This is a genomic window from Limosilactobacillus agrestimuris, from assembly GCF_943193105.1.
Classification (GTDB): Bacteria; Bacillota; Bacilli; order Lactobacillales; family Lactobacillaceae; genus Limosilactobacillus; species Limosilactobacillus agrestimuris.
The window spans coordinates 1-53,033 of record NZ_CALPCW010000013.1; the positions used below are offsets into that span (position 1 = coordinate 1).

General features: G+C 41.2%; 45 protein-coding genes. 9 read left to right on the top strand and 36 right to left on the bottom strand.

Features of this window, described 5'->3' with window-relative positions; all coding sequences use genetic code 11:
• From NFR46_RS07910 to NFR46_RS07940, 7 genes are all read right to left on the bottom strand, one after another.
• A partial coding sequence (locus NFR46_RS07910) for a serine-rich glycoprotein adhesin (RefSeq protein ID WP_251576273.1) occupies positions 1 to 2,828 on the bottom strand: 2,828 nt, incomplete at its 3' end.
• Positions 2,829 to 3,319: 491 nt separating this feature from the next.
• On the bottom strand, positions 3,320 to 4,819 hold the full coding sequence (locus NFR46_RS07915) for a hypothetical protein (protein ID WP_251576275.1): 1,500 nt from the start codon (positions 4,817 to 4,819) through the stop codon (positions 3,320 to 3,322).
• Positions 4,820 to 5,067: 248 nt separating this feature from the next.
• Positions 5,068 to 5,955, bottom strand: coding sequence for a hypothetical protein (locus NFR46_RS07920; protein ID WP_251576277.1), 888 nt, complete (start codon positions 5,953 to 5,955; stop codon positions 5,068 to 5,070).
• Between the two features lie 123 nt (positions 5,956 to 6,078).
• On the bottom strand, positions 6,079 to 6,579 hold the full coding sequence (locus NFR46_RS07925) for a hypothetical protein (RefSeq protein WP_251576280.1): 501 nt from the start codon (positions 6,577 to 6,579) through the stop codon (positions 6,079 to 6,081).
• 36 nt (positions 6,580 to 6,615) lie between these two features.
• Positions 6,616 to 8,121: a glycerol kinase GlpK gene (gene glpK / locus NFR46_RS07930; RefSeq protein WP_251576282.1), complete on the bottom strand. Its 1,506-nt coding sequence runs from the start codon at positions 8,119 to 8,121 to the stop codon at positions 6,616 to 6,618.
• 69 nt (positions 8,122 to 8,190) lie between these two features.
• Positions 8,191 to 8,376: a 2-hydroxymuconate tautomerase gene (locus NFR46_RS07935; RefSeq protein ID WP_124031687.1), complete on the bottom strand. Its 186-nt coding sequence runs from the start codon at positions 8,374 to 8,376 to the stop codon at positions 8,191 to 8,193.
• A gap of 68 nt (positions 8,377 to 8,444) precedes the next feature.
• Positions 8,445 to 10,274: a monovalent cation:proton antiporter family protein gene (locus tag NFR46_RS07940; RefSeq protein WP_251576284.1), complete on the bottom strand. Its 1,830-nt coding sequence runs from the start codon at positions 10,272 to 10,274 to the stop codon at positions 8,445 to 8,447.
• Positions 10,275 to 10,676: 402 nt separating this feature from the next.
• On the opposite strand from NFR46_RS07940, the gene NFR46_RS07945 reads away from it, so the two are divergent.
• Complete coding sequence (locus NFR46_RS07945; RefSeq protein ID WP_251576286.1) at positions 10,677 to 12,080, top strand: C69 family dipeptidase; 1,404 nt, start codon at positions 10,677 to 10,679, stop codon at positions 12,078 to 12,080.
• Positions 12,081 to 12,163: 83 nt separating this feature from the next.
• Here NFR46_RS07945 and NFR46_RS07950 read toward each other — a convergent pair whose 3' ends face one another.
• The 20 genes from NFR46_RS07950 to NFR46_RS08045 all read right to left on the bottom strand — a co-directional run bounded on the left by NFR46_RS07950 (position 12,164) and on the right by NFR46_RS08045 (position 33,443).
• Positions 12,164 to 12,502 (bottom strand): type II toxin-antitoxin system YafQ family toxin, encoded by a 339-nt coding sequence (locus NFR46_RS07950; protein WP_251576288.1) that lies wholly within the window; start codon positions 12,500 to 12,502, stop codon positions 12,164 to 12,166.
• A gap of 2 nt (positions 12,503 to 12,504) precedes the next feature.
• Positions 12,505 to 12,798, bottom strand: a complete 294-nt coding sequence (locus tag NFR46_RS07955) for a type II toxin-antitoxin system Phd/YefM family antitoxin (protein ID WP_251576290.1) — start codon at positions 12,796 to 12,798, stop codon at positions 12,505 to 12,507.
• Positions 12,799 to 13,247: 449 nt separating this feature from the next.
• The gene (locus NFR46_RS07960) at positions 13,248 to 14,102 is read right to left on the bottom strand and encodes a transporter substrate-binding domain-containing protein (RefSeq protein WP_251576292.1); all 855 of its coding nucleotides are present in this window, start codon (positions 14,100 to 14,102) and stop codon (positions 13,248 to 13,250) included.
• Positions 14,103 to 14,117: 15 nt separating this feature from the next.
• On the bottom strand, positions 14,118 to 14,858 hold the full coding sequence (locus NFR46_RS07965; protein WP_251576294.1) for an amino acid ABC transporter ATP-binding protein: 741 nt from the start codon (positions 14,856 to 14,858) through the stop codon (positions 14,118 to 14,120).
• Between the two features lie 12 nt (positions 14,859 to 14,870).
• Complete coding sequence (locus tag NFR46_RS07970) at positions 14,871 to 15,551, bottom strand: amino acid ABC transporter permease (protein ID WP_251576296.1); 681 nt, start codon at positions 15,549 to 15,551, stop codon at positions 14,871 to 14,873.
• On the bottom strand, positions 15,532 to 16,191 hold the full coding sequence (locus NFR46_RS07975) for an amino acid ABC transporter permease (RefSeq protein ID WP_251576298.1): 660 nt from the start codon (positions 16,189 to 16,191) through the stop codon (positions 15,532 to 15,534). The genes NFR46_RS07970 and NFR46_RS07975 overlap by 20 nt, the downstream gene beginning before the upstream one ends.
• Positions 16,192 to 16,532: 341 nt before the next feature.
• Positions 16,533 to 16,718, bottom strand: a complete 186-nt coding sequence (locus tag NFR46_RS07980) for a hypothetical protein (protein WP_251576300.1) — start codon at positions 16,716 to 16,718, stop codon at positions 16,533 to 16,535.
• On the bottom strand, positions 16,702 to 18,045 hold the full coding sequence (gene gtfB / locus NFR46_RS07985; protein ID WP_251576302.1) for an accessory Sec system glycosylation chaperone GtfB: 1,344 nt from the start codon (positions 18,043 to 18,045) through the stop codon (positions 16,702 to 16,704). The genes NFR46_RS07980 and gtfB overlap by 17 nt, the downstream gene beginning before the upstream one ends.
• Positions 18,038 to 19,573, bottom strand: a complete 1,536-nt coding sequence (gene gtfA / locus NFR46_RS07990; RefSeq protein ID WP_251576304.1) for an accessory Sec system glycosyltransferase GtfA — start codon at positions 19,571 to 19,573, stop codon at positions 18,038 to 18,040. The genes gtfB and gtfA overlap by 8 nt, the downstream gene beginning before the upstream one ends.
• 20 nt (positions 19,574 to 19,593) lie before the next feature.
• Positions 19,594 to 21,960, bottom strand: coding sequence for an accessory Sec system translocase SecA2 (gene secA2, locus NFR46_RS07995; RefSeq protein WP_251576306.1), 2,367 nt, complete (start codon positions 21,958 to 21,960; stop codon positions 19,594 to 19,596).
• Positions 21,957 to 22,859 (bottom strand): accessory Sec system protein Asp3, encoded by a 903-nt coding sequence (gene asp3 / locus NFR46_RS08000; protein WP_251576308.1) that lies wholly within the window; start codon positions 22,857 to 22,859, stop codon positions 21,957 to 21,959. The genes secA2 and asp3 overlap by 4 nt, the downstream gene beginning before the upstream one ends.
• 4 nt (positions 22,860 to 22,863) lie before the next feature.
• Positions 22,864 to 24,375: an accessory Sec system protein Asp2 gene (gene asp2, locus NFR46_RS08005; RefSeq protein WP_251576310.1), complete on the bottom strand. Its 1,512-nt coding sequence runs from the start codon at positions 24,373 to 24,375 to the stop codon at positions 22,864 to 22,866.
• 11 nt (positions 24,376 to 24,386) lie between these two features.
• Complete coding sequence (gene asp1 / locus NFR46_RS08010; protein ID WP_251576312.1) at positions 24,387 to 25,907, bottom strand: accessory Sec system protein Asp1; 1,521 nt, start codon at positions 25,905 to 25,907, stop codon at positions 24,387 to 24,389.
• Positions 25,908 to 25,909: 2 nt separating this feature from the next.
• Positions 25,910 to 27,103 (bottom strand): accessory Sec system protein translocase subunit SecY2, encoded by a 1,194-nt coding sequence (gene secY2, locus NFR46_RS08015; protein WP_251576313.1) that lies wholly within the window; start codon positions 27,101 to 27,103, stop codon positions 25,910 to 25,912.
• A gap of 518 nt (positions 27,104 to 27,621) precedes the next feature.
• On the bottom strand, positions 27,622 to 28,176 hold the full coding sequence (locus tag NFR46_RS08020) for a glycosyltransferase family 2 protein (protein WP_251576316.1): 555 nt from the start codon (positions 28,174 to 28,176) through the stop codon (positions 27,622 to 27,624).
• A 21-nt stretch (positions 28,177 to 28,197) separates the two neighbouring features.
• Positions 28,198 to 29,226: a sugar transferase gene (locus NFR46_RS08025; protein ID WP_338146932.1), complete on the bottom strand. Its 1,029-nt coding sequence runs from the start codon at positions 29,224 to 29,226 to the stop codon at positions 28,198 to 28,200.
• A gap of 135 nt (positions 29,227 to 29,361) precedes the next feature.
• Complete coding sequence (locus tag NFR46_RS08030) at positions 29,362 to 31,017, bottom strand: FAD-dependent oxidoreductase (RefSeq protein ID WP_251576319.1); 1,656 nt, start codon at positions 31,015 to 31,017, stop codon at positions 29,362 to 29,364.
• A 20-nt stretch (positions 31,018 to 31,037) separates the two neighbouring features.
• Positions 31,038 to 31,601: an alkyl hydroperoxide reductase subunit C gene (gene ahpC, locus NFR46_RS08035; protein WP_251576357.1), complete on the bottom strand. Its 564-nt coding sequence runs from the start codon at positions 31,599 to 31,601 to the stop codon at positions 31,038 to 31,040.
• A gap of 461 nt (positions 31,602 to 32,062) precedes the next feature.
• On the bottom strand, positions 32,063 to 32,332 hold the full coding sequence (rpsN, locus tag NFR46_RS08040; protein ID WP_191684596.1) for a 30S ribosomal protein S14: 270 nt from the start codon (positions 32,330 to 32,332) through the stop codon (positions 32,063 to 32,065).
• A 256-nt stretch (positions 32,333 to 32,588) separates the two neighbouring features.
• A complete protein-coding gene (locus tag NFR46_RS08045; RefSeq protein WP_251576321.1) occupies positions 32,589 to 33,443 on the bottom strand; it encodes a metallophosphoesterase family protein in 855 nt (284 codons plus the stop codon).
• 130 nt (positions 33,444 to 33,573) lie between these two features.
• Between NFR46_RS08045 and NFR46_RS08050 the strand changes: the two genes are divergently transcribed.
• The 4 genes from NFR46_RS08050 to NFR46_RS08065 all read left to right on the top strand — a co-directional run bounded on the left by NFR46_RS08050 (position 33,574) and on the right by NFR46_RS08065 (position 38,378).
• Positions 33,574 to 34,941, top strand: coding sequence for an MFS transporter (locus NFR46_RS08050; protein ID WP_251576323.1), 1,368 nt, complete (start codon positions 33,574 to 33,576; stop codon positions 34,939 to 34,941).
• A gap of 62 nt (positions 34,942 to 35,003) precedes the next feature.
• Entirely contained in the window at positions 35,004 to 36,215 is a 1,212-nt protein-coding gene (locus tag NFR46_RS08055) for an MFS transporter (protein ID WP_251576326.1), read from the top strand.
• A gap of 13 nt (positions 36,216 to 36,228) precedes the next feature.
• Entirely contained in the window at positions 36,229 to 36,933 is a 705-nt protein-coding gene (gene ubiE, locus NFR46_RS08060) for a bifunctional demethylmenaquinone methyltransferase/2-methoxy-6-polyprenyl-1,4-benzoquinol methylase UbiE (protein ID WP_251576330.1), read from the top strand.
• 242 nt (positions 36,934 to 37,175) lie between these two features.
• Positions 37,176 to 38,378, top strand: coding sequence for an IS110 family RNA-guided transposase (locus NFR46_RS08065; protein WP_251576333.1), 1,203 nt, complete (start codon positions 37,176 to 37,178; stop codon positions 38,376 to 38,378).
• A gap of 350 nt (positions 38,379 to 38,728) precedes the next feature.
• Here NFR46_RS08065 and NFR46_RS08070 read toward each other — a convergent pair whose 3' ends face one another.
• Positions 38,729 to 39,625 (bottom strand): prenyltransferase, encoded by an 897-nt coding sequence (locus NFR46_RS08070; RefSeq protein WP_251576359.1) that lies wholly within the window; start codon positions 39,623 to 39,625, stop codon positions 38,729 to 38,731.
• Positions 39,626 to 39,698: 73 nt separating this feature from the next.
• Here NFR46_RS08070 and NFR46_RS08075 point away from each other — a divergent pair, with 73 nt between their 5' ends.
• Positions 39,699 to 40,676, top strand: a complete 978-nt coding sequence (locus NFR46_RS08075) for a polyprenyl synthetase family protein (protein WP_251576335.1) — start codon at positions 39,699 to 39,701, stop codon at positions 40,674 to 40,676.
• 23 nt (positions 40,677 to 40,699) lie between these two features.
• Positions 40,700 to 41,419 (top strand): ion channel, encoded by a 720-nt coding sequence (locus tag NFR46_RS08080; protein WP_338146933.1) that lies wholly within the window; start codon positions 40,700 to 40,702, stop codon positions 41,417 to 41,419.
• Between the two features lie 150 nt (positions 41,420 to 41,569).
• Here NFR46_RS08080 and NFR46_RS08085 read toward each other — a convergent pair whose 3' ends face one another.
• From NFR46_RS08085 to NFR46_RS08095, 3 genes are read right to left on the bottom strand one after another with little or no spacing between them, the layout of a single operon-like run.
• Positions 41,570 to 42,487 carry a dihydroorotate dehydrogenase gene (locus tag NFR46_RS08085; protein WP_251576337.1) on the bottom strand — a complete coding sequence of 306 codons (918 nt, stop codon included), beginning with the start codon at positions 42,485 to 42,487 and terminating at the stop codon, positions 41,570 to 41,572.
• On the bottom strand, positions 42,484 to 43,782 hold the full coding sequence (locus tag NFR46_RS08090; RefSeq protein ID WP_251576339.1) for a dihydroorotase: 1,299 nt from the start codon (positions 43,780 to 43,782) through the stop codon (positions 42,484 to 42,486). The genes NFR46_RS08085 and NFR46_RS08090 overlap by 4 nt, the downstream gene beginning before the upstream one ends.
• The gene (locus NFR46_RS08095) at positions 43,782 to 44,738 is read right to left on the bottom strand and encodes an aspartate carbamoyltransferase catalytic subunit (RefSeq protein WP_251576341.1); all 957 of its coding nucleotides are present in this window, start codon (positions 44,736 to 44,738) and stop codon (positions 43,782 to 43,784) included. Before NFR46_RS08095 ends, NFR46_RS08090 begins: the two co-directional genes overlap by 1 nt.
• A gap of 301 nt (positions 44,739 to 45,039) precedes the next feature.
• Between NFR46_RS08095 and NFR46_RS08100 the strand changes: the two genes are divergently transcribed.
• A complete protein-coding gene (locus NFR46_RS08100; RefSeq protein ID WP_251576363.1) occupies positions 45,040 to 46,857 on the top strand; it encodes a heavy metal translocating P-type ATPase in 1,818 nt (605 codons plus the stop codon).
• A gap of 253 nt (positions 46,858 to 47,110) precedes the next feature.
• Here the strand turns inward: NFR46_RS08100 and NFR46_RS08105 are convergent, their stop codons facing one another.
• The 3 genes from NFR46_RS08105 to NFR46_RS08115 form a co-directional block, all read right to left on the bottom strand.
• Positions 47,111 to 47,818 (bottom strand): matrixin family metalloprotease, encoded by a 708-nt coding sequence (locus NFR46_RS08105; protein WP_251576343.1) that lies wholly within the window; start codon positions 47,816 to 47,818, stop codon positions 47,111 to 47,113.
• Between the two features lie 82 nt (positions 47,819 to 47,900).
• The gene (locus NFR46_RS08110) at positions 47,901 to 48,728 is read right to left on the bottom strand and encodes an exodeoxyribonuclease III (RefSeq protein ID WP_251576345.1); all 828 of its coding nucleotides are present in this window, start codon (positions 48,726 to 48,728) and stop codon (positions 47,901 to 47,903) included.
• A 13-nt stretch (positions 48,729 to 48,741) separates the two neighbouring features.
• Positions 48,742 to 49,062, bottom strand: coding sequence for a MazG-like family protein (locus tag NFR46_RS08115; protein WP_251576347.1), 321 nt, complete (start codon positions 49,060 to 49,062; stop codon positions 48,742 to 48,744).
• Positions 49,063 to 49,166: 104 nt separating this feature from the next.
• Between NFR46_RS08115 and NFR46_RS08120 the strand changes: the two genes are divergently transcribed.
• Positions 49,167 to 49,574, top strand: coding sequence for a winged helix-turn-helix transcriptional regulator (locus NFR46_RS08120; protein ID WP_251576350.1), 408 nt, complete (start codon positions 49,167 to 49,169; stop codon positions 49,572 to 49,574).
• A 113-nt stretch (positions 49,575 to 49,687) separates the two neighbouring features.
• On the opposite strand, the gene NFR46_RS08125 is transcribed toward NFR46_RS08120, so the two are convergent.
• Both NFR46_RS08125 and NFR46_RS08130 read right to left on the bottom strand, forming a co-directional pair.
• On the bottom strand, positions 49,688 to 50,929 hold the full coding sequence (locus tag NFR46_RS08125) for an oxidoreductase (RefSeq protein WP_251576352.1): 1,242 nt from the start codon (positions 50,927 to 50,929) through the stop codon (positions 49,688 to 49,690).
• 156 nt (positions 50,930 to 51,085) lie between these two features.
• Positions 51,086 to 52,108 (bottom strand): serine hydrolase domain-containing protein, encoded by a 1,023-nt coding sequence (locus tag NFR46_RS08130; RefSeq protein ID WP_251576354.1) that lies wholly within the window; start codon positions 52,106 to 52,108, stop codon positions 51,086 to 51,088.
• Positions 52,109 to 53,033: the final 925 nt, after the last annotated feature.

Sequence of the window (53,033 nt, forward strand, 5' to 3'; positions counted from 1 at the left end):
CTAAGTGAAGTGCTTAAGGATGAATCTTCACTGTTCTTGATTGATTCACTCTTGGAAGCACTGTCGCTAAGACTAGTAGATTCAGATTGACTACCAGAAAGTGAACCGCTTAAGCTAGTGGAAAGTGAGCTTGAAGCCTCTTCACTATTCTTAATTGAAGTTGAGGTTGATTGACTGTTCTTAACAGATTCACTATTTGACTTGCTTTGATCAGTGGAAAGTGAACTAGATGTACTTTGACTAGCATCCTTGCTGAGAGAAGCAGAGTCACTAAGACTAGCCGAAAGTGACTTGCTTGATGATTGACTTTCTGAAATACTCTTTGAAGTGGAATTTTGCTTAGAGATACTCTGAGAGGTTGAGTTCTTTTCACTTTCTGAGATTGAAGCTGACTTTGATGCGTTAGACTCACTATCAGCAGTACTCTTAGAAATTGATTCCGCGGTACTTTGAGAAGTTGAAGCTGAAGCAGATGTTTGTTGACTTTCTGAAGCAGATTGACTATTAATTACATCCGCACCATTGTAAACAACCTTAGTAGTAGTTGGTTGATTGACTTCGGAAAGCAAACTATTACTCAAATCTGAACTAATCTCACTATTTTCCATCGTTGAAGATGTATTATTACTATTCTGACCTATGTAACTAGCTTGGCTATCACTCATAATGCCAGATTTAACAGTTTGACCATTTTGGGTAACTTCAACGTTAGTGTTATTAGCATCTACAACTGCTGATCCACCGTTAACAAGATTCTTGTATACTAAACCATCTTGCTTATTAAAAGTAACAACATTCGGATTATCAATTGTAATCTGGTTTTTGTTATTAACAATAATATTGGAAGCATCACCAACTACTGTTCCAGTAACAGTTGCACCAGGATTAATTGTAATTTCAGAAATACCAAAACCTGATTGAACGGGTGAACCTCCAGCAACTGTGTAGTAACCATTAGCATTTATAGCAACAATGTTACCATCAGAATTCTTAGCACCATTAGCTTCGTCAATTGATAAGTTAACATTTGACTTTCCAATAGTGACGGTTGTCATGTAACCAGAGTCAAATTGAGCAACCCCATTATTCATGTAAACATTGAAGTTAGATGACTTCATGTTAATGTTAGAGTTATCACCAACAGTAAAGCTATTACCTTGGTTCCAACCATTACCGGCAATTGGTTGGTTCATGATCACGTTACCGGTGGTTGAGCCTTCCATGTTGACAGTGGCGTTGTTGCCAACAGTAAATTCATGAGCATGAATGTTGTCCCGGGCATCAATGTTATAAGCAGTCAAGCCATTAGCATTCATATTCAAGGTTGCACCGTCGCTCACATCTACCCCATTAGCAATGTAAAGTTGTGATGTGCCCTGGCTATCATTTGGGTTAGCCCAGAAGTAAGTGTTAACATCTGTTCCATTTTCTGCTTGATAAGAACTAGCAGCATTAATGTTAACTGTACCTTTAATGGTGACCTTGTTTTGACCTTGACCAACAGTTTCAGAACGAACTGCAGTCCCACCAGTAATATTAGTATTTTCAAGGACTAAGTTAGTGTTACCCGGATTACTTAATGGCCGGAATGCACCATAACTTGAAGAAGTGTAGATGTCAGCGTTCTTAACAGTAACTTCAGTAGTGGTATCAGCAGTACTATTACTGATTGCGATGTTATTGCTATTATTCCTGAAATACGTAGAACCAGCCTTATTGCCGTTGAAGTACATCTTGTAACCATTAGCATTGATGTTCAATGAGTGGCTAATGTTTAATTGACCATATCCATAATTACTGAAGTCAATGTTACCAACTAAGTTAATATTAGTAACATTCTTGTCTTGAATTGCCTTTTGGAACTCAGCAACTGTTGAAACATCAACGCCACCGTTATCCTTGCTGGTAACGATCTCAGTTTGTTGTTTTTGAACAAGGCTAGTACCAAATAGGTTTGCTAATTGCTTAGCAGTTAGCTTTTGCCCTTTGCCTTCTTGGATTGTTTGACCATTAACTGTTAATGTAGCTGCTCCGGCCAAGTTGACATTCTTACCAAGAGTAGTACTTGCCATTGAGTTAACCGTTGAACTAGCTGCTGACGTATTTAAACTGTCAGTTGAGCCAGAAGCGGAACCACTCGTGCTGCTCTTGCTACCACTAAGGCTAGTTTGTGTACTAGAACTTGTAGAAGCAGTAGAACTTGAAGTTGAACCAGAAGTACTGGAAGAACTAGAAGTTGAAGTAGAATTTGACGCGGTGGAACCACTAGCGCTTGAACTGCTTGAAGTAGAAGAACTAGTGGAGCCACTGGTTGTTGACGTACTGTTGCTTTCTGAAGTTGAAGCATTGCTTGTACTTGTTGAATTAGTACTATTACTGTTTGATTGGAGATTACTTTCTGAGTAAGTCCGTGATTGACTAGTACTATTCTCAGTTAAGCTCTCAACAGTACTTGAGTTTTGGTTGCTAACTGAAGCGGAGGTTGATTCCGTTTGTGAAGTGGTCCCTAAGACTTGTTCACCATTCAAGTCAGCTTGTTTCTGAATATTTGTGTCGGCGAAGGCGTTCCCAGTCATCATTGCACTACCGCCAAGGACAGCGGTCATTGCAGATAGCCCTTTAATATATGCCTCAGTCGTATCACTTAATTTACTTTCGTCTAATGCATCTGGGTCGACGTTCTTTGCCTTAACGCTATTCTTATCTTGAACAGCGAGAAGCTTAAAGAAACGATCCAGAGAACTCATCCAACCCTGGTGAGTTTTGTAAAGTTTTACCTTACTGTCATCAGAATTGAACATCTTCTTTTTATTTCTCCGATTGACCATAAAAAAGCTCCCTCTCTAAAAAATAGTTAAGTAAATATAAATGAATTGATTAAGAACAAAACTTATTAAACTCCTATCAAGTAACAGTTTATTACTTTTTGACGAAAATGTTAACTCTTTTAGCCGAATTTATTTATCGGATGTTTATCTTTCTTCATTACTGTTGACAAGGGATTTGCATACTCTTATTTGTATCTTCAATCGACGCATTTACGTAAAACCGTCAATCAGTTTATTTAAGAGCATTTATTCCTTCTTGCGAAGTAAACAAATTATTACAATTACAAATTTATTTTTTATTAAAGCTAGCCTTAAAAGAATTATTTCTTCTTGATAATTATTTTTTCTAATGACTTTTTTGTCATATGTACAGTAACTTATAGACTGCTTAGCCATATTTGTATTAAAAGTCAAGGGTTCAGTTTTCGATCGATAATTACTAAAAACAAAGGAAGTCAGAAAGATTTACTTTCTGACTCCCTTTTGGAGAATTATCTAATTGTTGGTTGGTACTTTACACTAACCCTTCTACCATTTTGCATAAAGACACAAACAGTTTGTGGATCAACCATCCCCGTAAACGAACGTTCAGGATAATAAGTGATTATCCCGGTATCAGTTTCAATTTCAGCTTCACCAATCCGTTCGCCATTAGCTGTCATTTCAACAATAGTTGTTGTTTTATCGCCCTTAATAAAAACAGCTGGCTGGACTTCTGATATCTTCATACTTGGTAACACATTTTCGCCAACAGCTTCAACCTTTGATTGTCCCTGTTGTCCGTCAATGTACGTGGTATTTCTAACATCATATTTCACTACGTTAACACTGAAATCAACCTCATGGGTATCACCATTTGCAGTTTTTACTAACATCTTTATCGGTGACGTTTGACCACTAAAACCATCAGCAGCATCAAAATGAATCTTATTTCCATGAGTAAGAGTAAAAGTATTCACTCCACCGCCAATTAATTTTTGTTTCAAAACTTTTGCTGGGTTTTCTTGACCATTAACAATAAAACTTAGCTTTACTACTGGTAGTTCAAGAATTGGTTGACCATCAGGAAGAACTAACCGACGCGCCTCAATTTGCGGAACATAGCTAGAATTACTATATAACAGATTCTTAACCATCGTCTGGTACTGATCAATAGTTAAGTTAGTGTATAAAAATGGCGTTGTCGTAGTATTACTAAACATGATCTTCTGTTGTAAATGATATTGGGGAAGAAAGATATTCGGCTGGTACTGAAGAAAACCAACCCGTGTAAACTCATCTTTAGAAATAATATAAACAGGGGCAATCTTTCCTTCATATTGGAGATCATTATTATAGAAAGTAACTTTTAATTTAAACAGATTATCAGTTGCGGTAAAAGTTAATTGGTACGTTCCTACATTAGCATCCGCTATTGGTTGACCATCTTTATCTGCTTTAAGTGCTGGCAACGTTGCAATTTCCTGTTGAGCACTATTGCTTTTGAATGAAATAAATTGAGTTCGTTCGGGATCATTAAGGTATGGTGATATTCCTAAAGCAAAGGAAGTTTTAACTCCCTGTTCACTCTGAACATCAATCACTTTTTCCTGACTCTGCGTCCCTAACAAGCCATAGCTCTGCTGGTATCCACCAATATACATATCAGCTAGATAAATTTGTTCATTCTTGCCTTCACTTATTATTGTCGTTGGGTCAAAACTCGTGATTTGATCGCCTTTCTGATCAAGTAAAACTCCTTGAGGCGCTTTAAGGCTAATCGAATTATAGCTTCCATCCGGATTTGGCGAAAATGACACAGTTTGAACTGGATGTTCCATATCACCACTAACTGAATTAATGATAAGTGAATTGCTAGTTTCATCCATGCTGCGGTTCGCTTTTGCATCAGCTCTATCAACTAAAGCCGTATTACCATTAATTTTTGCAGAAGCGGACCAATCGGCCACGTTGTTGAGTTTTACATTCTTTTGTTGATCAAACTCGGTCATTTTTATGCCTCCCGCAATTTTTCAACTGATAATCTTTAGCCCTTTTCAGTACTATTTTCACCTCAAATATTAGACTCTTCAAACCACTTTTTCAAGAGTCTTGTTAAAAAAATAACAATAATTTTTTTATCAAGTGTTAAGGAATAAAAAAGACTAAGCAAACACTGTCGCTTAGCCTTTTGATTTATAAATACAAATCGTTATATTCTCTAATTTTTGGACCTAAATTAACATTTTATTTAGCACTGTTAATTTGAAGATTTGTCCTTAAATTTAGGTTGATAATCACATTCGATCTTCTGGTGATCCTCTAGATAAATTGTAACGATTACTTTATCCAACTGCCCAGAATAATCCATTAACTTTACTAGTTTTATTTCACCGGTTTCTGGTTCAATCTGCGCCTCACCAACTGTTTGACCATTAGCAGTAACGTTCACAACAGTCGTATTATCTCCATCCTTAGTGAAGAACGCCTGTACCGCACCAACATCTTTTAACGTTCGCTGTTCGTCCCCAGCTTGGAATATAACCTGTTCCCTATTAAGGTCGGCTAAATAATCAACTACTGGCTTTAAAACAACAGTGGAATAATCAACGATATGTTGATCACCATTAATAGTTGTTACAGCTAACTTCAGAGGATCCGTTTCCCCACTAAAATTCTTCGCTGGGACCACATCAATCTCATTATCGTTAACCTTAAAAAGGTTATTTTCACCATTTTCTGAGAACTGTTTCAAACTCGAAGCAGTTGATTCTTTACCATTAATAATAAAGTGGATTTCCTTAACCGGAACCTCTAAATATGAATGTCCCGCATCATCACTAACTTCTTTTGCAATAATTTGTTTAGTATGATTCTTTTCTGCAGCAGGATTAACTAACGATGGGATTAATGGTTGGCTAACGGAAATTGTCTGCACTTTACTCTCGGCAGAATTAGTTTCTGACCTTGTAATTGTCGGCTTTAATGAAGAACCTTCACTTGTATTTACGGATGAATGGTCCTCTCTTTGTTCTTGGAGCATTGACTTATAATCATCCAGACTCATCTTTGTACGTAAGGAAAGTGGTTGACCTTTTCCCGTCAATGTTGCTGTCGTAGCGACAATAAACAAATCTTTATTTTCCATAATATTACCACTCCACTTCGCTAAATCATTATCACAGTTGCCCACCTTATAATCCAACCAATAGACTAACTATTCAATTATAACTATAAACTTAGCAAAATCATTTAGCAAATCCAGTTCAGCTTAAAACTCCCGTAGCGCATCCCCCAAGAACTTCCAATAGTCCAACAGGAGTGACATATCGACCACACTTAAGTCATCGAGGCTGAGTTTGGTCATGTCATTGAGGCTCACCCGGAGAATATTTAAGAAACTCGTCATCCGAACAATCTTCCCCTGCTGAATCTTAGGAATCCGTTCCAGGATAGATGACTGTAATTCCTGCAAGATCCCGTCATAGAAGCCGGCCTTATTAGTTGCTTGGATTGGCATGGCATCAAAGATCTCCTCGCTCTGTTGGGAGAATGACTGGTGCCACTGATCCATCGCGGTCCAGTAAAGCTGGTACAAGCGCTGATCCTCTTCGGTCCCATGTTCTGGGCGGTAACGGTTAACCGCCTTCCACTGGGCAAGAACTTCAAGGTATAGGGATTCGTGTTGGGTCCACACCTTGTCCTCACGAGTTGCGGTAATCCACCGTTGCATATCATCGATCAATTTTTGCGGGTTGACGTTCTGGTTCACTCAAAAAACTCCTTTCGGGATTAAATGATTTCGTCACTACTTACCGTGACTAAAGAATTGGGCCGCTTTGATGGCTTGTTGCCAGCCCTGGTAAAGTTGCGTTGCTTTATCTTCCGCCATTTGAGGATTAAATTCATCCCCGATCTTGGAGAGCTTCTTCACTTCATCCTGGTCATGCCAAAAATCAACGGCTAAGCCAGCGAGGAAGGCAGCTCCCAAGGCGGTGGTTTCTTCCATGGCCGCCCGTCTGATTGGGGTTTGAAGGATATCGGCTTGGAACTGCATCATGAAGTTGTTCCGCGATGCCCCACCGTTGACAGTTAAGGCCTTCAATGGTAATTGAGTATCCTTGACCATTGTATCGACAACGTCCCGGGTCTGGTAGGCGATCGCTTCTAAGGTTGCCCGGATAATGTGACCGCGGTTGGTCCCCCGGGTAAGACCAAACATTGCCCCCCGGACTGCCTGATCCCAGTATGGCGCACCCAAACCGGTAAAGGATGGGACAACGTAAACGCCACCAGTGGTCTTCGCATCGACGGCCATCTGTTCTGACTGGCTAGCATGTTCAAAGAGCTGCAGGCCATCCCGCAACCACTGAACAGCAGAACCGGCAACGAAGATACTCCCTTCTAGGGCATAGTGGGTCTCACCGTTAATCCCGTAAGCAATCGTTGTCAATAAACCATTATCAGACAGGGTCGGCTCCAGGCCAGTGTTCATCACGATAAAGGCCCCGGTACCATAAGTATTCTTGACGGATCCTTTCTCATAAGCCGCTTGACCAAAAAGGGCTGCCTGCTGATCCCCAGCAATTCCGGCAATCGGGATCTGGACACCGTAGAAGTGGTAGTCCCCGGTATAACCGTAGATTGCTGAACTCGGCTTTACCTCTGGCAGCATTATCTTCGGAATATCCAAGAGCTTCAGGATATCATCATCCCACTTCAGATCGTGGATATTAAAAAGCATCGTCCGGCTGGCGTTAGTAACATCAGTCGCGTGGACCCGCCGTCCAGAAAGGTTCCATAGTAGCCAGGTATCGATCGTCCCAAAGAGGAGGTCACCATTAGCAGCCTTCTCCCGGGCTCCCGGAACCCGATCCAGGATCCACTTAATTTTAGTGGCGGCAAAGTAGGAGTCAATCACCAGCCCGGTTTTCTGGTGGATCATGTCCTTATAGCCGTCCTTAATCAAGTCTTCCGCAATCGCGCTGGTTTGCTTTGATTGCCAAACGATCGCGTGGTAGATCGGCTTTCCGGTGTGGCGATCCCAAATAATGGTTGTTTCCCGTTGGTTGGTAATCCCGATTGAGGCAATCTTATACGGGGGAATCTGCGACTTGATCATTACGTCAGAGATGACCGACTGGACAGCATCCCAGATCTCTAGTGCATCATGTTCCACCCATCCTGGCTTCGGGAAGTATTGGGGAAATTCTTGTTGGCTCATGGCCACTTTATTACCATCATGATCAAAGATAATGGCCCGTGTGCTGGTCGTCCCTTCGTCAATCGCCATTACATATTGTTGTTCATTCAAAGTAATCATCCTTTTCGTTTGAGCTGAAAAAAGGTCGGGAAAGTTCTGCCTTTCCCGACCCCTTTAACTTTACTTGTCACTAACCATCTTGCCGGCAACACTGTAACGATCCTTACGCATTTCGTTCAATACGATGTGGATCCGTTCGGCTGGAACGTTGGCATCCTTAGAAATAGCAGCAGTAACGTCCTTTACCAAGGCCTTTAATTGTTCATCGGTCCGACCTTCAAGTAAGTCAATATGTACTAATGGCATCTGTGTGCCCTCCTTGTTCAATTTTCTTTAATCTTACCATATCACCAGGTGTCCGGCAATCATTCTTCTTAACCCCGACGACCAAGCTGTTGGCGAACCTCGTTAACGATCTCATATGGTCCGGTATAAAGAATGTGATCACCGTATTCGATGACGGTATCACCATTTGGCGAGATTGGCCGGTGCTTCCGGTAAATCCGACTGATCGTGATCTGATCAATCAATGGCAACTCATGTAATTCTGCTCCAACGTAACGCCGGTTGCGGATCGTGACTTCGAAAAGTCCAGAATGGGCACTCATCAGCATTTCAAAGACTGATGGCGACTCAATCAGGGAACGAAGAACACTGTTTTGAACCATGTAACTATTGAAGATTTCCACGCCAAGACGGTGAAGTTCTTTAATATGATCCACTGCAGTCTTTGGATTCTGGACACTCGCGATTACCCGCTTAACCCCGTGCTGTTTAGCCAGGTTCGCCAACCGGTAATTCTTCTCGTCTTTCCGGAAGCCAAGGACCATGACGTCGGTATCAAAGTACTTGCCCTCTTCCAAGACTTCTTCAGTAATCTCGGGAAAGTACTTCAAGTCGTCAACCTCACTATTGAAGGTCTTATAGTTATCCTCCTGGTCCGTCAGCATTCGCACATTGTACCAGTTATGCGAAAGTTGCTGGGCAACCGGGACAGTCAGAATATTACTACCAATGATGACAACCCGTTCCTTAACGAGGTCTTCCTTAGCCAAATTGTAGCTAGAATTGAAGACGATTGGGGCAACGATACAAACGATCACCGCGGCCAGAACAAAGGCAGCCGATTGACTACTGGTAATCGCGTGGAGGTTTTGGGCAACTTGCAGCGAAGGCAAAACCAACGTAATAGTCGTTACCGTTAAGAAACCACCAGCGAAGGAATTCCGCCCGTTAAAGCGCCGCTGGTAAACCAAGACCGTTGGCAACTTGGCGATGATAAAGCAGAGAACCAGAACTGGGATCAAGGCTAAAGCCGTCTTATTAGCGAATAATGATTTCAGATCGAGGCGCACCCCGGTCATGATGAAGAAGACCGGGATAAAGAAGCCGTAACCGATCGAAGTTAGTTTCTCCTGAGTAGCTTCACTTGGTTCAAGGAGCTTCATAACCATCCCCGCAAGGAAGGCCCCCAGGATATTCTCCGCACCGACAGTTTCGGCAACGGTAACCAGGGTAAAGATCAGGAAGAAGGCTAGCCGAATATCAAGCTGGGTCGTGGCCTTGGAGACCTTATTGAACCAGATGTATGGCTGCTGGAACCGCCGCAAGAGGATAATTGCCGCCAAAAAGAGGAGGACAATCAACCAGAGACGGCCAGCATTGTGACCGTAGATCGAAGCGTAAAAGGTCAGTGCAATCATCGGGACCACTTCACCCAAGACCGCTGTCAACAGGATCGTTTGCCCCATTGGCCGACCCAGGATTTCCTTTTCCTTCAGGGTCGCAATGACCACTCCCAAGGCCACCGTTGAAAAGAGGATCGTCCCTAAGAGGATGTCCGAAAAGAGGCCCATGAAGTGGAGGATAACCCCCAGCAGGAATGCGGTGATGATGACACAAGTAAAGCTCAGTGCGGCCATTGAGACCGGTGAGTTAGCTGTCCGCTTCTGTCCGGGTGTCTTTTTGAAGAGATCAAAGTTGATCTCCATCCCGGAAAGGAACATTAACAGGATCACCCCAAGGCTAGACAGGAGGTGCAAGTAACCCGTTTCCTGAACGACATTAAACGCACTCTTTCCCAAAAGAATCCCGATGACGATTTCCGCAACCGCGGTCGGGATGCTTGAGACCTTAAAACGGGCCATCACGATTGGAATTATTAGCGCGGCCAACATCACAATCAATAGTGATAGTTGTTCCATGTTCTACCTTCTCTCTCGAAAATAATTACCTTATTATATGATCATTTTATGGTGAACACCAAGAAATATTCAAGCTGGGAATTAACCTTTTAGGGAGCCTGGTTGGCTAACCTAGAACGATGAATGATGATGAAATCATCAGAGTCGTTCGTAGCCAAATAGGCTTGCTCCGCTGCGTTAGACTCAAAGGCTCCGGTTACGACGCGAAGCTAGCCTATTAGGATTCCCGCGATTAGACTCTGTAATTTTAAAAAGCGTTAGTTATATATTGATACTTAAAAATAAAATGCTTTTTCCAATCTTTGCTAAGCAGTGCGGTGTATAATTGAAGTAACGATAGTAAGGATAGTGTCACCGTTTCTTAAAACGATGAACTAGATTAATTTAAAAGGGGTTTTAGATATGCCAAACAAATTATCCGCATGTACGAGTATTTTGATTGGGAAAAAAGCCAGCATTGACGGCTCAATCATGATTGGGCGAAACGAAGATGCTAAGGCTGCATGGCCAAAGCACATGGTAATCCACCCACATGGTGCGGTTCCACGGAAGTTCGTTTCCAAGGAAACCAAGCTTGAAATTGACTTACCAGACGATAGTGCCCGTTATTCTGCTACTCCAGAATGGACGGACAAGTATGGTTTGTTCGAGGAAGACGGGATTAACGAATACGGTGTTGCGATGAGCGCGACTGAAAGTGCCTATTCTAATAGTCTGGTCCTTGGTGCCGATCCACTGGTAAAGAACGGGTTGAACGAGGAAGCAATGGTCACCGTTGTATTGCCATTTGTAAAAACCGCCCGTGAAGGGGTCCTCCGCCTGGGGAGTTTGATTGCCAAGTACGGGACTGGCGAAACAAACGGGGTCTTATTCGCTGACGATAATGAAGCCTGGTACTTTGAAACCGGTGCGGCACACTACTGGGTTGCCCAACGGATCCCGGATGATTGCTACGCGGTGGTTGCTAACCAACTGGCAATTCAAGAAATCGATTTCAACGATCCGGACAACTTCATGTTCCATCCCGGAATCCAAGAATTCGTCAAAAAGAATCACTTGAACCCCGACCCAAGCACATTTAATTTCCGTAAGATCTTTGGGACTGCGGATCGTTCCGATGCAATCTACAGTGAACCACGGGTCTGGATTGGTCATCAGATGTTCAGCCCAAGCCAAACTAGCGACGAAACTCCAGAATCAACTGAATTGCCATTCTTGATGAAGCCTGATCGCTTACTCTCAGTTATTGATGCCCAAAATTACTTAAGTAACCACTATGAAGGGACCGAATTCGATCCCCTCACTGATGGTCCAAACGCTCATAAGTACCGGCCAATCAGTCTGGCAAAGACACAGGAATCACACGTTCTCCAAACTGGACGGAAGGGTCCAAGCATCCACTGGCTCGCCATGGGGGTTGCTAACGAGAGTACCTATGTACCATTCTTTAACGGGATCACGAAGCTCCCAGCCCCATATGGTCGCGGAAAATTACCAGCCCAATTAAATTCAGCTTACTGGATCTTCAAGCATGCTAGTGTCCTGGTTGATAGTCACCTCCACGACTTTCTTCCCCTTCTCCGGGATGTTCAAAAGGAACGGAACAATGCCGCTCAAAAGCTTATTCGGGAGACGGACGAGAAAGTTCCTACATTACACGGTGATGCATTGACTAATTACTTGAATGACCAAAGCGACAAGTTCGCTACCGATACTTTGACGGCTTACAAGAACTTAGCTCTGGAATTAATTACTAAGATGACCGATTATTGTGAATTGAACTTTAAGACGGATGAGAATCTGTAATGGGATGAAGATAAAGTGCTGATAGATTTATTATTGGCGTTTTTTTGGTTTAAAATAGGTAATTTCCCTAAAAATTAGAGAGATTACCTATTTTTTCGATATGAGTTATTAAAAAGTTTTGAATGAGAACCAGTCCTAACAGCAACTAAAATAAGATCTTGCACATCTTTTTTATAAATTACAAGAACATCATTAGTCTCCGATGGTGTTCCACCCTTTGGGGTATCCCTTACATGAAATTCTCTATATCCAGCATATTTACGTTTTAAATTGTGATCATTATACTCTTCAGGAAGTTCATCACCATTCAAAAGAATTTCAATTGGTTCACGAATATCATCAATAATACTTGGATCAATTTTACCTAAATAATTCAGATCATTGTTAAAAGTCTTTCGGGGACGGAACGAGTACTTAGGCATGATTAATTATCCTTCTTTTTCTTAAACTTATTCCAATAATCATCATTTGACTCAATAATTGGATCATCGGGGAGAACATTCATATCAATTAATTTATCGCGTGCAATTGCATAATCTAATGAATCTTCTTTAGCATTCACAGCATCAAGCAACGCATTTAACTGTTCTTGAGAAATTATTGCAGCTGTTCTTTGATTAGAACGAGCAACTAAGACAGTCTGTTCATCTTCATTAACTTGATCAAGATAATCCTTAATATGTTTTCTAAAGTCACTTTGAGTGGTTGCAATAGGCATATCAATCACATCCTTATATGTTTTGTACTAAATATTGTACAATATTTAGTAATTATTATCTACAATTAAGCATTTTAATACTTAAATAAAATAACCAGTAACTTCTCAATATAAGTTACTGGTTATTTTTTGTTTGATCTTAAGTTTTTCTCGACAACATAGTCAAGATCTGCTCACCCTACCAAATGGCTTGCTTCGCTGCGGCTTCCTCAAGCTAACGACCTCCCCCTCCGACGACGAGTTCGTCGTTCGGTGGTTCTAGGCAACACAGTCAAAACGTGCTCACCAGGAGCCTGCTAGAGTTAGCAACCTCCTTCCTAGGCGCAAGACGCCTTCGTCAGGAGAAATTGCTAGTAGTTCTAGTCTACCGAGTCAAGATCTGCTCGCCGTGACCGCAATCTCCGCCTAAATATCCCGGACTTGATTGCTAGTCCGTCACGGCTCACACTCTACTTATCCAACACAATATCTCCCGGCTTTACTTCGCTGCCGAAGTAAGGCTTTAATTGGCTATTGTAGTCTTGGTTGAAGAAGCCCTTCTTGGTTAACTTGGTGATTTCATTGTTGGACCAATCGAGGAGGGACTTGTTACCCTTCTTAACGGCTGGAGAAATGTATTGCTTAGGACCGATGCTCTTGATACCAACAGTGTACTTTGGGTTCTTCTTTACCCAAGCGTAGAGGTAGGAGTTATCATCGGCCAAGGCAGCGGCACGGTTATTCCTTAAAGCGTTGAATTGTTGGGTCTTGGAGTCAAACTTCAAGAGTTGAACGCCGGGTTGCTTACTAGTGAAGTAGTTTTCAGCAGTAGTTCCCTTAGTAACGATGACCTTCTTACCCTTCAATTGGCTAACCTTGGTGATGGCCTTCTTCTTAGGAGAAACAACACCAACGGAAACTTTCATGTAAGGCTTAGCGAAGTCAACGACCTTCTTCCGCTCTGGGGTAACGGTGAAGTTAGCCAAAACGATATCGGCCTTGTTGGAGTTCAAAGTGTCCACCCGATTATTGGCGTTAACTTGGATGAACTTTGGCTTTACTCCAAGATCCTTGGCCATTTGGCGGGCTAATTCAACATCATAACCAACCCGCTTGCCGTCCTTGTTTACCCAACCATATGGGGGTAAGTCACCAAAGACGGCGACCCGGAGCGTACCCCGCTTCTTAATGGCGGAAACAGAACTTGAGTTACTTGCGGCACTAGCCGTGGTTGGCTTAACGTAGCTTGATCCGGCAAGCAATGCGACTGCACCGGCTACGGTAAGGGCACCGGCAATAATTTTCTTCCAATTAATCTTCTTCATCTTAACTCTTCCTTCCTAAAATTCCATACTTGATAAGAATTCCGCTGCTCTGGCGGTTTGGGGGTGTTCAAAGAATTGCTTCCCTGGGGTTTCTTCCAGGATCCGGCCGTTCTCTAAGAACAGGACCCGGTCCGCAATCTGGGCAGCAAAGTTCATTTCGTGGGTCACAATGATCATCGTCATGTGATCCCGATCTGATAACTCCTTAATGATTTCGAGAACGCCATGGACCATTTCGGGATCTAGTGATGCGGTCACTTCGTCAAAGAGCATCAATTCGGGGTGCATAGCTAATGCCCGAACGATGGCGATCCGTTGCTTTTGTCCACCGGATAATTGCCGAGGGTATGAATTAGCTTGATCTGCCAGATCGACCCGGTCCAAGAGCTCCATCGCTTCCTTTTTAACATCCGCGCGGTTCCGTCCTTGGACCTTTGTTGGGGCCAAGAGGATATTATCCAACACTGTCAAGTTCGGGAAAAGATCGTAACTCTGGAAAACCATTCCGATTTCTTGACGCAACTTTTGCCATTCCTTCGGGGTTGGATCAATTTTCTTTCCTTTAAAGTAAATGCTTCCTTCTCGGAAGGATTCAAGACCATTGAGCGTCCTGATCAAGGTACTCTTCCCCGAACCAGACGGCCCAAGGAGGGTCACAACTTCACCCTTCTTGAGATCAAAGTTAATGTCGTGGAGGGCTTGCCAATCACCATAAAACTTATTTAAATGTTCAACTTTTAGAATTTCTTCCGTCATAATTCCACCTGCCTATTTTCGTTCTGCCTTTGCGGTTAAGTGCTTTGACCATAGTGATAACGGGTAATCAACGATAAAGTAGAGGATAAAGATTAACCCGTACACCCAGAAGATTCCGGTTGGGTGCGTCTGGTTATTCGCCTCAATAATCTGTTGACCGACATTGATTACATCCATAACACTAATCATCAGCAACAGCGAAGTCGTCTTGATCACCCGGGTAGCCAAGTTAATGGTTGCTGGCAATTCAAGCTGGATTGCTTGGGGAAGTAGGACATAGCGGAAAAGCTGCCATTGGTTCAAGCCCAATGCTAAGCCAGATTCTCGCTGGTGTTGGGGAACCGATTCAAGCGCTCCCCGAACGATGTCACTAAATTCAGCAGCGACCCACAGGGAGAACGCTAAGACTGCCATCCAAGTTGCCGGGAGGTTAATATCAAACTGCCGTGGCAAGATGTAATAAACCAGGAACAAGAGGACTACCGTCGGGACGATCCGGAAAAATTCCAGGTATAACAAGAGGATGAAGCGGATAATCCGACTCCGCATGGTCCGTAAAAGGCCAAAGATTGTCCCAATCAAAAGACCAATCACTAGGGAAACAACCGCGATCCAAACCGACGTCCATAGACCGTCCATTAGTCGGGCAAAGTTCGTTCCTTCAAAGAGAACACTAATCCCCGAATGCGCCATAACGGACCCTCCTTTCAAGCCAATCAAGTAGTAAGATTACTGGAATCATGATAATTGCGTAGGCGATTACCAACATCAATAGGTATTCGTTGGACCGGTAGTACATTCCAATCAAATCCAAGGCGGTGTTGGTTAGTTCCGGAATGGCGATTACAGAAAAGATTGATGTTTCCTTAATCAGGAAAATAATGTTCGCTGCCAATGCCGGAACACTCAACGATAAGCCTTGGGGCAAGACGACGTACCGAGCAAGTTGGTACTGGTTCATCCCCAGTGCCTCCCCCGCGTCAATCTGGGTTTGGCTCACCCCGTTGAAACCACCGGTGAATCCCTCAGCCATGTACGCACCACCGAGGAAAATTAAACCGATAATCCCACAGGTCTCAGCCGTCATCTTAATCCCCATTACCGGAAATGCATAGTACAGGAAAAATAGCTGAATTAGTAAGGGGGTATTTCGTGCAACCTCAACGTAAATCCCGAATACCTGACGTAATATCGGGATCCGGAAGTACTGAATCAAACTCGTAATGATACCAACAATAATCGATCCAACAATCCCAACCAGTGAAAGCCATAGAGTTAATTTAAACCCTTGGACAAAATTAGGCAGGCTTTGCTGGATTATCGTCCAATCCATCGATAGATCATCCTCTCTCCTTTTTTACTGCGAAGCTAAACAAAAAAGGCTTACAATTCCAAATCCAGAATTGTAAGCCTAGTTTATGAGCAGTTAAAATAAACACTTATCTCAACCATTTACTAGAGTACAAATTACTGAATTTTTCCACACCAAAAGCCTTGTCACAAACACTGCAACAAGCAAGACAAACTTCTTTTGGCATGGTAAAACTCTGCATAATTTGAACTCCCTTCGTGATTAATTACCTAAATTCTACATGATAATTACTAAAAGTCAATAGGATTAGCTAACTTTTTGTAAGTTTTCAATAGAGATTAACTACCCAGTACTCCTCATAACTAGAAAATGCTTACCAATGAAGTCAAAAGAACAACAATTAGAATAATTCCCATGATAATTTTAGTGGGACTAAACTTTTCAGGCTTTTTTGCATATGCCTTCCGGTGTTCCTTTTCAACATGGTTTAACCGATCAAGGGCATGCTTCTCTACCATTGACTCATTATTATTATCTTGCTTTGCCATCTGTTATCGCCCCAATTACTTCTTTATACTGTTCAACAGTTGAATCATTAGCATATTCACGTTGAGTATCAATTAGTTTCTTCATTAGCGCTGGTTTGAGCAATGCCGTTAAGACTGTTTGGGTCATCTGCTGAGCTTGATTAGACTCAAAGACGTTTTGTGGGGCAACAAATTGCGGCTCATGAAGAGTATCCTTAAAGCCAAGAATCAACATATTTTGTTCAAATGCCGCCCGAACACTGTCAAGGATTTCACTACCATGATTAATATCAAGATAAATATCACAATCTTTTAATAACTGTAAGGCTCGCTTTCGACTAACATTTGGATAAACTTCAACATTTGGTCGTTCACCAAATGCCAATAATTTCCCAGACATTTCTGTTACCGCAGCAATCCGGAATTCAATATTTGGCATTACATTTACTAATTGATCCAAATGTTCAATTTCATCAGAATTAGTCATAATTAAAATCCGCGGTTGAAGTTTATTTCCTCGTGGATGAGGATAAATCATCCCCAAGTAATGAAGATCAGCTACATTACCCGTTCCTTCAGGGAATAATTTTCGCCGGCGAATCCAATCACGGTGCTTTTGGAAAACAATGTGCTTTGTTCGCGTATTTTTGTTAAGAAGGTATTGCATATTACCAGGGATCGTTGCACCAGTATCCTCATTCCAAAATAGGGTATCTGTTCCACCAGCTGGTAATTCATCCATCACCCATAGCGGATGACTCAGCGAGTTATAGAAGACGTGATCTAAGTTATATTTACGAAATTGGAGATAGAAGGTTACAAACTTAGCTAGTGACGTAAAGTGCCGATGGAGCCCCTTTACATCCAAGAAAAGATCTTCAGCTGCAAAATTCCACTCAATTACGGTCTGACCATGATTATTAAAGTATTTTCGGTAAGTTGCTTTTCCATCTTGATAATAGGTCTTAGCAAAAAGGTGACCATGATTATTGTAGTGATCAACCCATGATGTCGTCCCAACGTCATTAAACCACTGGACTTCTTTAACAAAGCGGGAATTATCCGTTGCACTGTAAATAATCCGCGCTTTCATTTTGTCTAAATCATAAATCTGACCACTTTCGCCAGTACTCAAGATCCGCCAATAGTACGGAATCTTAAGTTGATCAAAGTAGAGTGGATCATGATCATCATTTAAATTACAGAAGTACTTAAATGGTGAGTCAACATCATCAGGCAAAAAGCCATTATCAATCATTGCTACTGATGGAATCTTAATTTTGGCCATTTTTTGTGAAAAAAGGAAATCACGGGAACTACCATCATATTTTTCAAATAGGTTAATCATTCTTCAATTCCTCCAATAGCTTTCCCCAGCGTTTAGCAACATTATCGGTTAAATATGGCTCAGCCAATTCATATGAACGCTGGACGAACTTTTCTTGATCGGCTTTGATAAAGAGTTTGACGACCGCTCCGGCCAAAAGGTCAACCTTTTTATCATCACTCCAATCTTGAGCATACGGCAATAGGTAACCATTTTTACCATCATCAATGAAGGTTTGGTTACCATATGGAACATCAAAACCAATCATTGGTAATCCGGAACCAACTGCTTCAAGCAAACTCAAGCCAAATCCTTCACTAGTTGAACCGGCGATATAGGCAGCATACTTCTGATAAACGGTAGTTAGATCATGCTGCCCCATGAGGCGAATATATGAATGTGCCTTATACTGGTTAATTAATTGACTCAGGCGGCTCATTTCACCACCCTGGCCATAAATATCAAGCGTTACATCCGGAACTTCCTGATGGGCTTTTGCTACTGCTTTAATTAGCCAATCAATATGCTTTTCAGTAGCCAATCGGGAAGCAGTAATGAGGGAATGAGGTTTCCGTATAGTTGTCGGCTTCGTCAATTGCTTAAGGTTTCCCACGGGAATCGTTGTAACATTTGGCTGAACATTTTGATACTGTTTAAACTGCTTTTTCAATAAATCACGTTGCTTATCAGTCGCAACGATAAAACTAGCGACATCCTTAGTATGAGTGAATTGGTACTCATAGAAGTTGTTCCATAAAATATTTTTCTTGGTAGTGTAGTGAGCATCATAGTGATCCGCATGAACCACGATTACCAACTTGGCGGGATTATGGTGTTCAAAAATTAATTGACCATTAATCAAGATATTCCCATCATCTTCCCGATCAAGAATAATGGTGTCATCCTTAGTTAACTTTAGTTGCTTCAACATTTCTAAATAAAGGTCATTCTTTGAATAGTAGATCTTATCAGGAAACTCAAAAACCTCATGTTGTCCCCGAACATGTTGAGTATAAGCAACACTACCGTCTTCATTATAGAAGTCACGGTGGGTAACCTGGTTATTCCCCTTAACCCCATTATAATATTCAGTTGCGTACTTCGTGTAAGAGTAGAAATCACGCTTAACCATCACATCGTTAGCAACATAGGATACTTGATCAATCGTTTTCTTTTTCTGATCATGAAAACGAACATTAATCGATAATCCTTCATCAGCTAAAGTATAGAAATAGTTCTTTCCGCCATTAATTTCTTCACGTTTAGCATTCCGTTCATTAAGATTAATATCCTTTTCAAATTTACTCAACGGGTAATCTGATGGAGCAATCCGCACGTCAGTAAAGAAATTGTAAAACCAGATAATCTCATCATCGGAATAGCCAAGATTCTTTGTTAGATCTTCGATATTATTGGCCAAGATCAGATCTGAAAAGATAAATTTAGCTGGTACTTTTAATTTTCGCAAGGATTGAGCACGGTAAGCCTGGGCGTATTCTACACCACTGCTTGCCCAACCAATCCCGAGGTTGACATTATATACAGTCATCTAATCGTCCTCCCGTGTAACTAGTTGAAACTAACTACTAGTTGGTTCTTCTTATTTAGTTTAATCCGACTAAGCAGCAAGTTATCAACCGCTTTTTTTCGTGCTTCACGAAGCATATTTTTGTAAGAGTTAAAAGCCTTTACTTGATATACATAACCGGGATCACGACCAGAAAGTGACCATGGTTCAACAATAATTCGTAAATCATTAAGGTAATTAACCTGATCAGTCCAACAATTATCCAACGCAGTTAACAGGGCTGAACGGTAAAACTGGTTTAACTGCTCCGTATTAATTAAGGTCTTGTACTTTTCCTTCAAAATATCAGTACATAAACCTTCAAGATATTTCTTTAGCGCTTTACGGTTATACATTAGGTTATCTGGGACCTTTACTTCCTTATACGTAAAGTGCTCATTAATTAAGTGTTGTAACTGACTAGGCGTCCATTCGGTCTGGGTGTTTAAGAAATCATCAATCCCTTCACTTAACCAGTTACCAACCGTTCGCTCTAGCCGGGCATTATTCATCAACTTTGCCCGTTCCTTGTAGAATTGAGTCCGTTGAATCCGCAAAGCTACTTCATACTTATTCGTCTTCTTCCGTGAACGAACTTCACCATCCGCTACACGACTCTTTAACATTTCAAGACTAAACCGGATTCGTGGGCTCTTTAGTTCCTTGGGCATTGCACCTTTACGACGCTTTTCAACTAACTTCCGGTACATCTTTTTGAATCGCTTAGTACTTGCCTTTGCAATGTAGCTATCTTCCAGTGAAATATAGAACTGACTCGAACCGGGGTCACCCTGCCGACCCGCACGACCAGCAAGCTGTAACTTAACCCGTTCCGGAAGCATCTCAGTCCCAATAACGGCAAGACCACCCTTTTCCTTAACACCAGGTCCTAATTTAATATCGGTTCCCCGTCCGGCCATGTTAGTTGCTACCGTTACCGCTCCTGGCTGACCAGCATCCTTAACAATTGCAGCTTCTCGAGCAATATTAAAGGCGTTTAGGACGTTATGCGGAATTCCCCGGTCCAGGAGTAATTCAGAAATAATTTCAGAATTTTCTACTGAACCAGCAACTAGTAAAATTGGGCGTCCTGCTTTATGGAGAGTGATGGCATCATTAAGAGCCTGCATTAGTTTTTCTGAAGTTGTTAGGTAGATCTTAGCCGGATAATCTTTCCGAATAACTGGCTTATGAGTAGGGATCTGAACAACTTTCATATTATAAACGTTGATAAATTCGTCTTCATCACCCTTAACAGTCCCACTCATTCCGGAGATTTTATCGAATAGTCCAAAGAGGCTTGGGAATGTAATCGAAGCTGCCGTTTTCTGGTTATCAGTAACATCAACATGCTCCTTTTGCTCAACTGCCTGGTGAAGACCAGTATTAACCTTAACCCCGTTTTTCAGCCGACCATCAGTTTCATCAAGGAGAACAACCTTCCCCTTTTCAACCAGGTAATCATGACCATTCTTCATGAAATAGTGAGCCCGCAATGCCAAAGCAATGTGACGGTATACTTCACGGCTTTCATCATCATACAGGTTCCGAATCCGGAAATATTGTTCGGCACGTTGGACACCGTTATAGGTCAACCAAACTGCCTTATCCCGCCGACGGACAGTAAAGTCACGTTTTGGTACAAGTGTCCGCACAAAGTCATCACAAAGCCGATAAAGGTTAGACTGAAGCATCGGGGCACTTGCAACAACAAATGGTGACGTAGCCTGGTCTAAAAGCACATCGTCCACTTCATCAATGATTACGTAGTGGTAGGGACGCAAATATTGACCATCCTTATTTGCCGCCAAGTTATTAAATAAGTAATCGAAAGCAAGGTTACTTGCGGTTGTGTACAGAATATCTGAGTTGTACCATTTCCGCTTTTCTTCGGGACGAACTTTCCGGTCTGGATCATCTTTAGGAAAACCAGTACTTACAGTTAGCCCCATCCACTCATAAACGGGGGCTAATTGCTCCTCATCACGTTGTGCCAGGTAGGTATTTGGCGTCACCAAAATCGCACCCTGCTTGCTTAAAGCATTGAGATACAAGGCTAAGGTAGCAGTTAAAGTCTTCCCTTCACCGGTTTTCATTTCAGCAATGTAACCCTGATTAAGGACAATGGCTCCCATTACCTGAGTATCATAAGGAAACATCTTGAGCACCCGTAAATCGGCCTCACGCATAGCAGCAAAGGCCCGTGGAAGGATTTGATCCACAGTCTTCCCATCAGCTAATTGTTTTTGAAGAATTTTAGTTTGTGACTTCAATTCTTCATCACTCATCTTGCGCATTTTGGGAGCCCACTTATTGACTTTCCGCAATTGACGCTTGATTTTATGACGTTCAACAGCATCAAGAATCATTTAACTTTCACCCCTCCCCATAGACCATTTATTGCGTGAGTAATCGCGATCCAGTCAGGATCAACTAGGTTATTGTTACTCCATTCCGGAATATCACGGCTCGCATAAATCTCATAATCAATATGCAGCTTGTCATCTTGACTTGCCTCAGTTAGCAATAATTTGGTCTGAGGACTAGCTTTATGAACTCTTCGCAAAACTTTATCCAAATCAGCTGATGTGCTAATCAAGTGAGCATAGAGCTGATTCTTTTGCTCTAACCAATGAACAAGTGCTTCTACCAAATCACCATCATATTGCCAGCCGATACTGATAATCTGTAACGGAAGACCATTAAGCATCTTTCCTACCGACTCCCAAGTTTTCTTTACCCGTTTAGGATCATGCATTACCACAACATTTACGGGTTGATCAGAATCTGCGTTGATCGGCTTATGAAACCATAAATTCTCATGAACACTTCGCGGTAACTTTGCCGGACAGATTTCTAGTCGTTTGAACTGTAAACTAGTACAACCCGTGTTTACTAAACTAATTTCGTAATGGACTGCCCCAGCCGGATAGGTAAAGGCCTTCTCCAAGTTATGAAATTCTAGTCGACTAATTTCATCCCCCTGACCATTAAAAAACACAATTCGCGTAAAGAAACCCTGTGCTGGTTCAGAGGAAGCTTTAACCGAAATTCGGTAGCGTTGGTTAATTCGTAATAATGGTAATTGGGGAACTATCTTACTTGATTGAAAATTATAAACAGAACTCCACTTAATAATATTCTTTCCCGGAACCATGAGTGGGTTATTAAAATCCACTTCTTTTTTGGCGGAAATTGTTACTTTGGAACCGTTATAGTAAGTGTTCCATGCTGGTCCCCAATATACCTGGTTAATATAACTTTGCATTTTATTAGCCCTTCCTACCAAAATCATTTTGCATCAATTCTTTTAAACGACTAACAAACCAACTAACAACTTCAGGATTATCATTGTGTCGACCGGGAAATCCTTTATAGATAAACTGACGTGCTTTTTTTACTGCCCGATTATTTGCCAGATCATGATAAGCTAGATTGTCATAATCATCATCTTTCATATAAGCAATAAATAATTTGGTATTTGTTAGATCACATTCGGTAAAGTCTTCCCAGAAGGTTTGGTCAATCATGTTCAAATCAGCAATACTTAAATTTTTGGTCAACTGTGAGTCAATATCAAAAATCGTATCGAACTCATCCGGTCGATGAAGACGTCCCCGCAATGCTACATAACCGAGGTTCGTAATTGGCTTAGATACAATAATTGCATGCGCCCCTAATTCTGCCCCATACTTTAGAGCTGGATACGTCCCCATCGATATTCCGTTCATTACTAACTGATCTCTTGTAAAACCAAGCTCTTTAAGGTGCTTAACAATCTTCTCCTTAATGAGTTCAGACATCTTAGAACCAGTATAGAACTGGCCAACCTCTAAACGGGGATCAGTGAAGAGAAGGGATGGAGCATGAACACTCCTAAACAGTGGGTAAGCTTCAAACCCTTCCAATTCACGGGCACCTGAGAAGTAAACATTTAGCGGTGGCTTTAAATCACCGGGGTTAAAGTACACCCCGACTTCTTCCCTCGTTTGGGGATCAACCAATCGATCACCACCAACAATGTAATTACCAACCCCACGTCGGGACCAGCGAAGATGGAGGTTACCAAGGATAAGAACACCTTGTCCACACGCTTCTAATTGAACATTTGTCAGTCGTCCAACTTCAACTGGATCTAATGGTAATTCTTGTTCCTGTGTTGAATCCATATCGAGTACAAACGACTTTGCTGGATCACCATCGCCCCCAAGCGGACTATAAAATGCTCGTAAACGAAGATGTAAGTCATCAGTACTCTGCTGCTCAAGCCAGAATTTAACAACTTTATTTGGATCAACATAAAGCGAAGGACGGTAATTTCCTAGAGAGCGCCACTGATCTCCAGTATCAATATTTAAGATCAGGTGTCCCTCATCATGAAACTCCATTTCCTGAATATACTGGTCATCAATCATCAAATTCTGTGGTGAAACCCGCATTCCAGACTGACCAAAATAATACTTACTAGGTAAACTTTCGATCAATGCCTGTGGTTCCTCTTTGATCGGCTTTGCTAATTGCAAGCGAAGATAAGTTTGCCCGGCAAGACTAATCTGATCTTTTGCCTCTGGAGTATAGAGTACAGTATATGGATCAGACAACCACTGTAATTTTGCCCAGTCTTCATCACTCAACTGGCTTGGACCAGTAATAATTACAACCGTATAGCGATGCGGTTTTTCATCTTCTACTGGTCGTGGGTATGCGTTATATTCCCACTCTACGTCTTCAGGAATTGCATATTGTGTAGACCAATCTTCCGGTCCTAATTGAAGAACATTCATAACCGCTCACCTCACTTTGCTGTAACCCGTTGCCAAACTTTTAGCATATTTTCTTTTGAGTATTGATTAAGCATTTGAACATCATATGTTAATGCCATATTCCAGTTCTTTAAGCTATCAATATAGTAGCTTAATGCTACCGGTAGCTGGAGCATATTCTCACAAATAAAGCCATTCTTCTTATCAACAATCGCCGCAGTCTCAACCTGACGAATTTGTGGTATTCCAACATTAATTGTTGCCATTTGGAGGAAACTATCCGGTTGTTCACCCCAGTCGATAACAAGCCTAATCTTATCCAGTGCACTCATCACATCGTTATTATTTGTCCAACGGTGAACCCGAATTTCTAGTTCAGGCGTCTCATCATCTTCATCTGGAATGACACGTTTGAGCATCGGCTTGTCTGGTTTGAGTTTAAACTCCCCGGGATGAGCTTCCTTGAGTTCTTCAATCATTTGGTTTGCTAACTGCTCTTTTTCGCTGGTATAAGCAAACATATAGAGAGCCTCACCCTTAGGATTCTTAAGTAACCGTTGATAAATCAACTCAATAATTGGTCGTAATAGGTTAGGATCAATATCCTCAACAAAAACACCAATTCGTTGCTGAAGGATCCGTTGACTATGTCCTAATTTAAATTGGGATGGGAAAAGAGGGATAACTCCAGTCTGAATGGCGACCATGTAGTTTTTCTTCAGCATTGCAGAAGTTTCTTCTGAATCGGCGAAGACACCTTGATTGGCCTCACTTCGTAATGCTTGAAGGGCCTTTTGGAATGGGTGCCAATTGCTTACCGAATAAACAGGCCGTAATCTAGCAAAAGTTTCATTTTTTACCGTCGACTGATCATCCATTGTTACAACAAGGTTATCTTCCTTATGTAAGTAAGCAAGAAAGTGTTCTTCAACAATTTCAGAAATCAAATCTGTCATTTGCGAATAATGAAGTTGTTTAGTAAACCGTGGTAAATCAGGATTAATCTCTACTTCATCGTTTTTAAAGAAGTGTTTTAATCGCCAATGTCCCTGTTCATCATAATAAGTATTAATAATTGTTTGTTGATTTTCTAGCTGTCTTTCACGAGAAATAAATCCTCGACTATCAATATCAAGGATTCGTTTAACTTGTCCCTGTTGATCGTAATACTCAACAGCAAGTATTTTCCCTTGATTATCAAATGTAATCTTGGCATAGTTTTTATCTTTATGAATTGCATATACCCGGAAGGCAGTGTAATTAAAACTAATATCATCAGGCCAAGTCAGATCACGCAACCTAATTACTCGACTAGCAAGGTGATCGATTCCCTGTAAATAATCAAAGACAGAAAAGATTCTTGCAGGTGCTAATGCCATTTCATTTAACTTTGTCATTAACTGTGGCTGGTAGTCAGTTATAACTAAGCCAACCTTATTCTGAGTATTTTGTAAGAGTTGCATATGACTTGTTGCATCATCGAAGGCAATTTTAGGAACAGTCGTGGCCCAATCCTCCTTTAGGTCATGCCAAGCTGGTACTAAATAATCCAAGATTATCCCTCTTTCTTCATTAACTTCTCATAACGACTTGGGAACAAGAGCGTCAACAACTGATCCTTAATTCCTGTCATAAACATGACTAACATAACAATGTTCATTGGAATAACTGCAAAACCAGCAAGCTTTCCTAAAAGCTGGTTTCCCAATAACCCTAGCGTTAGTTGGATCGCATTTAAAAGAGCACCCCAAAACGAAACACGCAATAGCTTTTGTTTTAGGTATTCTTGTGTTGGTTTCCCCGGACGGATACCGAGAACATAGTTGTTACTATTTCGAAGTTGTTTTGCCTGTTCCTTAGGATTAAACTGCATAAATGCGAAGAAGTAGAATAGACCAAACGCCATAATCCCACTAATAGCTGCATCAAAATATACATTCGCAAAAATCGAATTCTGACCAAGGAAACTCCCGATCATCGTTGGGAACATTAGAAGTGCCATCCCAATCATATATGTCATCATTGCTCCAGAATTAAGACCGATTGGAACAATAATTGGCTTGGCGCTACTTGGCATTGATGTGTTAATGGTCTTAATTGGATAATAAGCATGACCAAAGGCATTCCAAAAGACAATTGCAAGAATTCCTACTAAAATCAACGCAACAACCCAAAAAGCTGGGTGTGGTAAAGTACTTATCCCCTGAACAGCCTTTTTTAAGTTTGGAAGTGACATTGTTACCATGTTAAAAAGAACGATTGTAATTGTTCCACCAATACCAAACTCCATGTTCATATATCCCATCCAAACAACAAACAAGCTTCCGGCAGTTAAAATAATAATCACCGCGATGGCTTGTAAAATGTCTGAAGTTAAGTGCAACCCAATCACAAGGGTAATTGCTTGGATTAAAGTCAGAATTAATGTTACGATTTGCTGAACTACCATCATCTGCCGCATTGACAGTGAATCAAGACTAAAAAGCTTCATCATCATTAGAAGCTGCATAATTAACATTGCAATCATTAGAGGGTTTAGCCCAATCATAAATAATGATAATTTTTGAAAATTAGCCCCACTCATAAAGCTAACAACGCTCAATGGCGTATTAGTTAATAAATGATTAAATGATTTGGTAAACCGGGCAAACGGAACCGGAATTGACGAGCCGAGCATGTAAACCAGCAATGTAAGCAACGTCACGGCAACTCGACGACGTAAATTAGACAACTGAGATGTTTTTCGCATTTTTCACACGCTTTCAAATTTATTATTGCTAAAAATAAATAAATAGTGACTTATCCCCAATAATTTTTCTCCACATATAAGGAGATTTTGATCACTAAATCTTGCTAACAACTTAATTTTAATGCAAATAGATCATAAATAAAACACTTATTACTATATAAATAAAGCAGGTCGATGAAAAAATAACTTTTTACCGACCTGTTTTATTTTATAAATTATTTTTTAACATTCTTAATTTAAAATCGACATCCTGGTATTCACGATACTTTCCGGCATTTAAATAGGCCTGACGACATATTCTTAGTCGCTTAACATATATTTTTTGTAAGATTCGCGTATCGTACCCATAAATACTCAGAAAGGTAATTTCCTCTTCTAGACTTCTCAATGGTCGAATTTGGCTCTGATTATTACCGTGTGACAAGCTTTGAGAATTGAGCCGATAGATATAATCTTCATCATCGAGGTACACGATCTTTTCTGATTGTAAATAGGTTTTCCAAGTTGTAAATTCATCATCAATCTTTGCAATAAACTTCCTTTAAAACCTCTTTTTTGTATAATTTCCCCCAGAGAACTGTATATACTAATTGTAAAAAATCGTCCTTACTGGTATAAGCATAATCAAACCATTCTCGAGGAGAGAAGGTCCGCTGCTCAACCTCATGGGCTGGCAAATGCATAAGCAGTTCACCATCATCACGATAGTACCGAAAGTCACTTACCGCAATCTGACTTTGAGTTAAGTAAAGAGCGTTAACTAACTCTTCAAAATAATTTGGCATTACGTAATCATCACTATCAATAAAGGCGATTAAATTGCCACTTGCGACATCCATCCCATAGTTACGCGCCTTGCCAACCCCCAAATTCTCCTGGTGAAATACCCGGACACGCGAATCTTGTTGCTGATAGTGGGTACAAATTGCAAGTGAGTGATCAGTTGAGCCATCATCAATTAAAATCAATTCAAGATTACGATAAGTCTGTCCTAAAATACTCTGAATACATTGTTCTAAATATTTTTCAGCGTTATAAACCGGAATAATTACTGATATCTGATCGCTTTCCATTTTGCATCCATCCAAAAATTACTAATCATAAAAGGCCTTGAAAACTGCTTCTGTTAATGCTCGTTTTACAAAGTAACCACCACGGATTAATTTAGCAAATTCATTAATTGAATCTATCATCTCGTCATACTCACTTATTGTCATTGTTTGAACTTTTTCGACAGCTTCGGGGAGAGTATCGGCAATGATTCCAAGATTCTTTTTTTCTATAATATCGCGTGCTGGTGTACCACTATTGACGATCACTGGCAACCCAGCAGCTAAATAAGTAGAAAGTTTGAATGAGCAATTCATTTTCATATACTCGAGCCAGTATGGATCACCAGACCAAATCAAGCCAAAGCCACCTACCCGACGAATATTATTTAACAATGCAGCATCAGGCATACTGCCAACAAATTCAATATTTCGTCCAACTCCCCATTCCTTTGGTGATGTAAAGACCCGTAATTTAACATTCGGGTTAAACCAGGTACCGCCGAATCCATATTTTTCTGGGTTAGTTGGATCACCAGCAAAGTTGATAATTGGCGCATACTGTGGTTTCTCTTTTCCTAAATCAATATCAACCTTATGATCCCACATTTTTTGAATTACGACTTTTTTTACAGTTAGCCCATGTTTGCGAAGGAAATCCACCATGTATTGAGATGGAGCAATGATTACATCTGCCATATTGTAATACTCAATCCACTTATTAAGAAGGTAACGATTACTCTTCCACATCAAGGGAATCACATCATGGATGAAGATAATCCGCTTTAAGTGATCATAAATCAACGTTCGTTTAAGCAATGCAGTATCCCATTCAACTGAATTCCAGGATGGCGACTGAAAGACAATTACGTCCCCCATTTCAACTCCAGCTAATATTCCGTCAAATCGTGCAGTTAATGAATCATTGCTTTCACTTTTATCATGATATTGAAAAATACCGATTTCACGAAAGCCAAGTTCCTTAGTTGCAATGTTAGTTACCATATGCTGTGCTAACTTAGCTACCCCAATCATATGGTGAGTATTGGTAATATGTACTCTCAATTTGTCCATCCTTCTTTCTAGATTCAATTATAGCAGACTTACTATTTTTATAAAAAAAGCTCCCCCCATTTTAAGTAAGAATGAAAGGAACTCTTTAATAATACATTATTTATTTTTTATCTAGTATAAAATGAAACACTCTTTTTATGCTTCTTCAACTGCTTTAACAAGTTGTTCCATTGTCTGACTACCAAAGATAACCGGATCATCATTAATTATCGTGGCAGGCACGCTCATGATGTTCTTAGCCTTTCGTAGTTCAGGGAAGTGCTGAAGTTCAATCATCGTGGCGGTAATATTAGGATTCAATGCTGCCATCCGTTGACATGCAGCCACCACATCTGGACAGAAGTGACAAGTAAGTGAGACGCCAATCTTAATATTAGCTGCAGGAAGCTTTTCGATCCGTTCAACCATTTCTGGTGAGATCGTCTGCCCGGGTCCTGCAACATTATAAACACCGAGGACAAGCGAATTTAATTCGTGTCCCGTTGGAATACCAGCATAGTGGAGCCCAGTATCTTTTCCTGTATCGTCAAGCAACCTCAATTGAGGAAGGCACTTAACGTCCTGAGGAGCTGCTTCAGTTTCAACATTCATGTGTTCATCCAAAGCAGCAAATTCGGTTACAAAGCCAACTAGTTGGTCACTTAAAGCTGTTTCGTTGGTCAGGACCTGTAAGGTGATCTTCTTTGTTAAGCGGGCAAAAATTGGCTGCAATTGTTGCACAATATCGGCAGTTAACCAATCACCTGAATGGGGAGTGACTTCTTCCTGGTTATCAAGGGAGGAAGTTTGACCAACCGTTTTCGCCGGTTTCTTAGCTTCAAGATGGATCGGAATCCCTAGACGCTGCTTTTGTTCAGTCACATATTTTTCCGCAGCTGTCGCAGCTTCAGCGCCATCAGCAGTTGCCGTAACGATTTGCCGAAGTTCCTTTTCAATAATGTCACCAGCGGCAAAAACACCAGGAATATTCGTTTGTCGATGATTATCTGTAATAATATAACCCTGCTGGTTAAGTTTGATAATCCCTTTAAGGTTTTGCGTTGCTGGCTGGGTGCCAACATAAATGAAGACGCCAAAAGTATGATCACCATCATCAAGGTGGTAAACGGTCTTTTTACCAGTCTTATTATTAACCAAGGTAGCAGAGGTAAGGTAATTGTCACCTTCAACGCTTTCGACTTCGGTATTATACTCAACACTCACCTTGAGATTATCCAATGCCCGAGAAGCAATCAATGGTGGACAGGTAAAGTGATCACCCCGAACCAATACGGTAACATGCTTACCATAACGGCTTAAGTAATCAGCCTCTTCTGCTGCTGCATAACCCCCACCAACAACGAAGATTTGCAACCCAGTAAAGAGTTCGCCATCACAAGTCGAACAGTACGCTACTCCCCGACCACGGAATTTATCTTCACCAGGGAAACCAACTTTCTTGGGATTAGCCCCACCAGAAATAATAATGCTTCGAGCCTGATATTGTTGCCCATTAGCATCAATCACAGTTTTAACATCATCATTTAAATGATCATACTTAGTAACTTCAGCGTGCTTAATCTCAACGCCAAAGTCCGCAACTTGCTTTTGCATCTTGTTCATCAGTTCGGTACCGTCGACTTCTGCTACCCCGGGATAGTTATAAACAACGGATGTCGTCGTTACTTGCCCACCGACATCATTTCCTTCAAGAATTAAGGTATCAAGGGTTGCCCGACCAGCATAAAGGCCAGCCGTTAATCCAGCTGGCCCGGCACCGACAATGATCAAGTCATAGATATGCTCGCTCATTGGTGTTTCCTCCTATCAAATTAAAGCTTACCAACAAGATCAAGGCTTGGCTTAATTGAATCTTGACCTGGTTTCCAGTTAGCAGGGCAAACACGATCACCATGTTCACGAACAAATTGGGCAGCTTGAAGCGTCCGTAAAATTTCATCAGCACTCCGACCAATACCCATGTTATTAATTGTGTAGGATTGGATCTTACCATCAGGGTCAACGATAAAGACACCACGGTAAGCTTGACCGGCATCTTCGTCTAAGACATCAAACATCCGAGCAAGCTTGCCGGCTGGGTCGGCTAACATGTTGTACTTAATCTTACCGATCTTTTCTGATGCTTCAGCCCATGCCTTATGAACGAATTCTGTATCTTCAGAAACTGAATAAATATCAGCATTAGCCTTCTTGAAGTCTTCATACTTATCTTGGAGGGCTTCTAGTTCAGTTGGGCAAACAAATGAGAAATCAGCTGGGTAGAAGAAGAAAATGCTCCACTTACCTAAAACGTCTACCTTAGTAACTTCCTTAGTCTTTCCATCTTGGTATGCGTTAACCTTGAAATCATCAATTTCGTGACCGATAAAGTTCATCATAAAATCCTCTCCTTAATTTAGAATCATTCTTAATTACACTTTTTAGTATAGTCAATTTAAGACTAAGATCAAGGCTAAATTAGAATTATTTTAAATTAATTTGTTTAAAACAAAAACAGCTAACTTAGGATATTCTCAACCTAAATTAGCTGTCATTAATTAATCAATTAATTTACTTACTTAACTATTTTGGTTAATAGTATAGCACAGACCCGTGATTATGTTAACAATGGTTTTACTAAAAGTTTTAGTAGTATGAAATTAGTTCTAGACGGCATAGTAAAACGTTGGAGCGAACCAGAAATTTATTCATCAATTTCGTCTGTGAGCCCACTCAGCTACTGCGCTTCGCCCTAAGCTTTCTCGAGCTAACAACCTCCACCTCCGACGACGAGTTCGTCGTTCGGTGGAGAAATCGTTAGCCACCGGAAGCTTTTAACGGGCTCGCACTCTACTATCTACCAACTAGCCTTTCTTACGCCGGGGATTTGGCCTTTGTGGGCAAGTTCACGGAAGGTTAAACGAGACATACCGAACTTCCGCATGTAGGCATGAGGACGACCGTCGTAACGGTCACGGTTGTGTAGACGAACGGCACTGGAATTCCGTGGTAACTTAGACAAGCCGATGTAGTCACCCTTGGCCTTTAATTCCTTACGCTTTGCGGCGTACTTCTTTACTAATGCTTCTTGGTGCTTTAATTTAGCAATCTTTGACTTTTTTGCCATATATTCAAGATCTCCTTTTATATATACTTTTTGAAATAAATTGACGATAACAGAATGGCGAAACAGAAATAAACTAATTGGTAAAAGCCCGTTCTTAATTTCCCAATTAGCTTATATCCTGTTTCTATGCGACTGCAACGAAATGTGCTTACCTCCGTATTATTAAGGTTCACACAACTATTAATTAACATTTGCGAACAATTCTTTACATTTTATTATACTAACTTTTTGTAAGACTTACAAGAAAGAAGTTTGACTATTTTTGACCAGTCCGTTTGCAGTAGTCTAAGTACTGTTGTGCATAGCCATATTTCTGATTAAGCCGGGTTAAATTTTCTGGATCATGAGTATATGCCCGGCCTGTCTTCATCATCAAGTCATAAAGCTCAAGATACGGGACCGCAGACTGATCAGCAATCGCCTGCTCAGCTTTCCGGTCATACCCAACATGACGGAAGTTGACGGATGCCATCCCCATATCATCCACCTCAATCACCAGGTAATGGGCACGCATATCACGGTGGAGCTTATCCCAACCATTAAATGGTTCACCAACTGCTCCCGGGTTCATCACAATCCGCTCATCACTGGCATAGCGCATGATTTCGTGGTGAACATGGGCATAAATTGCAACATCAATTGCTGGATCTTCAGGTGGAAAAAGTTGATCAAAATTCTGTGTTGACTGTGTTGGGAAGAGATCCTGACCCATATTTAACCATGGCAGGTTATGGGAAATTCCAAAGTTAAGTGGGCCAACCTTTTTTGTGACATGCAATGGCCAATTAGCAATCTCCTCGACCATCCCCCGTGGCGCATTTTGACCAACATACTGGGCTAACCGGGCAAAGTAAATGTGGGACGGGAACTTTACGTCCATCTTCCCCCGGACACCATTTACCACCAGATCATCCCAATTTCCCCGGACAATCACCGTTGGATTAATTATCTTAAATAACCGCCAGATTTCGCTTACACTTGGCCCTGGCATCAATAGGTCACCCACAAACCAGTACTGATCAACATGTTGTTGACGACTATCGCGGTACATTTCCCGCATCGCACTTAGGTTTCCGTGGACATCAGAAAAGACTGCAATCCTTGTCTTCATTAAGCCTGCTTCCTCTCTTAGAATCACATTTTACTGTTTATTGTACCAAAAGAATGTTCAAATGATGCAAAATTTGATTTGACAGTGCATGGTAAACTATTTTAGTAGTCTAAAATAAAGGAGTAATAGTGTGAATCAACAAGGTCAAATTAATCCACGGATCCGCCGAATCGTGACTGCTGTGTTACTTGGCACCTGCTTTATCAGTTTAGCAAGCCAAACCATGATGGTAACGGCACTACCAGTTATTCAGGAAGATCTTCACGTCTCATTAAATGCGGTGCAGTGGTTAACAACCGGGTATACCTTAATCATCGGGATTGTAACCCCGCTTTCATCTAATATGTATGAAAAGTTTACCAACCGGCACGTCTTTACTGGAATTATTGGTACATTTATTCTCGGAACATTGGTAGGCTGTTTCGCTAATAACTTTGCTACCCTCTTGTTAGCCCGTCTAATCCAGGCGTGTGCTGGAGGAATGCTCATGACATTCCAAATGACAACCATGATTTCGATCTACCCAATCGAAAAACGGGGAGCAATCCTCGGCTTGTCTAGTCTGGTCATTTCTGCAGCGCCAGCTCTGGGGCCAACAATTTCTGGGTTAATCCTGGAATTTCTCTCGTGGCGCTGGCTGTTCATTTTAGTCCTTCCATTAATGATCCTGGCTTTCATTGTGGGGTACCTAAAGTTACCAAACTTTTCTACCCCGCGACCAATCAAGATCGACTATTTTTCAGTTTTAATTTCTTTAATTGGTTCTGGACTAGCGCTAGGAAGCTTAACCGTTTTCCAAATTAACCTGTGGTACGGTTTAGCAATGTTAATCGTTGGGCTCCTTATTATCGCTGTCTTTACTAAGAGGCAACTTCAACTGAAGAACCCAATGTTAAAGGTTCAAATCTTTACTTACCCTTCCTTCCGGTGGATGACAATTGTCGGAATTTTTACCTTTATGATTCTTCTGGGGACCGAACAACTGATGCCAATCTATACGGAAAAAATTCTCGGAATGGGGAGTTTCCTCTCGGGGCTAATCCTCCTTCCCGGAGCAATTGGTAATGCGATCACCGCTTACTTTGTTGGTCCCATTTATGATAAGTATGGTCCAAAATGGCTAATTACAATCGGTTCTGTAATCATGCTTGTAGCTTCGATTCCATTAGTCTTAGTTAATAACCACTCTTCAGTTATTATCCTTACAGTGGCTTACATGCTGCGGATGATTGGGAACGCCTTTGTCTTCAGTCCGGCCCTTTCGGAAGCATTCTCTGACTTGAACCAGGAAGAAAATAGTCACGGGACAGCCCTCAATAACACTCTTCGCCAGGTATCCGGAGCCGTTTCAGTTACCCTCTGCGTGGTAATTGCCAACACCCCTGCTTCATTGGTAAGCGGGATCCGCTATGGAATGTGGTCAACCGTGATTATGGTGATCCTAATGATTTTAAGCTTCTATCATTATTTAAATATTAAGAAAGCTAACCAGAAATAGCTTCTTGTGTGGGAACTTGTTATACTCATAATTATTACAATTATAAAGGAGCAAATATTTATATGGATTCTGAGCTATCTCCCCAGTGGCGCAAAACTTTCTATTCGTTATGGATTGGTTGTTTTATAACCGGGATGGGATTCTCAATGACGATGCCGTTCGTTTCACTCTTTATTAACGAACTTGGCGATTTTTCCAAATTTCAATTAAACTTCTACTCCGGTCTAGCATTCGGTGCGACCTTCGTTAGCCAGGCAATTGTTTCTCCACTCTGGGGAAGCCTCGCTGACCAAAAGGGTCGAAAACTAATGTGTATGCGGGCTTCAGGAGTGATGGCCTGTACCATCTTTATTACGGGGCTTTCCCAATCAGCGTGGATGATCATCGGAATGCGGTTCCTTCAAGGTGCTTTTTCTGGCTACATTAACAACGCTGCAGCATTAATTGCCGGTGAAACACCCCACAGTAAATCCGGTTGGGCAATGTCCGCTATTTCAACCGCTGGGATTGCCGGAAACTTGGTTGGCCCACTGCTTGGTGGTGCTCTTTCTGGCTCATTTGGTTACCGGCTCCCCTTCTTTATTACTGGTTTCCTAATGTTCTGCGTCTTCCTTAGCACTACTTTCTTGGTTAAGGAACGCCATTTTGTTCCAATTAAAAAGGAAAAGATGCGCCCAATTCGAGAAGTAATGGCTGATATTCCAAACCTTAAATTAATCTTTGTTACTTTCTTTACGACCCTGATCGTAATGGCATCATCAATGTCTATTAGTCCAATTATTAGTTTATATGTTCGTCAATTAATGCATAACCACGGGAACATTGCCTTTGTTGCCGGGATTGTTGCTGCAACGCCAGGACTTGGAACATTGATTGCTGCTTCTAAAGTCGGTCATACAATGGATAGAATTGGACCGGAAAGGGTTTTACGGATCGGGTTAATCACGGCTTTTATCCTCTTTATTCCGATGACCTTCACCCACTCACCTTGGTCATTGGCCTTTTGGCGGTTCCTTCTCGGTCTCGCAAACGCTGCTCTGATGCCAGCTGCCCAGACGGTTCTTACGCTCAATGTACCAACAGAAGCCTTTGGGCGAGTCTTCAGTATTAACCAGTCCTTCCAAGCCGGAGGGGCGGTGTTTGGTTCGTTGCTAGGCTCTGTTATTTCCGGATTATCCTCATACCCCATGGTCTTTGCGATTACTGGACTTACTTTACTCATCAACTTTATCTTGATAGTCCTTGTCCAACCAAAGAAGGCCGCTACCAACTAGGAAGATGTTAGCCATGACAAAAACAAATCATTTAAAAAATAAAGACGAAGTTAACCAACTATTCACTCGAGTAGCGCCCCACTATGACAAGCTCAACAATGTTATTAGTTTGGGAACGCAGAAGCTCTGGCGAAAGAAGCTCCTGGCAGGGTTAGAATTCAAGCCGGGAGTTAAGGCGCTTGATATTTGCTGCGGGACGGGGGATTTAGCAATTGCGATGGCAAAACGATTACCCCAAGGTCGTGTTACCGGCGTCGACTTCAATGCAGCAATGTTAAAGATTGCGGAGCGTAAAACAAAGGCGATCCCCAACTTAATCTTGATTAACGGGGATGCAATGAACCTCCCGTTGGACGACGAATCCTTTGATATTGTTACTATCGGCTTTGGGTTGCGGAACGTTCCGGACGCCGATAAAGCATTAGCTGAAATTTACCGGGTACTGAAACCCGGTGGTCAGCTAGGAGTTCTTGAAATGTCACAGCCGACTAATTCACTAGTCAAGCTTGGGTGGAAAGCGTATTTTAAAGTCTTCCCTTACCTAGCTAAGGTTGCAGGTGGTTACATAAAGGATTACCAGTACCTCCAAAAGACGAGTCAACAGTTCGTCTCCGCTAAGCAGTTAGCTAAGATGATGGAGAACGCTGGATTTAAGTCAGTAAACTATACACCACTCAATTTTGGTGCTGCTGCACTTCATTTTGGGATTAAAGAATGAAAACAGACTAAGATTAGTAATGGAATTTTTAATCGACGGATTAAGGATTTCATTGCTTTTTTCGTTTAAAAGCAATTACTGAAGTTGACATGTCGCAAAGTACTTTGACACTCGATGTCGTAATAAAAAGTGGCAACTTCATTTTCCTTTCATAATCTGTTTTGAGTCTGCTGGCTTTAAAGTCGTGTATAGAAAATTAGAAATGGAAGGAACGATTGAACTTCACGAGGAGATGTAACTTGATGCAATGTGTGTTTGGAATCGATGTTAGTAAAGATTCAATTAGTGTGGCTATCGTTATTGATAAGATATTATTTAATGAAACTAAACTCCCTTTAAATCGCGACGGTTTTACTAAGCTAAAGAAAGCTTTGATTTCTTTTAATGATCCAGAGATTGTCTTCGAAGCCACTGGTGTCTACTCCCGGCGACTTCAACGCTTTTTAGATGATCTAGGACGTAATTATACCTGTTTAAATCCATTAGTAGCCAAGAAGCAACTTGATAGTCTTCGACCGTATAAGACAGATCGTAATGATGCTCGTCATTTAGCTGAAACACAATTTATTATGAAGCGTGCTATTACTTACAAAATCAGTCCCATTTACCGTAAGTTAATGGATTACAGTCGCTTTTATCAAGAAGTGAGTAAAGATGTCGCTACCCATAAGAATCGTCTTCATCGTGCATTACAGCTGGTTTTTCCTGAAATAGAAGACGTCCTAAGCAATACAAATAATGAACTCTACTGGTCAATAGTTAGCCAATTTGCCCGTGCTGATCGAGTAACTCAAGAGTTTACGTTTAACGAATTAACAGAGACGATTCAGAGTGGAACCAATAAAAGAATTTCACGTTCACGTGCAGAACAGATAGCACATAGCCTTTATAGTGCTGCCAGTGTCTCATATTCAGCGGTTGATAATGACTCTCCAGTCTACCAACAGGTAAACCACCTAGTTGCCCAAATTCGAGAAGAAACAAAATTAAAGGATCGAATTATCGAACAAATGACAGAGTTAGCCAAAGACCTACCTGAATACGACAAAATTTTAAGTATTCCTGGCTTAGGCGTCCGTACCGTTGTCTCTCTCCTTGGTGAACTTGGTGATATTCGTAGATTCCGTAACAGCAACGCTCTAAACGCCTTTATTGGAATCGATCTCCGTCATTACGAATCTGGAGAATATGTAGCGACTGACCACATTAGTAAACGGGGAAACACTATTGCCAGGAAGATTCTATTCAAAGCAATTCAAAACATTGCTTCAGCCGCTCACTACCACCCTAACCATATCAATGACTACTATCAGCGTAGAAAAAGAGAAGATGGTCAACATGGCACTAAAAAGATTGCCATTGCTGCCATCCACCGTCTATTACGCACAATTTATCATCTCGTCATAAATAATCAATTTTACGATTATACATTAGCTAAAGGATAACCAAGAAATTGATTCAAATTGCGGGTTCAGTCCACTGTTAAATCATTCCTCGACAATGGGCTTTTTTGTCGTACCTATATATATGATTTTTTCATATTATTCCTTTAATTTAAACAAAAAGAAAAGAGAAACTACCAACATGAAAGCAAACAATGTCGATAATTTCTCTTGACTAAGCGTAGAAATAATACGTCAAGTAGCTTGTGTACAGACGCTCTTACATTGAATATCTGAATCATAATTTCTGTTCGCCAGGTACTTGTCAGAGCTAGCGACCTCCCCCCTAGGCGCAAGACGCCTTCGTCAGGAGAAATCGCTAGCTTTCCGCAAGTCCTTTGCTGGCTCGCACTCTAAATTCCAATCCCATACGTTATTACTTGAACGAGGGAACCAACAAGGAGAATTTTGACGGCACAGGGGAAAGTGCGTTTTTTAACTTGCTCATGATAGAGGAGCTTAGTTTGTTTAACTACAAACGGAATAATTAGGAGAGTCAGAAGCATTGTCCAGGGAGCAAGGCGGGCCACAACGGCGGTAATAATTGCTAAGAAAGCAATCACATTTTTGGTTGTAAAACTATTGAGTCCCTGTTTGACTCCGATAAAGTGAATAATTGTGTGCCGATGATTATCTTCATCTTCTTGGGCGTCACAGATATTGTTAGCCAACATTAAATTTGAGATCCAAAGTTCACATGGCAAGGCAACCAGCCAGATTTTAATTAGGTTCCGCCAGCTCCAGTCAAAATTACCGGTCTTATTGATGTAAACCGAAATCAGCATAATCATAAAGCCCATTGTAAATCCAGAGAAAAACTCACCAACTGGTAGACTATTAAGCGGAAATGGACCTGACGAATAAAGAATTCCTACGGCAAAGCAGAAGATCCCCATCCACAGGAGCGACAAGCCAACCCGGGTTACTAAATAAATCCCGATTAACGCTGCGATAATACTAAAAATTAAGATTAAGGACAATACCAATTTTGGAGAAATCTTTTCTCGTCCAATAATATTAGTATTTTTCTTATAATCCTCAGTGTCGACCGCGTGATTATAATCGTTATAATTATCCATCATATCAACAGACATGTTAAAAAGTAGCATCGCAATAAAAAAGAGGATTGAGTTAGGCAGACTAAATGAGTGGTAATAGTAAACACTCATGCAGACCCCGAGGAGCATCGGTAAGATACTAGCAGTCTTCGCCTTAATCTCAACTAATTCTAAAAAGACATCTAATGGCACATTCATACTTCCCATTCTATTTAAATTATTGTTACAATATGATAGTACACCAATACAAAGGAATTATCATTCAATGGACAATCATTATTTCCAAAGTGATCCGCAACTTAATAGCGCATTAAAAAAAGTTAATCAGCTGATTAACCAACGAATAAAAGTTAACAATCAAGATTTACAAGTAGCATTAAAAAAAATGGCTTCAAAGGGTGGTAAATATTTACGTCCTGCCTTTTGCTTAACCTTTGCTCAGTTTGGGAGCAATAATAACTGGAAGAGCCCGCAACTAATTAAGATCGCTTCCTCATTAGAGATCCTCCACATGGCAACACTAATTCACGATGACGTCATTGATGATTCTCCTGAACGACGAGGAGAAGAGAGCATCCAGGCTGCTTTTGGCAAGGATACCGCTGTTTATAGTGGTGATCTCCTATTTACAGTCTTTTTCGATCTCTTAGTAGAGACGATGGAGAATTCACCATACCTGGCAACCAATGCCCAGGCTATGCGGAAAATTTTAGCTGGAGAACTCGGCCAAATGAACCAGCGATACCGTCAGCAATCTCTTCTTGAATATTACCGTAACATTAACGGTAAAACAGCTACTCTTTTTAGCTTAGCTGCTCAGGAAGGTGCTTATTTTGGTGGTGCCGATTCACGAACTGTTCATCTTGCTAAACACATTGGTCAAAATATTGGAATCACTTTCCAAATCCTTGATGATATTTTGGATTACAAAACCGATGGCGGCTTGAATAAGCCAATTCTGGAAGATCTTTCAACTGGCGTCTATTCTCTCCCACTTCTTCTTGTTCTCAAAGATTACCAAGAAGAACTAATGCCATACCTAGCAAAAAAGCGCACTATGACGTATAAAGATACCTTGAAAGTCCAAGAACTGGTTAATCGTTATGGTGGGGTCGCAAAGGCCCATGAATTAGCAGGTAAATTTACCAATAAAGCTCTTCAGCTAATTGATGAATTACCAATTAACGGAACACAAAAATTATTAAAGCGAGTAACCACCCAACTCTTAGACCGCTCAATGTAAGGTAAGCATAAGGAAGTAATAATGTGAAACGACAATTATACATTTTATATCTTCTGACAATGGCAATCCTGGCGGTCGTCTCGATCCTCTTAATCGCGTTTGACTTTGCTCACGAACTTGACCTTAATAGCGAACCATTCAAAGCAATCAATAATTGGATCTTAGTCATTTTTACGGTTGATTACTTTACCCGCTTTTTCCTCGCTAAGGATAAGAAAAAGTTTTTTAAACATAATATTTTTGATCTACTTTCGATTATTCCAGTTAGTGGTCTTTCTTGGATTTTTCGGTGGAACCGGGTCAGCAGGGTGTTTTCCACTTTACGGATCGTCAGGTTAATCGGGTTAACGGGGAGATTAAACAAATTTATCGAAAAGGATGGTCTCCTTTACTATATTTATGTAACTTGTGCCGTCCTCCTAATTTCTGCCGCCATGTATAGTGTTTCCGAAAAGACAACTTTTTCAAATGCTCTTTGGTGGGCAATCACAACTGCTTCCACTGTTGGTTATGGTGATATTTCACCTAAAACCACAATTGGACGAATCGCCGGTGTCTTATTAATGTTAGTCGGGATTGGCCTGATTGGGGTTATTACAAGTACCATCACTGAGTACTTCAATCGAACCGACAATAATCAAGTTCAAGATAAACTGGACGTAATTGAAAAGGAAAATGAGGAGTTACGATCCGAATTAAAGAAGTTGAATGAACACTTAGCTAAAATTGAGAAAAAAGAGTGAATGGTAGTGTAAAAACAGACTGTGACATAAATACTATTACCTAGATAAAATATAAATAACGCAGTACACAAATAGGCCTTCAGCGCTCGACAAAGTCGAACACTGAAGGCCTATTTGTGCTTGCGGGGGCGTGAAGACGAAGGCTTATTTTTATTTATTTAGCTCTGTTAAAGAGCCAATCCCCAATTTTGCCATTGCTTGAGGTAACTGCTCAATGATATGTGGCATGGCAAATGCATCATGAAAATGAGCAGAACCAACCTGAATGGCGGAGGCACCAGCGAGGAAGAATTCGATCACATCTTCTGCAGACGCAATTCCTCCTTCACCAATAATTGGAATATTAACGGCATGGGAAACCTGGTAAATCATCCGGATAGCTAAAGGTTTAATAGCAGTTCCAGAAAGGCCACCCATCACGTTGCCCAAAACTGGTTTTCGGGTTTTAAGATTAATCTTCATCCCCAATAAAGTGTTAATCATACTCAGGCCATCGGCACCCCCTGCCTCAACTGCCTTTGCAATCTCCACAATGTCGGTAACGTTCGGCGTTAACTTAACGTAAACGGGGACATCCCTACTCGCCGTCTTTACAGCTTGCGTCAGTTTTTCCGCAATCTTAGGATCAGTCCCAAATGCCATTCCCCCGTGTTTAACATTTGGACAAGAGATATTTATCTCTAATGCATCTACTAATTTTATTGCTACTAATTGCTGGGTAACTTTAACATAATCCTCAACACTTGCCCCACCAACACTTGCAACTAACGGTAAGTCTGGATATTGCCGCTTTAATTGGGGAATCTTTTCTTCCGCAACCACCTTTACTCCAGGGTTTGTTAAGCCAACCGAATTTAAGACTCCATCCCCTAATACAGCAATTTGTGGTTGCGGATTCCCTGTCCGCGCTTGGGGTGTGGTCGTTTTAATTACAATTGCCCCAAGTCGGTTAAGGTCATACTTGCGCGCCTGAGGGACATCCCCAAAGCCAAAGGTTCCTGAAGCGGGCATCACTGGGTTTTTCATTTTCAAGCCAGGTAAGTTTATGGCAACGCGTACATCTGTCATGCAAATTCCTCCCCATTTCGTGAATAAGCAACCTTACCATCTACCAAGGTTAGATCCGTGGTTCCATAAACTTGCTGGCCAGTAAAGGGGTTATTGACTCCCTTTGAGCGGTAACCCTCTTCAGTAATCTGTCGTTCGGTATTCAAGTCAAAAATTGCGATGTCAGCTGGTTGTCCCGGTTCCAAGTGGCCAGCGTTCTTTAGGCCAAATTGCTCTGCTGGAACCGTACTCATCCAGTTTAGTAATTGGGATAAGCTAAAGATTCCTGACCGGACAAACTTGGTATAAAGCATTGCAAAGGCGGTTTCACTCCCGGTAATCCCGTTTGCAGCACTACGCATGTCGTCTTGTGGCTTTTCTTCTTCAGAATGAGGAGCATGATCGGTGGCAATCATATCAATCGTGCCATCAAGCAGTCCCTCAATCACTGCTTGACGATCTTCCTCATGCCGAAGCGGTGGGTTCATCTTAAAGTACGAATTATTTGCGGGAATATCGCGGTCAGCCAATAAGAGGTGGTGTGGTGTTACCTCACAGGTCACATTAACCCCCTCTTTTTTCGCAAGGCGGACTAATTCAACACTTTCCTTTGTTGAAACATGGCAAATATGATAATGAACCCCCGTTGCCTTAGCAAGGACTAAATCCCGGGCAATCTGTGCCGATTCGGAAACGCTTGGTGCCCCAGGAAGGCCAAGTTCATCCGCCCGCTTTCCCGCAGTCATCACCCCACCAAAAAGAAGGGAATTATCCTCAACATGGGCGGCTAACGGTAAATCAACCTTAGCTGCTCCAGCCATTGCCTGATACATTGTCCCAGCGGTTTGAATTCCACTGCCATCATTGCTAAAGGCAAAAGCTCCGGCATCCTTCATTGCTTGGAAATCGACCAGGTGATCACCCTGTCGATTGACCGTGACACTTGAATATTGAGCAATATGAACAACACCAGTTTTTTGATTATGCTCAACCATTTGACGAATTTTGTCTGGAGTATCAGGAACGGGATCCACATTGGGCATTGCCCCCACGGTTGTAAAGCCACCATGAGCAGCAGCCTTACTCCCCGTCTCGACCGTTTCCTTATAGATGAAGCCGGGATCACGGAAATGAACATGGACATCCACTAATCCCGGAGCAACTAATTTATCATGAGCATCAATCACTTGATCAACCTTTTCTTCGGCAATAAGTCCTTTTTCCAAGGATTGAATCTTACCATCTTGGACTAAAACGTCCGTCTCCACCAGTCGGCCATTGACGAAACATTGACCATCCTTAATTAGCATTTTCATTAGTCCAAACCACCTAACTTCCGTCCGCGAAGAACCGCCTCTAACATTGCCATCCGCATGAAGACCCCGTTCTGCATTTGTTCATAAAACTTGCAGTTAGGTGCTTCTACCAGGCTTCCTGCTAGTTCAACATCGTGGTTAATCGGGCCCGGGTGCATAATGATCGCATTCTTCTTCATCCGGTTGTAACGTGCTTCGTTAATCCCATACTTTTCATGGTAGGATTCGGCTGAAAACTTTGCTTCATTGGCATCCCCAGCGTGACGTTCGTGTTGAACCCGGAGGAGCATGAGGACGTCCATTTCACTAACTAGGTCATCCAAGAGCATGAACTTACCATACTTATCAAATTCGTGATCGTACCAGTAGTCAGGACCGGAGAAGTAAACTGAAGCGCCAAGACGGTTTAAGATTTCCATATTACTACCGGCAACCCGGGAGTTGGTAATGTCTCCAATGATTCCAACTTTGAGGCCGTCAAAATGGCCAAAGTGTTCATGAATTGTCATCATGTCAAGCATACTTTGGGATGGGTGTTGTCCCGAGCCATCACCAGCATTAACAATTCCCATATCAAGGTGGGAACCTGCTTGAGGGTGAATTAGTGGTTCATAGTAAGCATTAGTTGAATGACGGATAACCGCTAAGTCTACCCCCAGAGCATCCATTACCAACATCGTGTCATACATGGTTTCGCCCTTTTTAACTGAACTGTGTTGGGGATCGAAAAAGATATCGGTTAAGCCAAGACGCTTTTCTGCAACCTCAAAACTGGTGTGCGTCCGCGTTGAATTTTCAAAGAAGGCGTTAGTAACGTAAACTGGTTTAGTCAACGTTGGTGTCTTTCCACCGTCTTTATAATATTCAGCGCGGCGAATGAGTGAGAGGACTTGTTCTACTGCTAACTCTTCAACAGTAACGAAGTGGGGGAGCTTAACTAATGGTAATTCAGTCATAATTGAATTAACTTCCTTTATTTAAAATTTGCCCTAAAGAAAAACACCAGGCACATTGGAGGCCTGGTGTTAACGAAATTTTTTAAAGTTAGTTAATCTTACTTTGAAAAAGTCGTCTTTCTAGCCTCACGGGACTAAATTAAAGGACATCGATTGTTGCTAATAATTTACTCTCACCATCGCAAAATGTCAATCAAATTTGGCCAATAATTTTATTAATTAATAAAAATGGGCGAGCACATATATATCGACGGTTATTTAACGTATAATTAAAAGTGAAAATAATCTGGGAGGCATAATGGTGCAAAAATTATCAAATAAGCAAAAGCTTTGGTTAATTATTATTATCGCTGCTGTGGCGGTAATTTTACAGTATGCTTGTGGTTACCCGCTCCTTGCTCAAATTCTTGTAACGGTCGTTGGAGCAGTCGTCGCCCTTTCGATGTTTATTGAGATGGTTAAGTCGATCCGTACTGGTGACTACGGGGTGGATTTGCTGGCAATTCTAGCAGTAGTGGCAACCCTGGCAGTTAGTGAATACTGGGCCGCAATGGTGATCCTAGTAATGCTCACTGGTGGAGATGCCCTAGAAGATTATGCAGCAAAGAAAGCCAATACCGAGTTGAAGACACTCCTTGACAATACTCCTCAAACTGCTCATGTGGTTAAGGATGGGACTACTATTGATGTAGGAGTTAAGGAAGTTCCGATTGGTGCCAATGTTATTGTTAAGCCAGGTGAAATTATTCCCCTTGACGGTAAAGTAATTACTGGACAAAGTGACCTTGATGAGTCGTCTCTAACTGGTGAATCGCGACCAGTAAGTAAGATTCCTGGCGATGAGGTAATGTCCGGTTCAGTGAACGGTGCTAATTCAATTACAATTAGAGTTACAAAGTTGGCTAAGGATGGCCAATACCAACAACTGGTTAAGTTAGTTAAAACCGCTGAGTCCTCCCCAGCCCACTTTGTCCGCCTTGCCGATCACTATGCCGTACCCTTCACAATTGCAGCGATCGTTATCGCGCTCGCTGCGTGGTGGTGGTCTGGTAACCCCGTTCGGATTGCGGAAGTTCTGGTAGTTGCCTCACCATGCCCGTTAATTTTGGCGGCACCGATCGCAATGATCTCGGGGATGAGCCGGGCTTCACGAAACGGGATTGTAGTTAAAACAGGAACAGTCCTGGAAAAATTAGCGAATGCGAAAACCGGAGCCTTTGACAAGACCGGAACAATCACCAATGGACAATTGGAAGTCGGTCAAGTTATCGTTGCGCCCCATGCTAAATTTACTAGTGAGGAAGTACTTAAACTTGCTGCTAGTGCCGAAAGTGAATCATCACATATTCTTGCCCGGTCGTTAATTAACTATGCTAAAAAGCAGTCGATTAAGTTAAGTCCTGTTAAAGAACTACAGGAGTTAACCGGAAAGGGAATCACCGCAAGTGTTGACGATCACCAACTAAAAATCGGGAAACTCACATTCGTCGATCCAGCCGGGAAGCAGGAACTCCTCCCCTATACTGCTGTTTATATTGCGATTGATGGTCAGTACGCCGGAGCAGTCACATTTATTGACCATGTTCGCTCCGAAGCACAACGTACAATGAATGAATTACGTAAAATGGGCGTTACTAATCTAATGATGCTAACTGGAGATCAAACCTCGTTTGCTAAAGAGGTTGCCAAACAGGTTGGAATTTCAGATGTGAAGACTAACCTCCTGCCTCAAGGAAAGATTGCAGCATTAAAAGCCATTCCACTAGATCAGCATCCTGTATTCATGGTGGGGGATGGTGTTAACGATGCTCCATCATTTGTTACGGCCGACGTTGGAATTGCGATGGGTGCTCATGGCGCAACTGCAGCTAGTGAGTCTGCTTCGGTTGTAATTATCCGGGATGACCTTTCACGAATCGCCAAAATTGTGAAAATTTCGCAAGACACGATTAAAATTGCCAAACAGGCCGTGTTAATTGGGATCGCGATTTGTACAATCCTAATGCTAATTGCTTGCACCGGAATCCTCCCTGCCTTTGTCGGTGCAATGTTCCAGGAAGTTATCGACACGGTTTCAATCTTATGGGCATTAAAGGCACGGAAAATTAAATTGGATTAAATATAAAAAGATGAGGATGGAAAAAAACGAAACGTTTTTTCCCATCCTCTTTCTGTCACTAATAGTCTCCAAATTTATAGAGTCTAATCGCGGGAATCCATAGGCTAGCTGCGCGTCGTAACCAGAGCCTTAGAGGCTAAAGCAGCGGAGCAAGCCTATTGGCTACGAACGACTCTGATGATTCCATCATCATTCATCGTTCTAGGTTAGCCAACCAGGCTCTCGAGGAGGTTAATTCCCAGCTTCATCCCTTTTAGTTTGTTGCATATAATTTTTTAACTGCTTGAACATCGGCCGGCTGAATAGTGTAGAAAGAACCAGCAGGCTGCATTACTGAAACATGATTTGTGTGATCAAGACCAATTGCGTGGCCAAGTTCATGCTCCGCTGTATTAACTATTCGTTGTTGATCATAACCATAGTCAGGGTCAAGAAGGTATCGCTGGTTTAGATAAACATTAGCATGGACAAAGTGGTTATTAACCGAATTCGATGAAGTTTTAGTCAGACCGGCCGCATTAGTACTATCGTTATCCATTGCACTCACAACGATTTCTGCCTGTTGGCGGCTATTAACTTGACGAAATGTAAATGCTCCGGTCTGGTTCCATTGTTGGATTGCCGATTGGGCTGCTGAATCAAGGGTTTGATTACCAGTATTAATATAAATCGTTGCGGTATTTGTTGCCCACCGTCCATTAGTGGGAATCGTTGTTGAATCGGTTTGTTGCTGACCCGTTTGCTGGTTCTTTTGAGAATCCGAATCACTCAGGTTAAGGTTCTGAGTAGTTGAATCATCCCCATGACCAATCAGATTAACAATTCGTTGCCGAAAGTTCCAAATCATTGCAGTTGATGCCGCTTGAATTCGTGAATTGTTAAAGTAAAGCCAGCTGCCACCGATAATTAGCGTCAAAACGACCAATCGTTTAAAAAGACGAAAGATCCTGATCTTGGCCACCTTCTTTCTCAATGATTAATATTCTAACTAGCAATATTTACTAAATTGTGACCAAGATATTAAATTTTTATTAATCATGTTTTTAAAGATCGATATCTAATTCAATCGGCGTATGATCACGGCGTTTACCAGAATCAATCATTGTTGAACTCTTAATCTGATCGGCAAGCCGGTCACTAACGAGCCAGTAATCAATTCTCCAGCCTGAATTATTTTGCTTACTAGTGATTACCCGTTGTGCCCACCAAGAATAGGCACCTGCTTTTTCTGGATTAAGATGACGAAAACTATCAGTAAAACCAGCCGCAAGTAATTTAGTAAAGTGTTCCCGTTCCTCATCCGTAAACCCTGCGGAATGATGGTTATTTTCTGGATGAGCTAGATCAATTGGTTCATGGGCCACATTAAAATCACCACTTGCAATCACTGGCTTTTGTTGATCAAGTTTCTGTAAATATTCACGATACCGATCATCCCAAACCTGACGATCGGCTAACCGTTTCAAGCCACTTCCAGAATTTGGTGTGTAAACCTCAGTAACGAAAAAGTTAGGAAATTCAAGGGTAATGATTCGTCCTTCATCATCCATCGTTTCTGGTGCCCCAATTTGGGGATAAGTAACTGTCGGTTCATATTCTTTTAGGTAGAGGTACATTGTTCCGGCATACCCCTTCCGTGCGGGCTCGACTGAACTTCGCCAGACAACCTGGTAGTCAGGAAATAACTCTTGCAAAACTGCAAAATGCTTCTTTGTTGGTCCATTTTTGGATAATTTAGTTTCTTGAATTGCAATTACATCTGGATGTTGATCTGCAATCTTATGGAGAACGCTTCTCGTTTCTTCAGCCCTTGTCGATGTTCCGGTTAAGGCCGCGTTAATCGAATCAATGTTCCATGAAATTAACTTCATAAATAACTTCCTCCTAATTTTTCCTTTCAAGATCGCTCTGCTTAATGAAGACACCAGCAGAAGTAGTTTCACCCTGACGATCCGCAATTTCCCGATAAGCAGCTGTTAATGCTTTCTTATGGTCAACACCAACTAACTGGCAAAAAATTAATAAAGCGATTTGGAGATCACCAATACTATCAACTAACCGCTCGTGATTTTGTTTATTATAGGCAGCTGATAGTTCCCCGAGTTCTTCAGCCATCTTCATAAATTCAACTCGTGGATCCGCCCGATCAATCTTTCGGTGGTGTGCCCAATCATAGATCCTATTAATTAGCTCTTCGTACTCCACAACGATATTCCCCCTCAGCTGATATATTCTTCTTGTCTATTTTACATTATTTCAACTAAAATATAAGCATTAGGAAAAAGAAGATTTTAATTAGGATGATCATAATGACACGACATTTTTTCATGAGTAGTAATTACATTATTCATATAGTTAGTGGCAAATGGAAGCCTTCAATTATCTGTTCACTTGGACTTGAGGAAAAGCGGTTTGGCGAATTAAAACGCTATTTTTACGAGCTTTACCAAATTCATATTTCCGAAAAGGTACTTAGTGAACAGCTATCCCAACTAATTAATGATCGAATGGTCAAGCGAACCAGTTACCCCTCAGTCCCGCCGAAAGTCGTCTACTCATTGACAGCAAATGGTCAAAAAATGAAAAGGCTCCTTATTGAAATGGCTGAATTTAGCGAAGAGCTAATTAACTCTGGTCAAGTGACGGACGTTGATTTCAAATACGGTGCGGCTAATATGAAAGGAGAACAGGTATCTAAGAAAGATGAAGATAATTAATTTCATATGTTGTGGATAAATAAGAAGGTCTTCAGAGGACGGATTAACCGGTACTTTGGAGACCTTCTTATCGATTCTGTTATAAGACTAGAAATTAACCAACTTATTAATGATTACTTCATTTCTGGATTCTGGGGATACTTCATTTCACTCCAACCACCAAATTCCTTGTGAAGTGACTTAATATTCTCAGCACCTGGGAGCGGAATTGCAGCAGCTGGTCCTGAATAATTATCAATCATTCCTTGAGTCATGTGGTTTTCCTTTACTTGATCAACCGTTACCTCATGAACAATCTCCTCGGGATGGCCATTTAAGATCTTATCGGCAAATAACGGGTCAACGATCGTAGCTCGACCAACAGCTACCAAATCAGCCATTTCAGCAGTTTTTTCCGCCTGATCCTGATCTTGAATACCACCAACAATGATTTCCTTGGCACCATTTAGAACTGGCTTGAATAATTCTGCAAACGTCTTACTAGAATCCTTAAAATCAGCAGCGGCCTTTTCAGTATCTAACAACATTGCATCACCAGGCTTGACATCAAATTGCGGCATTGAGAGGTGAATGTAGTCCAGTTCAAAATCCTTAGTGATTTGATCGATTAACTTAGTCGATTCGTGCCAAGTATAACCAATATTTTCCCCATGGATTTCTTCTGGACTAATCCGATAACCAACAATAAAATTAGCTGGCGCATACTTCTTTACAACATCCATTACCGACTTAACTACCGCTAGTGGGAAATTGAACCGCTTTTCAACACTGCCACCCCAGTGATCAGTCCGCCGATTAGAATAAGCGGAAACAAATTGTTGAATTAGGTAGTGGTTAGCACCATGGATTTCAACCCCGTCGAAACCAGCATCAATTGCCCGCTTGGTTGCAGCCCCAAAGTCCTGAATAATCTCTTCGATTTGCTCATTTGATAGTTCATGAACCTTATATGGCAAGAATGGGTAATCAAGCGCAGTTGGTGCATAAACTGGCTTTCCCTCCATTGCGCGATAGTTAGCCTCACGACCAGTATGGGCGATCTGCATAATGGCCTTGTTACCAGCACTCTTCATTGCCGCAGCAACCTTCTTTAGTTGGGGAACAAACTGATCATCATACACAGCTAGTTGCTCGCGGCCCCGCTTCCAAGTGATTGCTGGTCCACCATTCTCACTAACATACATGTATTCAGTAATAATCAGGCCACCAGACTTTGCGTGGGCCTTGTAGTAATTAATAGTATCTTCAGTTGCAAAACCGTCTTCACCACTGTTAGTTAACATTGGTGGTTGAACAAAGCGGTTACTTACCGTTGCACCGTGACGAAAAGTTAATGGTTGATTTAATGCTGTCATTATCATGATCTCCTTCATGTTTGATGACTCCATTGTAGTGGTTACAAAAAGTAAGTACAAGTAGTTACTTTTTAGTAAGCTACTTCCTTCTTAGTAAGAATTATGAATTAACAAACAATATTGGAGGTTAAAAAATATTTTAAAAAGATAAATGCACTATGCTCCCATATAGTTATGCAATAGATCATCTGATGCAGTCTTTAAGGTCAGATAATCGATATTGTTAGAGAAAAGCATTACCATTTTCTTTGTTTTATAGTTAGCGATAAAGCAACAATTATAGCCAGGAATACTACCGTTAGCACGAATAATATCACCATCAAAATATACCCCACCAAAATAGGCAACTTCTTGTTTTTTGGCCTGTTGATAAAATTCAGTTGTCATTTTCGAGTTACCGAGAACCTCATTATAAATGAATTTCCAGTAATTATTTGGTGACATGAAAAGATTTCCCGCACCAAAATCTGAAGAGGTCGTAACCGTTACTTGGTGCCAACTAATAGCTGGATCCATCGGTTGAGGAACTTGCTTTGGAGTAACTTCAGAGAAATCCTTGATTTGGTGTAACTGAAGCGGTTTAGCAAAATCACTATGAATATAGGCGTTGTAAGTAGAATGAGATTGCTTACTAATGATTGCCGCCAATAGTTCATAATCAACATCCTGATAATCCCAAGTATGAACATGATCATTTCTCATGTGCTCCAGCATATAGGCAATTTGCTGTTTTTGTCCTCTTAAAGGCAGTGCCGGACGATCATTATTAACAAGGCCACTGGTATGGTTCATTAACTCGCGAATTGTTATATCCTGACTACCATCAATTTGTGGGAAATACTTATGAAGTGACGTATCATAAGTTATTTTTTTCTCTTGCTTTAGTTGGTAAATTGCAGTTCCCGTTATGATCTTTTGGAGCGAAGCGGTTGGAAATAATCGGTTTGTTTTAACAATCTGATTCTTGTTAGCATTTTCGTTATTCGTTATGGTAACTGGCTGGCTTCCCTTATCATTAACCAATATCACCCCATTAATGTGATGTGACTTTAGATAATCATAAAGTTGTGTTTGCGTCTGCTGATCTACCGCGGATGCTTTACTTTGTTGCTGAGTTGATACAAAGAATAACCCGAAGGAACAAAACGTTAGAAAGATAAATAAATTAAGTTTTTTCATAATTGTACTCCAGATAATAAAAGCCCAATAATATAAATAGTATAATTTTATTTTATCCTTATTTAGTAACCCGGGCAAGAAAATGAGAGTATCAGGAATTGAGTAAACTTCATTTATGCAAATCATAATATATATTTAATTTATAGAGTATAATATAAATTGTAATAAGGAATATACCGTGTGCAGTGGGTGCTTTCTAGCTCACAAGACGGTATGAGTGGATGCTTTCTTGACACCCACCTTTCGTTTTAAACTTTGATCTAGCTGCCAACTGGAGTAAAATATACTTGTCTTATCAAAGACACACCATTTATTGGTCCTTGAGGTCGAATTCAAGTTATCCTCCCAAAAATAACTTAAAATATATAGAAAGTGCTAATTCGCCGATTCGAATTAGCACTTTTTATGATCAATTTTAATTTAAAATAAAAAAGAACCCTTGATACACAAGGGTTCCAAACTACTACTTGTCGCGACGCTTTTCAGCGATACGAGTAGCCTTACCAGTACGTTCACGGATTTACAATTGTATTTCTTCAGTATTTCGCACATATCTCGAACTACTATCATTACAAGCTTTTCATTGATTTTATGCTTTAATATTTGCACAGTAATTTCAGTGATTACTCAATTTAAACCTACCATTCGTCTACCGGTAGAACAACCCGACACCTCAAACGAAGTGCCGGGTATTTTGTTCTACTCAGAATTAACTTGCCTGCATTATAACATAAACTGCTGTTCGCTTTACGGAAACAAAAAAAGACTATATACTTAAGTTGTCATACAAGTATATAGTCTTTCTGCTCCATCACCTTTTAGCTGATGGATTTTTTTATTTATACCCCAGAACGGCTTGTATTAAATCATCAACCCTTGAGGGAACCTCTGTATGTTCTAATAGTCTACACTTTCTTTTTCTTAC

Coding starts and splice junctions, on each gene's coding strand:
- NFR46_RS07915 (WP_251576275.1), bottom strand. CDS start 4,819: ATGACCGAGTTTGATCAACAAAAGAATGTAAAACTCAACAACGTGGCC.
- NFR46_RS07920 (WP_251576277.1), bottom strand. CDS start 5,955: ATGGAAAATAAAGATTTGTTTATTGTCGCTACGACAGCAACATTGACG.
- NFR46_RS07935 (WP_124031687.1), bottom strand. CDS start 8,376: ATGCCATTAGTACATATTGACTTACTTGAAGGTCGGACCGATGAACAA.
- NFR46_RS07940 (WP_251576284.1), bottom strand. CDS start 10,274: ATGGAACAACTATCACTATTGATTGTGATGTTGGCCGCGCTAATAATT.
- NFR46_RS07945 (WP_251576286.1), top strand. CDS start 10,677: ATGCCAAACAAATTATCCGCATGTACGAGTATTTTGATTGGGAAAAAA.
- NFR46_RS07950 (WP_251576288.1), bottom strand. CDS start 12,502: ATGCCTAAGTACTCGTTCCGTCCCCGAAAGACTTTTAACAATGATCTG.
- NFR46_RS07955 (WP_251576290.1), bottom strand. CDS start 12,798: ATGCCTATTGCAACCACTCAAAGTGACTTTAGAAAACATATTAAGGAT.
- NFR46_RS07960 (WP_251576292.1), bottom strand. CDS start 14,102: ATGAAGAAGATTAATTGGAAGAAAATTATTGCCGGTGCCCTTACCGTA.
- NFR46_RS07965 (WP_251576294.1), bottom strand. CDS start 14,858: ATGACGGAAGAAATTCTAAAAGTTGAACATTTAAATAAGTTTTATGGT.
- NFR46_RS07970 (WP_251576296.1), bottom strand. CDS start 15,551: ATGGCGCATTCGGGGATTAGTGTTCTCTTTGAAGGAACGAACTTTGCC.
- NFR46_RS07975 (WP_251576298.1), bottom strand. CDS start 16,191: ATGGATTGGACGATAATCCAGCAAAGCCTGCCTAATTTTGTCCAAGGG.
- NFR46_RS07980 (WP_251576300.1), bottom strand. CDS start 16,718: ATGGCAAAGCAAGATAATAATAATGAGTCAATGGTAGAGAAGCATGCC.
- gtfB (WP_251576302.1), bottom strand. CDS start 18,045: ATGATTAACCTATTTGAAAAATATGATGGTAGTTCCCGTGATTTCCTT.
- gtfA (WP_251576304.1), bottom strand. CDS start 19,573: ATGACTGTATATAATGTCAACCTCGGGATTGGTTGGGCAAGCAGTGGT.
- secA2 (WP_251576306.1), bottom strand. CDS start 21,960: ATGATTCTTGATGCTGTTGAACGTCATAAAATCAAGCGTCAATTGCGG.
- asp3 (WP_251576308.1), bottom strand. CDS start 22,859: ATGCAAAGTTATATTAACCAGGTATATTGGGGACCAGCATGGAACACT.
- asp2 (WP_251576310.1), bottom strand. CDS start 24,375: ATGAATGTTCTTCAATTAGGACCGGAAGATTGGTCTACACAATATGCA.
- secY2 (WP_251576313.1), bottom strand. CDS start 27,103: ATGCGAAAAACATCTCAGTTGTCTAATTTACGTCGTCGAGTTGCCGTG.
- NFR46_RS08020 (WP_251576316.1), bottom strand. CDS start 28,176: ATGGAAAGCGATCAGATATCAGTAATTATTCCGGTTTATAACGCTGAA.
- NFR46_RS08025 (WP_338146932.1), bottom strand. CDS start 29,226: ATGGACAAATTGAGAGTACATATTACCAATACTCACCATATGATTGGG.
- NFR46_RS08030 (WP_251576319.1), bottom strand. CDS start 31,017: ATGAGCGAGCATATCTATGACTTGATCATTGTCGGTGCCGGGCCAGCT.
- ahpC (WP_251576357.1), bottom strand. CDS start 31,601: ATGAACTTTATCGGTCACGAAATTGATGATTTCAAGGTTAACGCATAC.
- rpsN (WP_191684596.1), bottom strand. CDS start 32,332: ATGGCAAAAAAGTCAAAGATTGCTAAATTAAAGCACCAAGAAGCATTA.
- NFR46_RS08045 (WP_251576321.1), bottom strand. CDS start 33,443: ATGAAGACAAGGATTGCAGTCTTTTCTGATGTCCACGGAAACCTAAGT.
- NFR46_RS08055 (WP_251576326.1), top strand. CDS start 35,004: ATGGATTCTGAGCTATCTCCCCAGTGGCGCAAAACTTTCTATTCGTTA.
- ubiE (WP_251576330.1), top strand. CDS start 36,229: ATGACAAAAACAAATCATTTAAAAAATAAAGACGAAGTTAACCAACTA.
- NFR46_RS08065 (WP_251576333.1), top strand. CDS start 37,176: ATGCAATGTGTGTTTGGAATCGATGTTAGTAAAGATTCAATTAGTGTG.
- NFR46_RS08075 (WP_251576335.1), top strand. CDS start 39,699: ATGGACAATCATTATTTCCAAAGTGATCCGCAACTTAATAGCGCATTA.
- NFR46_RS08085 (WP_251576337.1), bottom strand. CDS start 42,487: ATGACAGATGTACGCGTTGCCATAAACTTACCTGGCTTGAAAATGAAA.
- NFR46_RS08090 (WP_251576339.1), bottom strand. CDS start 43,782: ATGAAAATGCTAATTAAGGATGGTCAATGTTTCGTCAATGGCCGACTG.
- NFR46_RS08095 (WP_251576341.1), bottom strand. CDS start 44,738: ATGACTGAATTACCATTAGTTAAGCTCCCCCACTTCGTTACTGTTGAA.
- NFR46_RS08110 (WP_251576345.1), bottom strand. CDS start 48,728: ATGAAGTTAATTTCATGGAACATTGATTCGATTAACGCGGCCTTAACC.
- NFR46_RS08120 (WP_251576350.1), top strand. CDS start 49,167: ATGACACGACATTTTTTCATGAGTAGTAATTACATTATTCATATAGTT.
- NFR46_RS08125 (WP_251576352.1), bottom strand. CDS start 50,929: ATGACAGCATTAAATCAACCATTAACTTTTCGTCACGGTGCAACGGTA.
- NFR46_RS08130 (WP_251576354.1), bottom strand. CDS start 52,108: ATGAAAAAACTTAATTTATTTATCTTTCTAACGTTTTGTTCCTTCGGG.